The organism is Mycobacterium hackensackense (genome assembly GCF_025822555.1).
In the GTDB taxonomy this organism is placed as follows: Bacteria; Actinomycetota; Actinomycetes; order Mycobacteriales; family Mycobacteriaceae; genus Mycobacterium; species Mycobacterium fluoranthenivorans.
Window position 1 is genome coordinate 1 of the sequence record NZ_JACKUC010000020.1, and the last position, 57671, is coordinate 57671.

Genomic DNA, 57671 nt, shown 5'->3' on the forward strand with positions numbered 1-57671 from the left:
TTCAAGAACACCGACTTACCGGTACCCGAAGGGCCCAGCAACACGCTGACCTCACCCTCGGGAACCTTCAGCGTGACGTCTTCCCAAATCTTCGACGACCCGAACGACTTACTCAGTCCAGTCACGTCGATTGCGACACCCATACGAAATCCTCTCGTGTTCTTGTCAATTCGGAGGCCCGAGCCTCAGATACAACCGCTGACGCACGGATCGGCGGGAGGCACCGCAACCCCGGGATCCCCCGCAGGAAGTTGTGTGGTCAGATCGACGTCCCCATCGAGATCCGGGGCCATCGGGACGAAGTGGCACAGCAGCGAGACCGCCATGCTGCACGGCGAGTCATTCGGAGCGGCATGTGCGGGCCAGGCCAGCGCCAGGGCAACCAGACATCCGAAGATCGCAAGGGATGACACCTTCACCGGCCGAACCACGTTTCTCTCCTTCGTTGCGTGCACTAGGCGATGGTGGCCGCCAGGTCACCGGACATGACGGCCAGTTGCGGACCCCAGCTACCCCAGTCATGCTGACCTCCGGTCGGGAAGTCGAAGTGCCCGTTACGACCTCCCCTGGCGCGGTAATGCGAATAGAAACTGCGGTTGCTGCCCTGGGCCTGATCGCAATACCCGACCATCGCCGCGGGATCACTACACGTCAGCGTCTGCGGGCTGAACACCCACAACCGGGTGTTGTTGTCCACCAACAACTGTCCATGCACGTCGGGGTCATGCCACTTCCACCGACCGAGCTGCGCCGCACCCCACATCGCCTGGGTGTTCACCCCACCGAACTGCGCCATACCCGCGGTGAGCGCACCATTGAGAAACGTGTTCGAGGGGGTCAGGAAACCAGACAGCGACCCCGCGTAGCGGAATCGCTCCGGGTGGAACTCCGCCAGTGTGAGCGCCGCCGTACCGCCCTGAGCCGCGCCCACGATCCCATGTCCCGTGGGCGCCAGGCCCTTGTTCGCGGCCAACCAGTCCGGCAGCTCCTGAGACAGGAACGTCTCCCACTGCAAGCTGACGTCCGCCTCCCAGTTCGTGTAGAGGCTGAACGCAGCACCGGCCGGGGCCGCCACCGAAATACCCTTACCGGCCAAGGTGCTGAACGCACCGGCACCGACCCAGTTGCTCACCTCCGGACCCGCGTTGAACGCATCCAGCAGATACACCGCGTGCGGTCCACCTGCCTGGAATGCCACCGGGATGTCACGACCCATAGCCGCCGACGGCACCATGAGGTACTCGATCCCGTCTGCTTTCGCCTGCCCAGGAGAACACAGACAGACGCCCACCATCAACGCGAACAGGTTCCGCAGCAGCCGACTGGCCGTGCTCATCGCCGCCCCCGTTCCCACCGCGGCACAGACGGTGCGTATTTCGCCTCCGGCATCGAGCAGCGCTCAGACAGGGGGGTACGCCGGCGGCGGGTACACACCGCGAAGCGCCCACGGCAACCAGCTGAAGAAATACTCAAGTTCATCACTCGCGTCGTAGTCGGGACTTGGATCCACGGCTATGTCTCCGATTCGAGGCGCCGCAACGCACGGAATGCACATGGCGTCACCACGGCGATGAGCACGAAGAACATGACGAACACTGCCCAGAAGTTCAGGGCGCCATGCCATGCGAAGGGACCGGTACGCGCGAAGGGAATGAAGACGAGCGGCACGTAGACCGCGGCAGTCAGGAAGCAGATATAGCCGACCCAGCGCGGAAACAGTGGCCGGTCACGTCGATCCATCAAGATCGCGATACCCAAAGCCACGCTCTGCAGGAAGGAGAACATCCACGTCAGATCGAAGAACAACCAGCCGAGGTCGTACAACGTCTGGATGGTTTCGGCAGACCTCGTTTCGACCCGGAAGGCCGCCGTCTGCCACACGATCGCCGGAACCACGGTCACCACACCCGTCATCAATCCGCCGATGAGCTCCGTCATCGACAGGGGCCCCATCGGACCCTCCATCCGGCCGACGAGCTTCGACAGGACGATGCTCCAGGTGTAGTAGCACGGGGCACCAACCGCCATGAGCACCATGCCGATTCGGATCGAGGTCTGGTGCTCGTGGAAGTACGCGGCGATGCCGGCCGCGTCCAGGTCTTCACTCGGTGGCGGCCAGAAGCCCGCGAACACCGCGAATCCCAGCAGCCCCAGGCCGACATAGACACAGACCGACCACAGCCCGACGCGAAGCAGTCGATAGTCGGCCCGCTCGGTGGAAGCCCGATCGTTGACCGCCGGATTCAGCGTGGATGTCACAGTTCCTCCTCATGGTTCTGCCGTGACTTCTTCGGGCGCGGGGCCGAAGAATGACAGCTCGACACACGGACCATAATCGAATCTTGGATAGAAAAAGTGCAGAACGGTCGTTTGACGCGTTCGTCAAATCAAGAAGCCCCGGACAGTGGCCATGTCATCGAGCCTGCGCGCATGTGAATCCGCAACAGGATCAGCCAGCACACAGGTGACCCCGGCGGCGTGTAGCGCCGCGATCCGGTCCCGCACCTGAGCCCGATCGCCGATCAGCGATATGGCGCGCGCGAACGATTCCGGGACAGCCTCAGCTGCTGCCGATTTCGATCCGTTCAGGAACTGCCTTTGGATCTCAGCGGCTTCCTTCTCATACCCATACCGCGCGAAGAGCGTGTTGTAGTAGTTCTTGCCGGCGGCGCCCATTCCGCCGACGTACAGCGCGACATTCGCACGGACGGCGTTCAACGCACGCGCTGCATGGTCGGGATCGTCGGAGATCAGCAGCGGGCACTGGACGCTGATGCCGAGATCACCGAGTTCGTCGTCACGACCGTTTCGCCCTGCCCGCAGGGCGTCACCGAATGCGCGGTCCGCGCGTTCGGGGTGGAACAGAATGGGCTGCCACTCGTCGAAGATCTCAGCCGCCAGTTCGACATTCTTCGGCCCTATCGCCGCCAGCGACATCGGGATCCGGTCCCGCACCGGTGTCCCGATGATCTTCAACGGCTTTCCCAGGCCGGACCCGCCCGATGCCTCGTCCAACGGCAGCGTGTAGTGCTTACCGCGATACTCGCTGGGCTCCCGCCGCCAGATCCCGCGGCAGATCGCCACGTGTTCGCGGGCACGTTCGACCGGCGCGTCGTATCTGACCCCGTGAAAGCCCTCGATGACCTGGGGGCCTGACGCACCGATTCCCAAGACGCACCGTCCACCACTGACATAGTCGATACCGGCGGCGGTCATGGCCAGGTTGGTCGGCGTCCGCGAAAACATCGGCAGGACACCGAAGGCCAATTCGGCGTGACGGGTCTTGGCCGCGACGTAGCCCATCTGACTGACCGCGTCCACGCTGTACGCCTCGGCGATCATCACCCGCTGCAGACCCGCCTGCTCGAATTCGGGCAGCCGATCGACGACGGCCGCGAAATCATTTCCGTAGTACCGCAGGGGCATACCCAGCCTCACCGCACCCTCTCCTTCGTCGTCGTCAACCGGGTGCACCTTCGAGAATGGTCAGCAGATCTCGAAAGATGGCCTCCAGACCCTCAAGGTCCGGCGCCACGGCCGCCTGCTCATAGCCGATGAGCAGATACAGTGCCGCGTCCGCGAAGCGGTGTGCCCGCAGGTCGTCGTCGGCGATCTGGCGGGCGGAATCGAAGACGACTTGTCGCCGCAACATATCGACTTCTGCCTGCACTCGACGCACATCGGGGTCGACTCGGCTCCAGGCGCGAATGGCACTCTCGGCGGTGTGGTCCAACCGCAGCGCCACGTCCACCAGTCGCTCGATGCGCCGGTACGGATCGGGCTCACCGCGCAGAAGCTGCAGTTGGGTGAGTGTCGCCTCGTTCTTCCAGTGGTCGATCACCTGAGCGCGGTATTGCGCCCAACCCTCGAAGAAGTGGTAGAACGAACCGCTGGTCACCCCCAGCCGACTGCACACCTCTGCGAGCTTGAGTTCGAGGTGTCCCCCGTCGGCGAGTACCTCCAATCCGACAACCATGTAGTCCTCACGCGTCGCGGACTTGTGCGCACGCCCCCGCTCGGATGCCACCGTTGCCATGATCGTATTCTAATCTACAGTAAATAATTCGCGGCGCTTTCGACGCGGACGAGCCTCGATGGACGGCGGCCGCGGCGCACCCAGCCGCTTGGACGCCACCACAGAAGGGCTGACGGTATGGTTCTGCACGAGAGCACTCCGCCGATATCGGCGCCCGGTATGTGGACAGACCCTCCGGCCACTGCGGAGTGGCTGGAGCGGCACGTTGCCGAGATCACCTCGCCGGTGACGATCCAGAGGGTGGGAATCGGGCAGTCGAATATCACCACACTCGTGACTGACAACGTCGGACGCCAGTGGGTGATGCGTGAACCGCCGCCCGGCGATACCGCGGGTAAAGCGCATGACGTGGTCCGCGAGGCGCGCATCCTGGCAGCCCTGGCGGATACCGACGTGCCGGTCCCCCGGGTCGTCGGTACCGGCACGACCCCGTCCGGGTCACCGTTTCTGGTGATGGAGCGGGTGGCCGGCGCACCGCTGGAAAGCGAGGCAGATGCCAGGGCATTGGCTCCCGGTCAGCGCCGAGACCTCGGCGTGGCCGTTGCGGAGACCTTGGGCCACCTGCACCGTCTCGACCCCGCGAGATTGGGCATCGCAGCATCGAGCAGCCCCTACCTGGTCCGTCAGCTGCGCCGCGTGTCTGCAGCATGGGAGCGGGTGGGCGCCGCGAGCCGCCACGATCGAGACTGGCAGTCCGTCTGTCGTGGTTTATCGCAACGGCTACCTCAGCGGTCACCGGAGGTCATCATGCACGGGGACTACCGGCTGTCCAATCTGCTGGTCTCCGGCGGGCGCATCACCGCAGTGCTGGACTGGGAGCTGTGCACCGTCGGCGATCCCTTCGCCGATCTCGCGTGGCTGCTCGACGATTGGCGACCGGCTGAGGAAGCGGCGATCGTGATGCCGTCACCGACACGTGCGGGAGGCTTCCCCGATCGCGACGACATGGTGGCGGTGTACCGGGATATCACCGGGTTTGCGGTCGATGACCTCGACTACTACCGCGCATTCTCACAATGGCGGGCCGCCAGTCTGCTCGAAGGTGTGCGAGCCCGGCGGCTCGCCGGGGTGATGGGATCCCACGCGGCCGTTGACCCGACGGCCCTCGAACACTCGATCGGCGTCCTCTTGACCTCCGCGGCGGGGCACCTCGCCGGTAACGCCTGCGCGGGAAGCTAAGCGGGAGAGGTCTCTGCAAGCCCGTGACGAATGACTGACTGCGCGTTGGCCACCACCGCTTCCACCGAGCCACGTCGCGGATTCCACCACTCCACAGCCCAATTCAGCGCACCGAGCACCAACATCTGCGCGATGTAGAGATCCAACTCCGGCCGTAGCAGCCCTTCGCGGGCCACGTCGTTGATCAACCTGCGCCAGATCTCGCCATATCGCTCCTCTTCGAGGACCTGGCGCTTTCGAATGGCTTGGGGAACCTGCCCGGCGTTGCGAATCGCAGCGGTGGTGTAGTGCGAGATCTCAAGTTCGTGCCTCAGGTGCGCCTCGACGGCGATCAGGAGCTTCTCCAGCGGAGCGGTCCCGTCCGGGACCTCCTCGAGGATGGCCGCGACGTGAGCCCGCATATCGGCGATGCCCGCCCACATGACCTCTTCGATGAGTTCGTCGCGGGACGGGAAGTAGTAGTAGATCGCCGGTGCCTGTAGCTCAGCCTCGGCCGCCACATCGGTGAGCCGCAAGCCGGCGTAGCCGTGCTCGGAAAGGACACGAGCGGCGGCGTCCAAGATCCGCGAGCGCGTCAACGCCGATTTAGATTCCGGGACCGGTTGACCGGAAACCGCCTCGTCGGCGTCAACGGGCAGCCGGGAGCTTTGCCTGGGCATCCGCTCATGATACGGCGGAAACGACGAGCTCACGGACGTCGGCCAGGATTCGGACAGCGTGCCCCGCCACGGACTGCCCAGGGCGCCGTCGCGCACCGGTTTCCAAGCGTTGTTGCCACAGACATGGAAGAACTTAATTTCTAGTAGAAAATGCTTGACCTCAGCACATCCGTTGCGCACAGTTGACGCGTGATCTCCACAACAGAGTCCGGTGTGGGCATGGCGGCTCACGCGCCCATGGCGCGCTGTCGAGCACTGCACCGGCGTACGTCGGCTCGACTTGCCGTGACTCTCGCCGGCGCCGCCCTCGGCGGAGCGGCGGTCTGGGGCTCACCCGTCGTCGCGCACGCCGACGCGGTGGCGTATCTGGTCAACGTCACGGTGCGACCGGGCTACGGGTTCCCCGACGCCCAGGCGGCCTTGGCCTACGGCAACGGTGTGTGCGACCAGCTGCGGTCCGGCACCGGATACCCGTCGATCATGGCAGGCGTCAAACGCGATCTCGGGACGTCAGACGAATATCAAGCGTCCTACCTCATCACTCAGGCAGCCAATGAACTGTGCCCCGCCGCCATCTGGCAGCTGAGACACTCGGCCGCCGGCTACCACCTTGAATCGGAGTAGGTCAGTGCCGTCATCACCCCATTCGCTCAACGCACACGGCCGGTACCGCGCCGCCGGCACGCCCCGCCGCGCAGCGACCGCGATCGGGTTGGCGATGGCCGTGGCTACCGCTGCCGCAGCACCGGCACACGCCGACAATCGTCGGTTCAACAACAGCGTCATCGCCGATGTGTACACCGTGCAGCACCAGGCCGGGTGTACGAACAATGTGGTGGCGAACCCTCAGTTGCAACTGGCCGCGCAATGGCATGCCCGCGACGTCCTCAACAACCGCGAACTCGGCGGTGATCTCGGGACCGACGGCTCCACACCCCAAACACGTGCAGACGCAGCGGGATACCACGGCGTGGTACAGCAGACGGTCGCCATCAACCCGGCCTTGGCCATGAGCGGTATCGAGTTGATCAACCAGTGGTACTACGACCCGGGCGCCCTGGCCATCATGCAGAACTGTGCCAACACTCAGATGGGGGTCTGGTCGGAGAACAGCCTGGACCGCACGGTGGTTGTCGCACTCTACGGCCATCCCGCCTGACGGTCAGCCGTGAAGATCAACCGAGTTGCCGCGCTCCGCGACGAACGCACCGCGCTGTTGACGCTGTGCGAAAGCTTCACCGAAGAGCACTGGCGCACCCCGAGCCGGGCAGCCGGATGGACCGTGCAGGACGTCCTCGCCCACATGGGATCTGGCTGTCACGCCATGTTCACCGCTGCCGCTCCACGAATGCTCTTCAGCCGTGACATCGAGTCCACCAACGACGAAATGGTGGACGCGCGCCGCGGTTGGTCTCCCGCGCAGGTGCTCGACGAGTACCGCATCTGGAGCGCACGTGTCATCCAGGTGGCAGGCGCATTGTCCCGCACCCCAATCACATTCGTGCCGATCAGGCTTGCGGAGCTGGGTCGCTTCCCCCTCCGGATCCTGCCGGCGGGGGCCCTCACATTCGACCACCACGCCCACCTTCGGCACGACATCCTGCCTGCCCTGGACTTACCGGATCCCGGTACGGATGCCAACCGGATGGACGTCGTCATCGAGTGGATGTTGGCGGTGCTGTCCAATCAGATCCGAACGTCGGCTCCGTGGATGGACAAGCCGGTCACACTGACACTGCGGGGTATCGGCGGTGGTGTCTGGACGGTGCGGCCATGCGGAACCATCGTGCGGGGTCATGAACACGCCGAGGTGATCGTCGAGGCCACGGCGATCGAGTTCCCGGAATGGGGAACCACGCGGGTTCCCTGGCGCGAACGCGACGTGTCGATCATCGGCGATCACGACTACGGCAGCCGATTCCTGGACCAGCTGAACGTGGTATGACAGGCTGCTAAACGGCGTCGAGTTCGTCGCCCGTGCGCCTGGTGACAGGTGGGATCCGCGCGGTCACCGTGGATACCGTGCACAGTTCACCCCGACCGCCGCGCCCCGACACCTCGACCACCGCCGAGGACCGTCCGATGTGGTGGAGTCGGGCGACTGCGACGAAGGGCGCATCGGCCACGACGGGCCGTAAGTAGTTGGTGTGCACGTGTGCCGTTGCCAGAGCGGGGTTTCGGGCGCCGACCGCCGCGGCCGCCGCCAGTTCGGTGACACAGGCCGACACCCCGCCGTGCATGATCCCGAATCCGTTGACCCAGTTTCCGGGATCGGCCAGCGAGATCTGTACGCCCTCGGCGAGGTGGTGAACGTCGATACCGAGCACCGCCTCGATACTGACCGCACCCGTGCCGACACTCGACGCAGCCTCCGTCACGACCACGGGATCCTGTGCGGTGGCCGCGAAGAACACCGTGCGCGTCGTTCCCACCGCGACCAGATCCCCGGCACCGGTGGTGATTCGGCACTGCACGAATGCCTCCGCCCCCTGGACGACCTCGACCGCCTCCGCGAACAGATGACCGCCGACGGGAAGTTCACCGATCAGATCCAGCGTCAGCTCGGCGGTCAAGGACCAGGTGTCGGGCGGGCGGCGCACGTACGGCAGCTCGCCGAGGATATGGTCGGCCAACACCATCAGCGCGCCGGCCAACGGCCGCCCCTGGGCGTCACACGCCCAGGAAGGGACGACGTAAGCACAGCGGTTTCCCGACGCGGTCGGCGCACAGTCGCGAAGTCCGAAGCGCGCTTCGACCGATCCCGGATCGTCGATCGTGCACCACTGCGTGCGAGCCTCGACACTGGTTGGCAGGTGGCGGTGATCGGCCAAGGGGCATCCTCAATGAAGGGTGATAGGTGCTGAGATACCACAGAATTGCGTGCAATACCGGCCGGCGGCTACACCGACTCTTCGAGAAGACGCCGGGCGGCACGCTCACCGCTGACCACGGCGGTCTCCACACCCAGGTGCGCCAGGTAGTCCCCGGCAATGCCGACGCGTGCCGGCATCTTGTTCCGGAGTTCTTGCATGGCGCGATAGTGCCCCGGCGGACAGATCGCCAGCGCACGCTCGATTCCGAAGACCTCTGCGACCGGTTCCGGGAATCCCGTGCCGAGGGTTTCGCTGACATGGCGCAGCGCAGTCTCGATCAACTCGTCGTCGGTGAGTTCTCGGGTGGCCGCGCTGGAAAAGTACGAGTTCGTCATACACCCGCCGGCCGGTACCAATTGCGATGTTGCCGAAGTCTTCACGACGGTCCCCAACAACGGACGAGGTCCGGCGCCGATCGGCAGTAGCATCTCGAATTCGTTTGCGGGCCAGGGATTTTTCACCCACCGCAGATTGACATGGGCCATCGACGCATACGGGGCAGATCTGAGCGCCTGCACCTCCGTCGCCCCCAGACCGGACTCGAGGAGACCGGCCGCACGCGCCGCGTCCGTGGCGACGACCACCCCGTCGACCCGCGACGTCTCGCCCTGCGCGGTGGATACCACCACCTCGGCACCGTCGAGATCCACCGCCACCACGTCGACCCCGAGACGTACGTCGACATTTCTTGTCAGTGCGGCACACACACTGCCCATACCGTCACGCGGCAGGAAGAACTTGGCGCGGTGCGCCCGCTTCATGATGCCCTGCAGGTATGGCACGGAAAGGTCGCGGCAGTCGGTGCCGAACGACGGCTCGATCAACGGACGAACGAAGTATTCGAACGCGTTGTCGCCCAGCCTGGCCCGCGCCCACGTCTCCATGTCCTCGCCGCGGTCGAAGTCCGCAAGGCTGTCGGTTTCGAAGGGATCTGGCGCAGGCCCGGCAATCGCCAGGACTGCTCGCAGCGCTAGGCGCGTCTTGTCGCGGACCGACAACATCGGAAGCTTGAAAAACGACGGTACGTAGTCATATCGGATGGGATGGAGGGTGTCGCCGTCCCACAGACCGGCAAGGGGTGACCAGGGTTTCAGCAGATCCTTGGTTCCACTGTGCGCCAGCAGTTCGATACACCGCGCATACGAGTTGAGCATGTAAATCGCGCCCAGTTCGACTCCGAAACCGTCGCGCTGCACGGTCCGGGTGCGGCCGCCGAGATCGTCCGAAGCCTCGAAGAGAACGACATCATGCCCGGCCCGCGTCAGCACAAACGCCGCTGCGCTGCCCGCGGCTCCCCCGCCCACTACCGCAAACATGCATTTCCTCTCAACTCCGAATATGTCGTGATATGTCGTGCCGGCAGAATCGCGTCCGTCAGCGGATTACGCCAACAGATACAGACCGATCAACACCGCACCCACCACCACGTTCCACACGCCGAAGACCGCCTTCAGCGCAACCGGCGCTTCGCGGATCTCCATGAAGTACCTACCCACGAAATGCACCTTGGTGAAGGCGATCACGATGATGCTGATGGCCGCGTAACGCTGCGGCAGTTCGTGCCCGACACCCAGAACCCAGGACGCCAGCGTCGCTGCGATCAGAGCGAACCACACCGCGGTGATACGGTCGCGCAGAAGTGTTGTCAGCATCATTTCACCAGGTACAGGAGTGGGAAGATGACGATCCACAGCAGATCGACCATATGCCAGAAGCACGCCGCGCCTTCGAGATAATCCCGTTCGCGGCCCACCAGGACCGGCTTCCGCGTCAGCTTGACCATGAACCCGAGGAGCGCCAGACCGATGGCGACGTGGAACAGGTGCAACCCGGTCATCACGTAGAAGTACATGAAGAATTGATTGGTCGTGGGCACCAGATCGTGGGAGATCTTGACGCCGTACTCGACGGCCTTGTTGACCACGAAGATCCCACCACAGGCCATGGCACCGAAGATCAGCCGGCGGGCAAGTTGATGGGCGTTGTGGCGTACCGCGCGGACCGCGGTGACCACCAGCAGCGAGCTGGTCAACAGCACCAAGGTGTTGACCACGCCGAAAGTCTGATTGAGCGCGAGCTGGGAGTCGTTGTAAAGCCCGGGATCTTGGCCGCGGTAACACAGGAACACGCCGAAGAGCACCGCGAACACCGTCATGTCGCCGAAAAGGAAGACCCAGACGCCCTCCTCGGCCGGAAGCCGGCGCTCGGGTTTCTCCACTTCTGCCGTGGCGTCGGTGGGCTGCATTCGCGCCGATGTCATCGCACCCGGGCCAATACCACTGCGCTTCGGTCAGCCTCGTCGTTGTCGCTGCCGGTGGCAGGCGTCCAGGTTTTCACTGTCGGGCACCCCTTCGTCGTCGATGCGGGCCGATCGGCAATAATTTAACATGAAATAAAAACGAGGGTAAGGTGCGTGCCATGCTCAATCAGCTCAATGACGAAGAGGCTTATCTGGTTGCGACGGTGCGGTCTTTCATCGATCGTGAGGTCAGGCCGTCGGTGCTGGAGGTGGAGCACGCGAACACCTATCCCGAGCGCTGGATCGAGCAGATGAAGCAGATCGGGATCTATGGGTTGGCGGTGCCGGAGGCCTATGGGGGCAGTCCGGTGTCGATGCCGTGCTATGCGCAGGTGACCCAGGAGTTGGCGCGGGGGTGGATGAGTCTGGCCGGGGCGATGGGCGGGCACACCGTGGTGGCCAAGCTGCTGGTGTTGTTCGGTACCGAGGAGCAGAAGCAGACGTATCTGCCGAGGATGGCGATGGCGTTGACCGAGCCGGGCGGGGGTTCGGATCTGCAGGCCATGACCACGGTGGCGCGCGCTGATGGCGATGATCTGGTGATCAGCGGGGCCAAGACCTGGATTTCGAATGCGCGGCGCTCAGATCTGATCGCGTTGTTGTGTAAGACCGATCCGTCCGCGCAGCCGAAGCATCGGGGCGTCTCGATTGTGTTGGTCGAGCATGGGCCGGGTTTGACGGTGTCGCGGGATCTGCCCAAGCTGGGCTATAAGGGTGTGGAGTCGTGTGAGCTGGCTTTTGATGAGTACCGGATCAGCTCATCGGCGATTCTGGGCGGCGCACCGGGTAAGGGTTTTGCGCAGATGATGAAGGGGTTGGAGACCGGGCGTATCCAGGTGGCCTCGCGGGCGTTGGGGGTGGCCACGGCGGCGTTGGAGGATTCGTTGGCTTATGCCCAGGCGCGGGAGAGTTTCGGTCAGCCGATCTGGAAGCATCAGTCGATCGGTAATTATCTGGCCGATATGGCCACCAAGTTGACCGCGGCGCGGCAGCTGACCTGGTATGCCGCGCGCATGTATGACAGTGGGCAGCGCTGCGATATGGAGGCCGGGATGGCCAAGCTGTTCGCCTCCGAGGTCGCGATGGAGATCGCGTTGAACGCAGTGCGCATTCATGGCGGGTACGGGTATTCCACCGAATACGACGTCGAGCGCTACTTCCGGGACGCCCCGTTGATGATCGTCGGGGAAGGCACCAACGAGATCCAACGCAACGTCATCGCCGCACAACTGGTCTCCCGCGGCGGACTCTGACGACGCCGTGACCGACAAGACGATCGAACGCAGCACCGACGCTCGCTGGGACGGGCTGGAGGCTCCCTGGCCGACGCTGTTCGCCTCGGTGGAACGTACGACCGGTGGTCGCATCCTGGAATGGAAACGGCAGGCCCGCTGGCGACCGGCGTGGTTTCTCACCGTGGAGATCGATGGCGAGCTGCGCCGGCTCTACGCACGCTGTCAACGCGAAGAAGCCATGCCCTGGACTCGGACGCTCTCACTTCGACGGGAGTACGACATCATGCGGGTGTTGTACGACGAAGGCGTCGCGGTGCCCGCTCCCCTGGCGTTCTGCGAGGAACCCGAGGCGATTCTGATGGCCTCGGTCGATGGGCGGGATCGATTCGACGAACGCGACAACCCACGGGTCCGCGACCTGGTCATCGCCGACTACGTCCGCCGGCTCGTTGCCGCTCATCGGCTCGACACCGGTCCGTTCGAGGCGATCGGCCTGTCCAAGCCGTCAACACCTCAGGACATCGGATACATGGGGTTCGGGCTATCCGAGAAGTGGTACCGCGAAGTCAAGCCCGCCCCCGACCCTGTCATCGAATTCATCGTCGCCTGGCTCCATCGCCACGTTCCGGCGCACCGGCATGAGGTGTCCTGGATCCATTTCGACGCAGGCCAGTTCCTCCATGCCGACGAACACGTCACCGCGTTGATGGATGTTGAATTCTCTTGTCTGGGCGATCCGATGGCCGACCTCGGTGCGATGCGGATACGCGATACCGCCCAACCCATCGGCGACCTGACCCATGCCTACACGGTCTACGCGAACGAGAGCGGCCAGCCGATCGATCGCGCTGTGGTGAACTTCCACGCGGTCCGCTTCGCGTTGCTCACCGCGATGCTCTCGGCGGGCACCCGCGCAGACCCGCCGGCCGAGTTCGATCTCGCCCAGTGGCAGGCGTGGTCGTTGATGTCACTGACGCTGTGTCTGGAGATCATCGCCGAAGAGAGCGGCTTTGAGCTCGACCCGCCTCCGGCGCTGACGTATCCGACCATCCGCAACGATCCGGCTCACCTCGCCGTCCAGCGAATCGTCGACGACATCTTGGCCGACGAGAACCTCGACGACCACGCGGGATTCCGCCTCCGGGTGGTCAGAGACCTGCTCCCCGGGCTACAGCGCAGCGCGCAGGCGATGTCCTACGTGGACGCACTGGACCAAGTCGAGGCCGACGAACTGCTCGGCTTCGCGCCGCGCGACTGGCGACAGACCGATGAGGAACTGGAGGACTTCGTTCGACAGCACGGGGCCACCCGTGAGACCGAGGTCGCCCGCTTGCTGGTCCGGCGTCTACGCCGGCAGATCGACCTCATCGAGCCCGGGATGCGCGACGTCCGCGAATTCGGGGTGCAGCGCATCGATTGGGCGGCGATACCGACGAAATGAGACACCACCTCCCGCGCCGTAGGACATGACGGGGTGGCGCTCCTATCATCGAGCCATGCCCGCGAAACTGCCAGCACCCGAGTCCAGCGACACCAAAGCGCAACGGACGCGCACGCGCATCCTCAACGCCGCCGCCCAGGTGCTCAGCGTCAAGGGCTACGCGGGCACCCGGCTGACCGATATCGCCGACCAAGCCGAACTCCGTGCCCCCGCGATCTATTACTACTTCAAATCGCGCGAAGACCTCATCGAAGAGGTCATGTTCTGCGGGATCAGCGACCTGCGCACCTATCTCCAGGACGCGCTTGACGCGCTGCCGCCGGACACGGCACCCATGGACCGCATCATGACTGCGGTCGAATCACATCTGCGCCATGAGCTCGAGTTGTCCGACTATGCGCGGGCATCGATCCGCAATTCCGGGCAGATCCCCGTGCACCTGAAGACTCGACAGAAGAAGGAAGAGGCCGCCTACGACCGGATCTGGCGCGGGTTGATGAAAGACGCCGCAGCCGAAGGCCAGATCCGTGACGACCTGAACCCTCCACTCGCCCAGGCCTTGGTTCTGGGCGCCCTCAACTGGACTGCCGAGTGGTGGCATCCGCGGCGCGGCTCGGTCGAGACAATGGTGTCCAACGCACAGGTTTTCGTGAAACACAGCCTGAGCCCGGTTCCCAAGAAGCAACGCACCACACGGCGCCGCTGAGCTGTCCCCTGGCACCACAGCCCGGCGCGGAATCCGGTTTACAGTATTTTTGATTCTATGTTAAATTATTTTCCATGACTGAGGCTTATATCGTTGACGCAACTCGAACCGCAGTGGGCCGTCGCAAGGGCGGTTTCGCGGGGTCACATCCGGCCGATATGGCCGCGCATGTGATCAAGACTGTGGTCAACCGTCACGACATCGATCCGGCCGCCATCGACGACGTCATCCTGGGGTGTCTGGACAACATCGGATCCCAGGCCGGCGATATCGCACGCACCGCCGCCCTGGCTGCCGGGCTTCCGGAATCGGTACCCGGTGTGACCATCGATCGCCAGTGCGGATCCGCCCAGCAGGCAGTGCATTTCGCGGCCCAAGCGGTCATGAGCGGCACCTCCGATCTCATCGTGGCCGGTGGCGTCCAGAAGATGAGTCAGTACCCGATCCTGAGCGCTTTCGGCGCCGGCGAGCCGTTCGGATCGACCGATCCGTGGACGGGTTGCGAAGGCTGGCGGGCCCGCTACGGCGACCAGGAGATCTCCCAGTTCCGCGGCGCCGAGATGATCGCGGAGCAGTGGAAGCTCAGCCGTGAAGACAACGAGCGTTTTGCGCTGGCCAGTCACCAGCGCGCGCTCGCCGCGATCGCGGAGGGCCGCTTCACCCGCGAGATCACCGAGTTCGCCGGGATCAGCGTGGACGAGGGACCGCGTGCCGACACTTCGTTGGAGAAGATGGCGGGGCTGCCCACCCTCGTCGAAGGGGGCGTCCTGACGGCCGCTGTCGCCAGCCAGATCTCCGACGGCGCCGCAGCACTACTGGTGGCCTCGAAGGCCGCCGTCGACCGGTTCGGCTTGACCCCTCGCGCTCGCATCCATCACATCTCGGTCCGTGGCGCGGATCCGGTGATGATGCTGACGGCGCCGATCCCGGCGACCCAGCACGCGCTCAAGCGCGCCGGCATGTCCATCGACGATATCGACACCGTCGAGATCAACGAGGCTTTCGCTCCCGTGGTGTTGGCCTGGCTGGCCGAACTGGGGGCCGACCCTGCGAAGGTCAATCCCAATGGCGGGGCGATTGCCCTGGGGCACCCGATCGGCTGCACCGGCGCGCGACTGATGACGTCCATGCTGCACGAGTTGGAGCGCACCGGGGGCCGGTTCGGCCTGCAGACCATGTGCGAAGGCGGCGGCCAGGCCAACGTCACGATCATCGAACGGCTGTAGGCGATGAAGCGTTCCCTCTACGAGGCCGACCACGAGGCCTACCGCGAGACCGTTCGCGAGTTCCTGGCCAGAGAAGTCGTTCCCCATCAGCATGATTGGGATCGCGACCGCTGGATCGACCGTTCGGTCTTCGCCCGCGCTGCCAAGTCCGGTATCTACGCGCTGCAGATCCCCGAGGAGTACGGCGGGGCCAGCGAGGCCGACTACCGATACCGCATGGTGGTCTGCGAGGAGATCGCCAGGATCAACGCACTGTCGTTCGGCCTGACGGTCAGCCTCCAGGATGACCTGGTCCTGCACTATCTGCTCGATCTGACCAACGACGAGCAGAAGGCACGCTGGCTGCCCGGTTTCGCCGCAGGCGAGCTGATCGGCGCGCTGGCCATGACCGAACCCGGCGCGGGCAGCGATCTGCGAGGCATCCGCACCACGGCGCGCCTCGACGGTGACAACTGGATCCTCAACGGCCAGAAGACGTTCATCTCCAGCGGAATCATGTCCGATGTCGTCGTGGTGGCCGCGCGGACCAATCCGGACGGCGGGTCCAACGCGCTGAGCCTGTTCGTCGTCGAACGCGATACCCCGGGCTTCGAGCGTGGCCGCAAGCTCGACAAGGTCGGACTCCCCGCCCAGGACACCTCCGAACTGTACTTCCGCGATGCGGTGGTGCCCGCGCAGAATCTGCTGGGCGAGGCAGGTAAGGGGCTGCAGTACCTGATGAGCCACCTGCCGCGGGAACGACTCGGGGTCACCGCGAAAGCGATGGCCACCACCCGGGCGATCTTCAACATGACCGTCGAGTACTGCCAGAGTCGTCAGGCGTTCGGCGGCCCGCTGACGGACAAGCAGCATGTCAGGTTCGAACTGGCCGAGATGTCCACCGAGATCGATATCGCCGAGGCCTACACGGACCGGAGTGTGCTTGCCTACAACGCCGGCGAGCTCACGCCCGTTGATGCCGCCAAGGGCAAGTGGTATCTGAGCGAATTGCAGAAGCGGGTCATCGACCGGTGCTTACAGCTGCACGGCGGTTACGGGTACATGCTCGAGTATCCGGTGGCACGTGCCTATCTCGATACCCGCATCCAGACGATCTACGGCGGCACGACCGAGATCATGAAGGAGATCATCGGCCGCGATATCGCCGCGTCCTGAAATCGTGACCAGCTGCGCGGGCCGAGGTGTCACTCGGTCCGCGCAGCTGCGTTCAGGGCTCCGCGCCGGCCCGACTTCGTCAACTTCCCCACCCGACAGCATTTTCGAATCTACAATAGAAATATCTCAACCATTCGACATGAGGAGTGGACGGTGTCCAGCAGCCCAACGGATTCGGTGACGCAACAGGCAGCCGACACGCCGCCCACCGATACCCCAGATCGACCATTCGACCCCGTCGACATCTCTCCGAAGGCGTTCTGGGCGCTCTCCGCCGAGGAACGCGACGTCTCGTTCGCCGAACTCCGTCAGCGCGCGCCCGTGAGCTGGCAACCGCCCGCCGAAAGCGACCTGGCACCGCCGGGAATCCCCGGCTTCTGGGCGGTCACCACACACGAGTTGATCCGTGAGGTCAGTACTCACCCCGAGCTGTTCTGCTCAGGTCAGGGCATCCAGCTGGAGGATGTGCCCGACGAATTCCTCGAGGCGGCATCGTCATTCCTGGCCATGGACGGTCCGCGGCATCTCACCTTCCGCCGGTTGATGAGTGCGTCGTTCACCCCCAAACAGGTCAAACGTATCGAGGAGCAGATCCGCGAGCGCGCCGCCACGATCGTCGACGAGTTCTTGGCCAAGGGCGAGGGCGACTGGGTCGAGAATGTCAGCAAGCAGATGCCGATGCACACCTTCTACGACATGGTGGGGCTGCCGCAGGACCGCCGGGAAGAGGCGGCCCACTACGCCGATGAGCTTGCCGGCTGGAACGATCCCGATATCGCCGCCGGCCGCACGGCGGCCGAGGTGATGAACGACGCGTTGGTGGGCAACCTCAGCATCGGCCTGGACTTCGCCGAAGCCACCCGTGCCTGCCCGCGCGACGACATCTGGTCCAACCTGGTGTCGGCGCAGGTGGACGGTCGCGACCTCACCGACGACGAACTGGCCTCGATGTTCGTGCTGATGTCCTTCGCCGGCAACGACACCACACGCACGACCCTGTCGCTGGGTGTGAAGGCGTTCGTCGACAACCCCGACCAGGTGGCCTACCTGCTGGAGGACTTCGATGGCCGCATCGACGCGGCCATCGACGAGGTACTGCGGTGGGTGACACCGGTGATGACCTTCCGCCGCACCGCCACGCAGGACACCGTCTTGGGCGGCCGGCAGATCCGCAAGGGTGAATGGGTGGTGATGATCTACTCATCGGGCAACCGCGACGACACTGCCTTCACCGACCCGTGGACATTCGACATCTCCCGTAAGCCCAACCAGCATGTGGCCTTCGGCGGTGGGGGTCCGCACTACTGCCTGGGCGCATTTTTGGCCAGGATGCAGATCCGGCACATGCTGGACCAGATCCTGCACCGGCTCCCCGATCTCCGACTGGACGCCCCCGACATGTTGGTGAGCAACTTCGCGGCCGCCGTCAAGCGCATGCACGCCGGCGCAGGCTGCCCCGTCCAGCACTGACGGAAAACCTGCGCCTGCCACCGATGCGATATCGGTGGCAGGCGCAGGTATTGTCTTGGCGCACTGGGCGGATGGCCAGATCAGGCCGCGAGCTGGAAGAGCCCCTCGATGAGGCGGCGCCGTTCCGACCACCCGGCCGAACGCAGATCGACGTGGCCGGCCTCGGTGACGATCACCTCCACATCGTGGGCAGGCGTCGACGCCGGCCGACTCAGCGCCTCGACAAGCGTTGAGCGGCCGTTGAATTGCGCCGGAACAGCGATGATGGACAATCCCGATCGGTTCATCCGAGCGGCCGTGCAGTAGTCGGGGTGTCCCCCGATACCGCCCACCACCTTGTTGCCGACGCCCTCGACGTTGACTTGACCGAACGGGTCGATCTCGATCGCGGTGTTGACCGCGACGAACGGCGCACCCCGGGACAGCCGGGTGACGTCGTGGCTGTGTTCGATGCCCCGCAGGATCGGCCGACCATCGGCCCATCGGTACAGCTCGGCGCTTCCGAACAGGTAGGTCGCCGCCGGCTCACCGATGAGCAGCCCCCGCCGTTCCAGGTCCATCACCGCATCGGTGAGCAGTCCGGTGTCGATGGCCAGTGCTTTGGTGCAGCGCTGCAGCAGCGCGGTACCGAGCTGACCGGGTCCGCACTGGAGTCGGGCGCCTTCGGGGATGAGGTCCAGCACCCGGTCGGCCAGGGCTTCGTGGATGGCCTCCGCCGGCCGCGACGGCAGATCTGCGGGGCCATCGCCGGTGCGGCCGATGATCGTCACCGCCTCCGGTGCCACCGGCTTTCCGGCGCAGGCCGACGGCGCCCCTTCGTCGAGTACGGCCCACACCGGTACGCCGATGTCGACAAGCGTCTGCTGCCACGACACCTCGGTGCAGAACTGAAAGCCGCCGTCACGTCGGGTCATCCGGGTGAGCAGCACGTCCGGACGCAGATGAGAACCCAGTAGTGCGGGGATGGCGGCCATGCTGGTCGGCACCGCACTGGTGACCGGGCTGGGAAGCAACGTCCGCACACCCCAACCCGGCATGAGGGTGACGATGCGGGTGAAAGCCTCCGGGGTGATCCCCAGCGGCGCCACCGGGCTCCAGCCCAACACCAAGGTGAGGCCACGGCCGCCGGCCGCGTACGTGCTCAGCACCTCGCCGACGGTGGAGCCGTCGTCGAGCATGTTCGCCGCGCCCACACCATCACCGAGGGCGATGACGAGATCTCGATCACCGGCGCGACGCAGCAGGGCGGGCAGTTCCGTCGTTGACACCTCGGCGATTCCTAGGAGACCACGGCGGCTGCGGTGAGCAGGGCCCTGCGGTCGACGACCTTGACCCGGGGTCGCGAGGCCGCCGCACCCAGCTGTCGCTCGGCGGCATCGATACGGCGCCAGCCGGCCAGGTCCACCACGGTCACACCGTGCGCCGCGAAGTCCGAGGCATCCGGCCCGGTCTGCGAAGCCGGGTCCGGCAAGGTACCGGCCCGGGCATCGGCCAGGAGGTTGGTGACGGTCTCCCGCGCGCACAACCGGTTGGTGCCGATGACACCTCGGGGACCGCGTTTGATCCAACCGGTGACGTACACCCCCGGTACCGGGACACCGTCGTGGATCACCCTGCCGCCCTCGTTGGGAACGACACCGGCGGCCTCGTCGAAGGGCAGCCCCTCGATCGGCGTGCCGCGATATCCGATGGACTTCAGCACCAGCGCCGTGTCGATCGAGACGACGCCCGCGCCGCCCTCCACTTCCAGGGCCCGTACACGATCGTCGCCGACGATGCGCACCGGCCGGGTACCGAAGCGCAGCACGATCCGCTTGTTGCCCGCGGTGCTCGACCGCTGCGCATACTCACCGACGATATCGAATTTCAGGGCACGCTCGTGATCGTCGGGCCGCTCTCCGACCTCTCCCTCGACCACCACATCCACACCCGGTAGCCCACCGAGCGCCAACAACTCCCCCACCGAGAACGCGCCGTCTGCCGCACCGCGGCGGCCCAACAAGACGACTTCACGCACGTCACCGGCGGCCAGCTGGTGCAAAGCGTGTTCGGCGATATCGGTGGCCGCCAACTGATCCGGGTCCATCACCAATACCCGCGCCACATCCAGCGCCACGTTGCCGTTGCCGACGATCACCACGCGCGGACCGGCCAGATCGAATCGTCGCTCGGCATGGTCGGGGTGTCCGTTGTACCAGTTCACGAACTCGGCGGCCCCGATGGTGCCCGGCAGCTCCTCCCCGGGGATGTCCAGCTCGCGGGTCGTGGAGGCGCCCACCGCATAGATCACCGCATCATGGTTGGCCATCAGCTGGTCGTGGGTGACGTCTTGACCGACGGCGACGTTGAAGAAGCACGTCACGTTGGGGCTGGCGAGCGCCGTCTCGAAGACCTGCACGACGTCCTTGGTGCGTTGGTGATCGGGCGCCACGCCGAAACGCACCAGGCCGAACGGCGTTGGCAGCCTGTCGAAGACGTCCACCTGAACTCCGGTGGTGCGCGCCAGATCGGCCACGGCATAGCACGCCGCCGGGCCGGCGCCCACCACCGCCACCCGCAGCGTGTCTCGTCCGACCGGAGCCGGGGTCCAGTTCGCCGGGATGGGACGGATGGCCAACGGCTCGGTGGCGAAGAAGTCGGCATTGATCGTCTTGAATCGTTGCTGAGATTCCGGCAGTTCGTCCTCGTGGTAGATCGCGCCGACGGGACACACCGCGACGCACGCCCCACAGTCCACACACGACGCCGGATCGATGTACAGCATCGGTGCGGCCGCGCCGGCTTGATCGGGCACGGGCCGGATGCAGTCCACAGGACATACGGGGACGCAACTGGCGTCGGTGCAACAGTTCTGGGTGATGACGAAGGCCATTGCCTTGTGCAACCTCTCCTGTGGTCTTCGAAGGAATGCGGGAACGGCACACCGACGGTGTGCCGGACGTCGGTCAGCCGTCGATCGAGATGGCACCGGTCGGACAGTTCGCCACGGCTTCTTGCGCCATCGCGACATCGCCTTCCGCGCCGCCGATCACGTGTGCCTGTCCGTCGTCCCCGACCTCGAACACGGTAGGTGCCGTCATCTCACACATTCCGATTCCGGAGCATTTGGTTCCGTCCACGCGGATATTCATCAGAACAGCCTTCTCATGAGTTTCACTGCCCGGTCCGTGTAAGGCGGGTAGACGAGCGTCAGGTCCGGCCATGCGGTTTTGGCCAACACGGCACGGCGGTGGCTCAACGCCTCGAACCCCCAACGACCGTGGTACTGCCCCATCCCGCTGGCACCGACACCGCCGAACGGAAGCTGCGGAACCAGGCAGTGCATGGCGATGTGGTTGATCACGGCGCCACCGGAGGGGATGGCGTCGATCAGCTCGCGGCCCAGCCGCTGCGAGCCGGTGAAGACATACAGCGCGAGCGGCTTGGGTCGTGAGTTCACGAACTGGACGGCGGCCTGGGTGGATTCCACGCTCATGATGGGCAGCAGCGGGCCGAAGATCTCATCCGCCATCACAGCGTCGGTAGGCGCCGGATCCCGGATGACGGTCGGTTCGATGGTCAGTGCGTCGGCATCTGCACGACCGCCGGTGACGATCGTGCCGGTGGTCGTGTCGATCAACCCGGCAAGCCGGTCGAACTGCCGCCGGTTGACGATCCGCAGACCGCTGGTGTGTTCCTGAGCCCGAAACGCCGCAACGGCGGCGATGACCTTATCGGTGAAGCTGTCCGCAACGGCCTCTTCGACCAGCACGTAATCCGGCGCGATGCAGGTCTGGCCGGAGTTCATGAGTTTGACCCACGCGACGCGGCGCGCCGCGACATCCAGGTCGGCGTCGGCAGTGACCAGCACCGGACTCTTACCGCCCAGTTCGAGTGTCACGGGCGTCAGTGTGGGGGCCGCGGCCGCCATGATCTTGCGGCCGATCTCGGTGCCGCCGGTGAACAACACGTGATCGAACCCTTGCGCGATCAAGTTCTGCGTGGTGCCACCGTCACCCTCGATGACCCTGATTGCTTGATTGTCAAGGTATTTGGGAATGAGTTCGGTCAGCAGTTCAGAAGTGGCCGGTGCGAGTTCCGACGGCTTGAGCACGGCACAGTTGCCGGCCGAGATCGCGGCGACCAGCGGGGCGACACTGAGATAGAACGGGTAGTTCCACGGCCCGATGACGAGCACCACACCCAGTGGGTCGTACTGCACCCAGCCGCGGCCCGGCAATTGCGCCAGCGGAAGTGGCTGCCGGTCGCGGCGCATCCACTTCTTGAGATGCTTTCGCGCATAGGCGGCTTCGCCTTTGGTGGAGGCGATGTCGCCCAGCCAGGCTTCCACCGGCGGGCGGCCCAGGTCATGGGCCAGGGCCTCGGCGATCGCCGGCTCCTGCTCGTCGCATAGTGCTTCGATGGCCGCCAACTGGTCCAGGCGCCACCGTAGCGGCTTGGTGCGGCCGGTCGCGAACGCGCGCCGCAGATCGGGCAGCGCGGTGCATTCGTGCGCGGCGCCCGAAGTGTCGGTTACTGCTTTCAGCGTCATCGAGGCCTCAGAATTCCGGCTTCGGGACCACGCCGGTGCTGACGGCACCGGTGAGGCCGCCGTCGACCGCCAGGGCCTGCCCGTTCACCCACCGCGCGGCGTCGGAAGCCAGGAAGAGCACCACCGAGGCGATATCGGCGGGGTCTGCGTGCCGGCCGAGGAGTTCCTTGACCCCGTCCAGGGTGTCCTTGCCCATCGACTCCTCGAAGTCGACCAGGATCGGAGTCTCCACCGGGCCCGGGAGAACCGCGTTGATCCGCAATCCCATCTGGGCCAGGGCCAGCCCCATCGACTGGGTGTACACGGTGCTGACTTCTTTGGAGAAGTTGTAGGCGTTGCCCTGCTGCGGGTTGGCCTTGAACCAGGCGGCGCCCTCCTCGAAGGTGTCGGTTGCCAGCACGTCGCGTATCGCCTCGAGCCGCTCGGGCCAGCCGAAGCCGGCGGTCGAGGACACGATGGTGATCGACCCTCCGGGCACGAGCCGTTCGAAGAACGCTTCGCTGAGATGGCGCACAGCCAGGCTGTTGACCGCGAAGACGAGATCCGCCGGCGCCGTCCCCGGAATACCGGCGACGTTCATCAGTCCGTCGTAGGGCCCCTCGAGGGTCTCCAGGGCCGCGTCGATACTGCGCGGGTTGGCGAGGTCGACCTCGATATGGCGAGTGACCTTGGCCTGCGGCTGATTTCGGTCCAGGCTGGTCACTTCGGCTCCGGCAGCCAACAGCTGCTCGGCGACGGCGTGGCCGATCCCGGAGGCGGCCCCGGTGACGACGTAGTGCTTTCCCGAGTACTCGGTCATGGTGGTTCTCCGGTCAGTCGAGGGTGTAGGGCAGGGATTTGACGGCGTGCACGAAGTTTCCGGTCAAGAACTCGGGGTCACCGACCCGTAGGGTGGGCGCGCGGTGGACCAGTTCCCGGAAGATGGCCTCCAGCTGCATCTTGGCCAGGAAGGCGCCCATGCAGAAGTGCGGTCCCCCGCCGCCGAAACCGACGTGCGCGTTCGGCTCTCGGGTGATATCGAACTCGTGAGGATTGGCGAAGGCCCGTTCGTCCCGATTGCCCGATGAGTACATCATCAGCACCCACTCCCCTTCGCGTACCAATTGGCCGCACAGTTCGGTGTCCTGGGTGGCGGTCCTGCGGAACGTCATGACCGGACTTGCCCAGCGCACGAACTCCTCGATACCGCGCTTGATGTGGCCGTCGAAGTCCCGTTCCAGCAACGCGCGCTGATGCGGAAACTGTTGCAGGGCCATCGTGGTCAGCGTCACGGTGTTCCGGGTGGTGTCGTTGCCGGCCACCGAGAGCAGCACGAAGAACGCACCGAGTTCCTCGTCGGTGAGTCGGCGACCGTCGATCTCGGCCTGCACCAACAACGACATCAGGTCCGATGTGGGATGAGCGCGACGCTGCTCGGCGAGTTCGAGCCCCGTCGTGAGCAGCCCGACCAGGGATTCGTTGAGGACCTCGCCCGATTCGCGTCCGGCGGCCACATCGGCATCCGCCCAGGACACCATGCCGTCTGCGTTGTGCGCCGCCTCATCGCGGTATTCCGCAGGCAGCCCGATCATCTCGTAGATGGTCCACATGGGCAGCCGCTTGGACACCTGCTCGACGAAGTCACCGCTGCGCGTCTTGAGCAGGTCGGTCACGATCGTCGCGGCCTGGACCTTGATCTGGTCCTGGATCTTGGCCACCTGGCGTGGCGTGAACACCGAGCTGATCAGTCGGCGCAGGATGGAATGCTGGCTGCCGTCCATCGCCAGGAAGGACTGTGCGGCGTCCAGAATGTCTTCCGGCACCGCCTCGATCATCACGCCTTGGCCCGAGCAGAACAATTGCGGGTTCTTGCTGATGTAGGCGATGTCCTCATTGCGGGTCACCGCCCAGAGGCCGTCGATCTCGGCTTCCATCAACGCGCCTTCGATCGGCGCGTGCCAGCTGAGCGGCCGTTCGTCGCGCAGGATCTTGAACGACTGCTCGCGTTCGTCGGCGGTCTTGGCCCAGAAGCTCAGCGGGGAGATGCTGACGGGATCGTATTCCCTGGCGGTGGTGAGCATTTGGGTATTCATCAGTGTGCCTCCGCGTAGCGTTGTTGGAGCTTGCGTTTGGCCAGCTTTCCGGTCGCCAGCCGTGGGAGTTCGTCGACGAAGTCGACGCTGCGCGGCGCCTTGTAGTGCGCGATCCGTTCACGCACATAGTCGATCAGCTCCGCGGCCAGCTCGTCGGTGCCCGACCAGCCGTCCCGCAGTTCGATGACGGCCTTGACCTGTTCACCCATCTCGGGGTGCGGAACACCGATGACGGCGACATCGGAGACCTTCGGGTGCAGCGCCAGCACGTTCTCGATCTCCTGGGGGTAGATGTTCACCCCGCCGGAGATGATCATGAACGCTTTACGGTCGGTCAGGAACAGGTACCCGTCTTCGTCCAGGTATCCCACGTCACCCACGGTCGACCAGTTGTCGTGGCCGGGATGTCGTGCACTGGAGGTCTTTTCCGGGTCGTTGTGGTACTCGAACGGGGCCTGTTCGCGCTCGAAGTAGACGGTTCCGACGTCGCCGGGGCCGAGTTCGACGCCCTCGTCGTCACAGATGTGCAGGGTGCCCAGCGCCGCCCGGCCCACCGACCCACGCTTGTTCAGCCATTCAGGGGTGGTCACGACGGTGACGCCGTGGCCCTCGGTGGCGCCGTAGTACTCGACGAGAATCGGTCCCCACCAGTCGATCATCGCCTGCTTGACATCGGGTGGGCACGGCGCGGCGGCGTGCACCGCCAGCCGCAGCGTCGACGTGTCGAAGGAGTGCCGCACGTCCTCGGGCAGCTGCAACATCCGGATGAACATGGTGGGCACCATCTGGGTCACGGTGATGCGGTGGGCCTGGATGGCGGTCAAGGCGGCGGTCGCGTCGAACTTCTCCATCAAGACCACGGTGCCGCCCAGGGCGTGCACACCGCCGCACCACTTCAGGGGTGCGGCGTGGTAGACGGGCGCCGGGGACAGGTAGCGGTCGCCGGCACTGATACCGAACGCGTGCGCCAGCATGCCCACCAGAGGATCACCGGGTTCGTCGACCTGAATGTCCAAGAGGACGGGTTTGATCCCCTTCGGCCGTCCGGTCGTCCCCGAGGAGTAGAGCATCTCGGTCCCGCGAGGCTGGTCCCGCAGAGCCTCGAAACGATCGTCGATGAGAACGTCGTAGGGCTGATGACCGGCGATCTGGCCACCGTAGGAGTACCGATACCCGACCTGGGGTGTCAGCGCGACGATCTCTTCGGCCAGGCCCCGCACCCCCGCCGAGGCGAACAGCACACGCGCGCCGCAATCACTGACGATATAGGCCGCCTCGTCCGCGGCCAGGTGCCAGTTCACCGCGGTGATGTACAGACCTGAACGAATGGCAGCCCAATAGACCTCGAAGGCTTCCACCGTGTTGTCCGATAACAGCGCGACCACGTCGCCGCGGCGCAGACCCATACCGTGCAGAGCGCTGGCGATGGACGCCGAACTCCGCTCCAGCTCGCCGTAGGTCAACGTCCGGCCCGACTCGGCCATGATCACGGCCGGACGTTCCGGATCCGATGTTGCGTGGATTCCCGGGAACATCGGTCAGGCCAGCAGGTCGTCGCGGCCGTCGGCCTTGAGACGTTCGATGTAGGACGGGTAGAGCTTCTTGCCGAGCGGCGCCAATTTGAGCAGGCTAGCCACGTTTCCGTCGACCTTGATCTTCTTCTTGGCCATCGCTAACGGCAGATTCACTTTGCCCTGCCAGTAGGCGCTACCCGTGTCGGCGGTCATCGACATGGTGGCCATCGGCTCCGGGCCCCCGTCGAGGCCTTCGTGGACCACCTTGTTGGCCATATCGATCAGGACCACGGCCTCGGGATCGGTGAAATCGAACGCGACCACGAGGCCGGTGGCTTCGAGCTTGGGGCCGATCTCGGGATCCACAAAGGCGGCCTCGAAAATGCCGCCGATGTACTTCGTGACCTCGGCCGAACTGGCGAACCCCATCGTTCTCCTTAATTTACGTTTGATTCAAAACTTAGGTTGGCCCACACTCTCCCCTGGGCTGAGACCATGGTCACACCAACTTTGCCATAAGTCAACTTATGGCGGGCGTGAGCCACGCTGCCGGGACCGCGTCCGCAGGCCACCCCCAAGAAAGATCCGCCACGCCGAAACCACGTTGCCGCACAGATCCTTTGAGCACATTCCCTAGGGATACGCCGCCCTCAGGCGGGCACCGCCCTACTCGGCGATTCTTCCGGGTCGACGTCCTTCAAAGCCGCCGCCCGCAGGACCAGGCCCATGCCGACGAGGAAAACGGCATAGGTGGTCAGCGCCAGCCAGAAGATGAACACACCTCGCCACGAGAACGGCCCGCTGTGGAAGAAGAAGGCCAGCGGGTCGGGGATGAACGACGCGGCAATCCAGAAGTTCATGTAGCCCACCCAGCGGGGCAGCGTTGCACGCGGATCGCGCAGAATCGCCGTACCGATGGCGATGTTCTGGATGATGAACGGCGCAATGGGCGTGATGAACAACAACCAGGAGATGTCGTTGAGCGTGACCGTCAGCTCCGGGTTGCGGTCCGGACGAAACGCGATGACGGCCATCAGCAGCATCGGCAACAGGAGCAGGACACCGGTGGCCGCACCCGTGACCAGCTGGATGAAGGTGAGGATCGGGTGTCGCCCCTCGATCCGCAGCATGCGGTAGCCGATCAGCCCGATCAACGGAAACACCAGGCAGATGCCGAGTTGCGCGATCACCAGGCCACACAGCACCCGGGTGTCGTTCGCGTAGAAGCTCACCACCTGCTCGGTCGTACTGGAGGACCCCAGCGGGATCGGCAGGACGCCGGCGATGAGCCAGCCGCACAGCGCAACGATCACGGTTGCGGGCCCACACCAGGCACAGATGAGCTGGATACGACGTGACATGACAAACACCCATCTGCCGAGAATTTTTATTCTTTGTTAGAAGATAGGGCTCGTGAGCGCGCACACACAAGGGCCGGAGACAACTCGGGCGTCGCCGCCGCCAATCGATACCCGATACCGGTGACAGCGAGAAGAGAATTGACTTGCGAATAGAAAACACCGATCCCTGGTCTTGACGCACGTCGCGATGGCCACCTACCGTCGGTGACGCGTGCGTGATCCGTGTCACGCCGGCCGAGCAGGGTCATGCCACCACACCCGCCTGGCGCGAATCCCTCATCCTCCGCCACCGGATGATCCGTTGAACACGAAGGAATCTGCCATGTCGTCGATCCCGTACACGATCGCGGAGGTCACCCCGGAAGCCGTGACCGAGCTGTTGTCGCAGCGCACGGGATGGACAGATCTCTCTATCGCCTCGCTCGAATCCGCTCCGGTCGGCACCGGCCAGATGGCGAACAGCTACCGGTTGACACTGGAGTACACGATCCGACCAGATGGCGCCCCGGACACGGTGATCGCCAAGATGTCGAGCACCGATCCCGACAGCCGCCAGATGGGTGCGGCGACGGGCGCCTACCAGCGCGAAGTGCTGTTCTACCAACACCTCGCCGACCTGACCGACGTGCGGGCACCCGACTGCTTCTCGGCCCAGATCACCGATGACCACCACGACTTCCTGCTGCTGTTGGAAGACATGGGCCCGGCCCGGACCGTGGAACAGATCGGTGGCTGCACCCCGGATCAGGCGGACTCGGCGCTGGGCCAGGCCGCCGCTCTGCACGCCGGATCCTGGGGTCACGCCACATTGACCGAGCAGTCCTGGCTGCCTGTCGAGCACGTGTGGAACGCACTGGCCGGCGCGCTACCGGAGATTGTCGACCCGTGGCTGCAGCGATTCGGCAGCTACCTCGAGCTCGAACACGTGGATGTGTTGCATCGCCTCGGCCGCGAGATACCGGCCTGGCTCGCGACGCTGAGCGAGCACCGGACGTTGTGGCACGGCGATTTTCGGCTCGACAATCTGTTGTTCGACGCCCAGGACGGACGGACCCGGATCGCCGTCGTCGACTGGCAGAGCGTCGCCGTCGCCCCGGGTGTGATCGACGTGTCCTACCTCCTGGGCACGTCGTTGACCGAGGCCGATCGCGTGGCGCACGAGCGCGCCCTCGTCGGTGAGTACCATCGGCGGTTGCTTTCCGCCGGCGTCACCGGCTACGACGCCGACCGCTGCTGGCTCGAATACCGGGCACACGCCCTCTACGGTCTGGTGCTGACGGTCCCCGTCTCGCTGGGTGTGGCGAGTACCGAACGAGGTGATGCCATGTTCGGTGCGATGGCCCGCCGGGTGGCACAGCAGATCGTGGACAACGACAGCTTCACCGCACTCACCGCAGTGACCGGGTGACCGAGCCCGACCGGGGCGGTCCGGCCCAACAGAAAGAACGATCGATGTCAGATTCCCGTTCGGCGCCGCTCGACGGTGTGAAAGTCCTCGAGATCGGCGGGATGGGCCCAGGCCCCTATGCCGGTATGACGTTGGCCGGTATGGGAGCCGATGTCATCAGGATCGAACGGCCCGGAGGGTTGGGGGTCTTCCCGGGCGAACCGACCCGGGATCTCCTGAATCGCGGGAAGCGGTCGGTGTGCCTCGATCTCACGCACGACAGTGCCGTCGAAGCCGTACTGAAGATGGTCGAACGTGCGGACATCCTCATCGAGGGTCATCGACCTGGCGTCGCCGAACGGCTCGGGATCGGGCCGCAACAGTGTCAGCAACGCAATCCGGCACTCGTCTACGGCCGCATGACCGGGTGGGGACAGGACGGTCCGCTGGCGCGAGTTGCCGGCCACGACATCGGCTACATCGCGCTGACCGGTGCGCTGCACGCGATCGGGGATGCCGGCGGCCCACCGCAGATCCCGGTCAACCTGGTCGGCGATTTCGGCGGCGGCGGCGCCTACCTCGTGATGGGTGTGCTCGCCGCGCTCTGGGATGCCGCCCGTACCGGCCGGGGGCGCGTCGTCGACGCCGCGATCGTCGACGGTGCCGCGCACCTCCTCACCGGGACGCACGCCATGCTGAATGCCGGGGCGTGGCGCGACGAGCGTGGGGTGAACATGCTCGACGGCGGCGCTCCGTACTACGCCATCTACCGCACCGGCGATGATCGGCACATGGCGGTCGGGGCCATCGAGGCCAAGTTCTACGCACTCCTGTTGTCGGGTCTGGGCTTGACCGACGTCGCGGTCGGCCAGCAGAACGACCGCGCCACCTGGCCGGCGACCCGGGCACGCATCGCGGCGGCGTTCGCCACCCGTACTCAGCGCGAGTGGACCGAGATCTTCGGCACGAGTGATGCCTGCGTCTCCCCCGTGCTGAGCATGCAGAAAGCCAAGGACCACCCACACATCGCGGCGCGCGGCACTCTCACGGCCGGCAACGGCGTGCTCCAGGCCGCACCGGCGCCGCGGTTCGACGGCCTGACCGTCCCACCGCAGTCCAGCCCGCCGCAGCCTGGTCAGCACACCGCGGCCGTCCTGTCGGAATGGGGTATCGATCCGGCCCCACTCCTGGCCGACGGCGCAGCGTCAGCGGCGCAGTAACAGGCGGGCACGCAGCCCACCGGAATCACTGAGCCGTCGGCTGGGCAATCATGCCGGCCCGCAACAGTATCCGCTCCGCACGGGCAAGCACCGGCTTGTCGACCATCTTCCCGTCCACGACGCGCACCTCACCGCCGGCCGCCTCGTCGATGACCTTGCGTGCCCAGGCCAGTTCTTCGGGTGAGGGCGAGAACCGCTGGTTGACGACGGCCACCTGGCGCGGGTGGATACACAGCTTCCCACCGAAGCCCAAGCGAACCGCGTGGGAGATGTCGTCGGCGAGCATGCCCATATCGCCGAGTTCGGTGGTGACCCCGTCCAGCGGGGCGGCCCGTCCCGCGGCCGCCGAACCGAGTACCACGGCACTACGGGCGTACTGCAACGCTTGATGCACGTCGGGGTCCACACCGAGTTCAGCGCCGAGGTCGATGCTGCCGAACGCGGCGCGCACCACGGTGTCCACCGCACAGATCGCCTCGGTGGCATTGACTCCCGCCGCCGTCTCGATGAGCACGACCAGCGGTGTCCCCGGCGCCAGCTGCTCGGCGATGCTCTGTAACTGAGAAGCGCTGTGCGCCTTGGGAACCATCACCGCGCACTTCCACTGCGCCAGCATCTGCAGATCATCGGCGCACCACGAGGTATCGGTACCGTTGACCCGCACGAGCACCTGGACGCCGGTGCTCAGAAAGTCTCCCACCGCCACACGCGCAGCGTCCTTGTCGCCGACGGCGACGGCGTCCTCGAGATCCAACACCGCGATATCCGCACCGCTGGCGAGGGCCTTGGCGAAGCGGTCGGGCCGGTCGCCGGGGACGAACAGGACGCTGCGCGCGGAGGCGATGCGCTCGGCCAGTTTGCTCAGCGCAGCACCGCCGGTTTGTGGGCGGCGACGATCTTGTCCACCACCAGCTTTGCCGTCTCCGCACAAGCGGTGGTCCCGCCGTTGGCGTACTCCTTGACCCCGTCGCCGACGTTCCACAGGTTGCGGAACGGAGTGTCGTGGGTCAGGTCGTACCCGGCGACCGCACGCTGCGGGGGCCAGTCATCGCGGGTGATCGCGATATTCAGGATGCGCGCACGACGATCGAAGTCGTCGATGTTATCCCGCAGGTCCTGCAGCAGGAATTCGGTCTCCGCCGCCTCGTCGAAGTCACCGGTGGGATTCTTGGGCACGGCGGTACCCGCGTAGAGATTCCAGCCCTCCGGCGCCATCTCGGGACAGACATCGGTGAAGTTGGCGATATAGGCCAGTCGGCGTGATTTCGCGAAGCTGAGCATGCCCGGTACGTCGATGAGACGTTCCTGGCTGGCGAAGTTCACCGTGATCATCGATGTCGGGCGATCGGCGGCCTTGACGAGATCCTGATAGTCCGGCGGAACGTTCTCCTCACCGATCAGCTTGACGGTGCCGGCCGGGCCGATATCGCTGACCACCACGGGCGCGTCGATGCGCACCGTCTCGCCGTCTCGCGTGACGTCGATCCCGGTCACGACGTCACCGTCACCCTTGTGGATCTTCGTCACCGGCGTCGACAGCCAGATCTGTCCACCGTTGGCCACCACGGCCTCGGCCAGCGCGCGCCAGATGCCGATGGTGCCCTCGGGATGGAAACCGAACCTTTTGAACGCACTCTTACGCGTGAAGTAGGTGAGGAAGACCCGCGCCGGCAGATCCTCGGAGCCCACCGCGAACACCGAGGCGCACATGTTCCGGAAGATGCCGTGCACGCCTTCGTTCTTGGTGTACTTGGACACCCAGTCCGCGGTGGACAATTCGTCCTCGGGCAGACCGGAGTCGTTGCGGGCGGCGCCGATTCCCTTGACCAGCTTGGCACCCTGGCGGGTGAGCTTGCCGAGCAGGAAACCCCAGCCGCCGCCGGTGACATCGACATCCTTGCCCGCGATGCGGTACAGGATCGGCGGTTGCGGCTCGCGGATGTCGAAGCGGGCCCCCACCTCATTGCAGGTCTCTTGGGTGACACCGCCGACCTCGATGACGATGGCACCGTTGTTGACCTTGAAGCCGTCGATATCGTCGGTGGAGGCACGACCTCCGACCTTGTCGAAACGCTCCACCACCAGCGTGCGGTAGCCGAGTTTGGTCAGGCGAGCAGCCGTGAAAAGGCCACCCGCGCCGGCGCCGATCACCACGGCGTCAAATGCGTGTTCTGCTGACGTCATCGTCATTCTCCTTCGGTCACGTGTCAGGGTTCAGGGGTCAGTACGAGCGGGGCAGGCCGAGCGACGTCTGTGCGACGAAGTTGAGCACCATCTCCCGGCTGACCGGGGCGGTGCGCATCAGCCGGGTCACGAACCACAGTTCGGAGAGCCCGTACTCGTGCGAGAGGCCATTTCCGCCATGGGTTTGGATCGCCTGATCCAGCGCCTTGAGGGCCGCTTCGGATGCCGAGAACTTCGCGATGTTCGCCGCTTCGCCGGCGGGATCACCCGCGTCGAACTGCTGCGCGGACAGCGCGGTGGCCAGGCGGCTCAACTCGACGGCGATGTGGCTCTCGGCCAGCGGATGGGCGATGCCCTGATGCGCGCCGATCGCGGTCGACCACACCTTACGTTCCTTGGCATAGGCGACGGCCTTCTCGATCGCATACCGCCCGACACCACCACAGATGGCGCCGACGAGGATCCGCTCGGGGTTCAACCCGTCGAACACCTGCCTCAGCCCGTTTCCGGCCTGTCCGATCAACGCCTCCGCACCGACCTCGACCTCGTCGAGGAAGACGGTGAACTGCTTGTCCGGCGAGACGATCGAGGTGTCGATCTCCTGATAGGACAACCCCTTCGAGTCGGTCGGCACCACGAACAGCGACAACTTGGACTTCTCCGGTGTGGACAGATCGCCGTCGCGCGCCACCACCAGAAGAGCGTCGCATTGATCGATGGCCGAGATGTAGTACTTCGAACCCGAGAGCACCCAGCCGGTGCCGGTCTTGCGCGCCGTTGTCTTGACATTGTGGCTGTTGGAGCCCGCGTCGGGCTCGGTGAGACCGAACGCCACCTTCTGACTGCCGTCGGCGATCCCGGGCAGCCACCGCTGCTTCATCTCCCCGGAGCCATGGATGGCGATGATGCTGCCGCAGATGGCCGGGGAGATCACCCAGATGAGCATCGGCATCCCATGGGCGGCAAGTTCTTCGACCACCACGACCGCCTCGGCCATACCCCCGCCGCCGCCGCCGTAGGCCTCGGGCAGATGAACCCCGAGAAGGCCGGCGGCGCCGAGGTCCTTCCAGAGTTCCTCGATGCCCTCGCCCGCCCGGCCCCGCTCCAGAAAGTACTGCTGCCCATAGCGACTGGCGATACCCGCCACGCTCTCCCGGATCGCCTTGTGCTCGTCGGTGTCCTGAATAAGCCCTGCCATGGTCATCGCCCTTCGAAAGTCGGTGTCCGCTTCTCGGCGAACGCGGTGAACGCACCCGCCGCATCGCGGGTGATTCCTGTCTTCTTGGTGCCGCGCAATTCCGCGGCGAGTTGTCCGGTGAGGTCGTTGCCCCAGCTTTCCCGCAACAACGCCCGCATCGTCGCGAACGCGACAGTCGGTCCTTCGGCCAGCTCCCGAGCCAACGCCGTGGCACGCGCATGGAGTTCGTCGGCGGGCACGATCTCGTTCACCAGGCCCCAATCGAGGGCCTCCTCGACACTGATCGGCGTATTCCGCAGATACGCCTGGGCAGCCCGGCGCGGTCCGATCAGCCGTGGGAGGTGATAGGTACCGCCGCCGTCGCCCGACAGCCCGATGGCGGCGAAGGCCGGAACGAACCGGGTGCCCGTCGCGGCAAGCACGAGGTCGGCAGCGTAGACGAACCCCATGCCACCACCGGCCACCGCGCCGTGTGCGGCCGCCACGATGGGCGCTTCGAGCCGACTCAGGATGTCGAAGGCCTCGTGGAACGGCCAGATCATCCGCTCGAACAGCCGGTCGTAGCCTTCACCCCCGCCCTCCAAGAAGTACGAGATGTCACCGCCCACGGTCAGCGCCGGGCCGTTGCCACTGATCAGGACCGCGCGCACCGAGGGATCAGCGGCGATACGCCGTGCCACCTCCAAGAACTCCTGGGCCATCCGCAGATTGATGGCGTTGCGCTGCGCAGGGCGATTCAGACAGATCGTCGCCACCCCGTCTTCGACCCGGAAGTCGATGGTCTGCAGACGGCCGTCGCCCTCGAGTGCGGCATGCCAGGCAGCGGTGTCGGTCAGCTGGTTCAGGGACGCGATGTGACCGTCGCCGTCGAACGACAGGACGTGGACGAAGGCGGCCTCGAGTTCGCCCCCCGAGCGACGAGCGCTGCCACGATAGGTGCCGGTCACCACCAGCCGGCCGTCCTCCAGTGTCTGGAAATCCTCCGCCACCGCGCGTGCCTTGAAATGCTCACCGATACGCCACCACAACTTTGTGCGCATCGCATCCGGTCCGACGTGCGTGCCCCCCATGCCCAGCGGCAGACCCTGCGCGGCGTGGCCGACGAAGTCCGCCGCCAGAAGCTGATCCAGTGTGTCCACGTCACCGTCGGCCAGCGCCTGGTAGAGGCGTTCCGCTGTGGCGACTTTCGTGTCCCTGGTGAGCTCAACCGACATAGCGGACAATCGATTCGATCACGGCGGCAGGCTTGGCGGCCCCTTCCACCTCGACGGTGGTCACCAGGGTGGCCTGCACCGCCGCATCGAGCTTGTCGATCTGTGTGATGCGCGACGAGGCCCGAAGCTTGGCGCCCACGGGCACAGGTGTGATGAAGCGGACCTTGTTGAAGCCGTAGTTGATGGCCATGGTGACGTTGTCCACCCGGTACAGATCGTGCATGAACCGCGGCAGCAGCGACAATGTCAGAAGCCCGTGCGCGATGGTGCCGCCGAACGGCCCGGATGCGGCCCGTTCGGGGTCGACATGGATCCACTGATGATCGTCGGTGGCATCTGCGAACACGTTGACGCGCTGCTGGTCCACTTCGACCCAGTCGGTCGGGCCGAGTTCGGCCCCTTGCGCTGTCTCGAACTCCGCGAGATCCTGAAAAACCTTCATGCCGTGAGGGATCCTTTCTTTAGACGTGCTTTCCGACGGGTTGTCCGTCGTGTATCTGGTCGAGGTACTCGGCCATTCCGTACAGTTCGCCATCACCGTCGCGATGCCAACGGATGGCGGATTCGACGATGCGGGTACTCGCCGATCCATCGGCACTGCGATGTCTGAGTGGGACCGAGGACAGCGCCTCACCGCGCAGTCGCCAACGCCGCTCCCCGGCAACGAGGGTGACGTCGATGCGCTGCTGAAAACCGTCCTGGTCGCGCGCGGTGGTGATGGTGACGTCGTCGCAGCGGTGCACGTCGGCACCGTCGAAGACAAATCCCCCGCACCGGCTACTGCCATCTTCATCGCCGAAATACGCAGCCATGAAACCGAATTCGGTGGTGCACCCATGCAGCCAGCGGTAGAACCAGGGGGCTTGCCACGACCGCGGCCCCCAGGAGTGATCGCGCAGGCCATGCCCCTGCACCTCGTAGGTGTGTGCCCCGATCTCCAGACGACCGGTCACCGCACAGAGTTGTTCGTAGTGGTTCGGGGCGAAGGACTGACCTGCGGACTCGAATGTCTGCTCATGCGGTGCGGCGATGGCGCGGTATCGCAGCTGAATCTGCGCTGACACCAGCGGGCTTGAGCTCAACGCCGACTTCGGATCGCGCATCACCCGCGGGTCGGCCAACACGGAGACCTCACCGGTGAACCGAATTCCAATCTCCGCCATGGGCTGCACCACCTCGACCACCAGGCCACCGGCGTTCATCGCGGCATTGGTGGTCACGGCCGGGCGATCGAATCCGAAGCCGACCGCCCCACCCGGAAGGTAGAGGCAAACCGTGCGCTCCCCGATGCCTTCGTTCGGCCGATTCGCGAGTCGCAGAAACCCACCGAGACCGGTCGCCGGATCGTGGAACTCGAAGTACATCGACTCGTTGAAATCGTGCTCCGGCCCGACCACGTGGGTGTAATCGTCCTGCGCCACTACCACGTTGGTCTCCTCAACAGCGAAGCAGCCTCGATGAGGCTGAAGGTGATCTCCTCGTCGACGTTTCCCAGCAGCTGACGCGACGCATCGGCGCGGCGCCGGGTTTCGGCCGCCTGCAGAAGCGTCGCCGAGGTCCAGTAGGCCAGTGCCCGATAGAAGGTCACCTCGTGCAGGTCGATGTCGGTCCGGTCGGCATAGAATCCGGCCAGTTCCTCTCGTGACGAGAATCCGCCGATCCGCGTGGGACTGAGCGGGCAGCCGATCGGCTCACGCGGTGCACGCCAGCTGTTGAGCAGCCACGCCAGATCCATCAGCGGATTCCCGGCCGTGCAACGCTCCCAGTCCACAACCGTGAGGACCTGCGCGTCCTCTCGGGTCACGATGTTGGCGAGCCGGTAGTCGCCGTGCACCACCCGGGCCCGGGACTCCCGCATCGGCCTGCGGGTGAGCAGTCTGGTGCGCAGGGCGCACCAGGCCGAATCGTGCACACTGCTGGTGCCCGAGGACATCCAGACATCCGATACCGCGGCGATCTGTCGATCCAGGTGCGACGAGCCGAACACCGGCAGTCCGATGACCCGCGGATCCACGGTGTGCAAGCCGGCCAGCGTGTCGATGATGCTCTCGCCCAGCCGCCGACGCTGAGCCGCGTTCAGACGCGACGCCTGGATCTCGTCGTCGATGACCACACCGGGCACGAAACGCAGCACCATGAAGTGCCTGCCGCGTTGTTGGCCGTGGCCGACGACCTCCGGAACCGGCCGGCCGGCGGCCCGCAACCGCGTCAGCAACGTCGCTTCGCGGTCGAAGGAGCGCGGGTCGGGATTGATCCGCTCACGCAACACCCACTGCCGCCTGGCTTGATCGGTGACCAGCCACGTCGCGTTCGTGCAGCCGAGACCCATCTGGGTCACCGTGACGGGCCCCTGCGGCGCCTCGCCGTTGTCGGCCAGCCAACTCGCCAACACGCGTGGCCGCCCCGAGACCGGCCGATCGTATGCCGACACACGCGGCCGGTGCGGCGATCTGATGACCATCGCTGCCGCCCTCCTGCGCGCTGACAATATTTTTTCGAATGCGGCCTAGACCGCCCATAGCGGGGTTCATCACGCCTATATCGCCACGCTAACATACTTTTCTAGTTGCTGTTAAATTTTATACAGCACAGCAGAACGGGAGCAACGCACATGTCACAGTCATCCGCCGAGATGAGCACGAGCATGGAGAAGGTCACCGATAGCGTCACGTGTGTCGCGTTGCCACTGCCCCTACCCGACCTACAGGTGGTGAATTCCTATGCCGTGCAATCGCCAGACGGGGTGACCCTGATCGATCCGGGGTGGGCCTATCCGCAATCCGAGACGATCCTCCTCGGCGCACTGGACAGCCTCGGATATTGCGCGCGGGACGTACGGCGCATCGTGGCGACCCATCAGCACTGGGATCACTACTCACTCGGTGTGAAGTGGCGCGATCAATACGGCATCGAACTGCTGCTGGGCCGCGAGGAGCAACACAGCATCGCGGCCTTCTTGGCGCAGCCCGACGTCGTCCACCCCCATCAGGTGGGCATACTAAGAGAAGCCGGCGCACCCGATCTCGCCGCCGAAATCGACTCTCTGGACTGGGAACCCTACGAACGGGATGTGGCGTTCGCCCCGCCGGATCGCTGGCTCGACGACGGTGACGTGATCGACTGCGGCATCACGCAGATCGTCGTGCGTGCAACACCCGGTCATACTCGGGGGCACATCGTCTTCGAGGACACCCACCAGGGTGTGATCTTCACCGGAGACCATCTCCTGCCCCGCATCACGCCATCGATCGCGTTCGAACGAGCGCCCGGGAAACTCCCGCTGCGCTCCTATATCGACTCACTGAACCTGGTGTTGCGACTGCCCGATGCCCGGATGTTGCCCGCGCATGGCACGACCGCACGGACCACGCATGCCCGTGCGCAGGAGCTGCTCGAGCACCACGAGACCCGACTGCGCCAGATCGGCGATCTGGTCGTGGCCGGAAGTTCGACGGCGCTGCAGGTGGCCTCGGAGATGCGGTGGACCCGGCGCGAACGGACGCTCGACGAGTTGGAAATCGTGCACCGCATGACCGCCGTGCTTGAGGTGCAATCTCATCTGGACTTGCTCGAGGTGCGCAATGTGGTGACGTGTTCAGTGGTGGACGGCGTCCGTCACTTCGCCGTGCGTTAGCGTCGCGCCGTACCCGCCTGCAGGGTGGTCAACTGTTGCACCAGGCGGTACTTCTGCACCTTGCCCGTGGGTGTGGTGGGTAGGTCCTGCGCGCGGTAGAACACGACGCGTTTCGGGACTTTGAACCGCGCCAGCTTCTCCCGGCACAGAGCGAGCACATCCTGCTCGGTGAGCTGCCAGCCGGGAGCCGGAACCACCACGGCACAGCCGATCTCGCCCCACCGTTCATCGCAGAGTCCCACGGCGAAGACCTGGCTGATGCCGGGGTGCCCGGCCAGCAGGTCTTCGATCTCCTTGGGCATGACCAGTTCGCCACCACTTTTGTAGAGCTCTTTGCTCCGGCCGGTGACCTGGAGGTAGCCGTCGGCGTCGACACATCCCAGGTCACCCGAGTGCAGCCACCCGTCGCGAAGGGTGCGTGCGGTGTCCTCCGGGCGATTCCAGTACCCGAGCATGGTGGTCGGCCCGGAGGAGAGCAGCTCACCTTCGATCCCGGCCGGCATCGTCTCGCCGGTCTCGGGATCGACCGCGCGATAGATCACGAGCGCGTCGGACCCGGGCACACCGGCCGCACCAGCCAGCTTCGGCGTGCCCACCGTCCCGCAGAGCACGTCGAGCGAATCCTCGGGCAGGGTGAGTGTCATGGCCCCGCCACATTCGGTCATGCCGTAGCCGGTGACGATCTCGGTGACACCGAAATCTCGCGTGACCTGTGGCCACAGCCATCGTGGAGCGGGCGCGGACCCGCACAGGACGGCCTGGAGTGAGCTCAGGTCGTAGTCCCCGCGTAGCGGGCTTTCCACCATGGCGACCGCCATGGTCGGCACACAGAGAAGATCGGTGGCGCGATGCTCGGAGATACCCCGGAAGTAGCCCTCTGCGCTGAACGTCGGCTGCAGGATCACCGCTCCCCCGACGAACATCACCGACAACAAGCCTTCGACATAACCGAACATGTGGTAGCAGGGCAGCGAATACAGGATTCGACGTCCGTCTTCATACGCGCGGGTGAGGGCGGATGCGTAGGCGGTGCGCAGCACCGCATCGTGGGTCACCACGACGCCTTTCGGGGCGCCGGTGGTACCCGAGGTGTAGAGCATGTCACCGGCAGACAGCGGGTCCACGGCCTGGATCGGCGATGCGGCGTGGCAGTCACCTCCGAGATCCGCCAGCGACCGCACCGACAGCGCACCGCGCCGAGGTTCACCCCCGGTATCGAGAACGACGACCCGGCGCAGCTCCGGCAGACCGTCCGCCCCGGCATCCCGGTCGGCGAATCCCGGCGAGTGCCAGCCGGGCACGATGGTGTCGAGCATGTGCTGATATTCCAATGACCCGAACTCCGTCATGGTGACCAGCACGCGGCAGCCGGAATCAGCCAGTACGAAGGCCAATTCGTTCTCACGGTAGAGGTAGTTGAACGGTACGGCGATCGCCCCGACGCGTGCGATCGCGAACTTCACACTCACGAACTCGGGATAGTTGGCCATCAGCATGCCCACCCGGTCGCCGGCCCGCACACCCAGCGCGGACAAACCGGCGGCGAGTCTGCGGGATTCCTCGGCGACCTCGCGATAGGTCATCGTTGCCGAGTCGGCAAGCACAAACGGCCGCGACGGGTACCGATCGGCGCACGCGTCGAGCCAACCGGCCAGACTCACCGGCTGCCATGCGGGAAACCTGTGGCGCAGCACCTGACGACGTGCCCCGATCGACGGCCGCACGGTCACAGCTCGTGCAGTTCGTGCTCGAGAATGGCGTCACGCAAGGCAAACCGCTGCACCTTACCCGTCGGCGTCCGCGGGAAATCGTCGGCAAGGAACCACCGGGCCGGCACCTTGTAGGAGGGCATCCGGGCGCGGACATGATCGACCAGGCGATCCCGCAGACCTTCTCGGTTCCCCGGGGCCACCCGGCATGCCACCGCGACGATCTCACCCATCCGCTCATCGGGAAGTCCCACGGCAACCACGTCGATGATCTCGTCGTGGTCGGCGATGATGGACTCCACGTCGGCGGGTGAGATGTTCTCACCACCGCGGATGATCAGCTCCTTCAGCCTGCCCGTCACGGTGAGGTAACCACGATGGTCCATGGCACCCAGGTCACCGGTGCGCACGAACCCGTCCGGGTCGAGGGCACGTGCGGTCGCCTCCGGATCGTGCAGGTACTCGACGAACTGCTGATACCCGCGCGCACAGATCTCCCCTACCTCGCCGACCCCGACGGTGGCACCGGTGTCGGGATCGATGATCTTGCAGTCCAGGTGGGGTAGTTGCCGCCCCACCGTGTTCAGCTGATCCTGCGGACTGTCCCCCGGACGGGTGAGCGACAGCACCGGCGCGAGTTCGGTCTGGCCGAACAGGTTGTACACGTGCGCCCCGAAGACCGAGGCGGCACCGTCGATCAGATCGGCGGCGACATTCGAGGCCCCACCCATGATGACGCTCAACTGCGGTGCGGGCGTGCCGATCTCACGCTGCCGCCGCAACAGGGCGTGCAGCACCGTCGGCACGTAGAAGAGCACCGAGACGTTCTCCCGGCGCATCGCTTCCAGCGCCTCGTCGGCGGCGAAACGCTCGCACAATACCGAGGTGCCCGCCAACCAGAGCGGCCCCAGGGTGGCGATGACACACCCCGCCGTGTGGAACAACGGCAACGGGTTGAAACACCGCGCCTTGGGGGGCGCCCCCGTGGCTTCCATCGTCAGTTTGGCCACGTTGACCAGGGCCCGGTGGGTCAACAGCACACCCTTGGGGCGACCGGTGGTACCCGAGGTGTACTGCAGCATGACCGGCGAGTCAGCACTGATCTCGGGTGCCGAGGCTGCTGCCGCCGGGGCCAGCCACACCTCACGTTCTGACAGCGAGATCCGCCGCAGACCAGGGATATCCGCGCACACCCGCGCTGCGACTTCACCCATCGCGTACCCGCGGCTGACATCGGCGTGCAGCAACACACGCGCGCGGCTGTGCCGCAACGCGTAGTCGAGTTCGTCATCGCGCAGCACCGGGTTGAGCGCGACCAGTACGACGCCGGCCAGCGCGGCGCCGTACTGGATCACGGTCCATTCGATGACGTTGGGGGCCCACAAGGCCACGTACTGACCGGGCTCCACCAACGTCGACAGCGCCGCTGCCACTCGACACGCTTCGCCGAAAAGGGCGGCATACGTGAGTCGTTCGATATCACCGGTACCGTGCCGGACGCCGATCACGGCTTCGGTGTCCGGGTGATCTGCGGCTCGCGCCGCGAGCAGCCCACCCACCGAATCGTCGATGAGCGGCACCGAGCGATCGCCCTCCCGGTACGCCGGCGCAGATCTCATGGCGTCGCTCAGACGGGGTTGCTGCCGAGCTTGGCGTCGGACATATCGCTGATCTGCGACCACTTCGCCGTGATCTCCGCCAGGCTGGGCTGGGCGGTGAAGGTGACGCCGTCGTTCTGGAACTGCGCCACGCGCTGCACCAGGCCGCCGCCGACGACGAACACCGATGCGGTGTCCTCGTTCTCGGCGGATACCAGATAGCCGACCGCCGGAGCGACGAGTTCGGGATTCAGCTTGTCCAACAACTCCTGCGGGGCGATGTCGGCAGTCATCCGGGTCGCTGCCATGGGCGCAATGGCGTTCGCGGTGATGGAGTACTTCGCGCCTTCGATCGCCAACGTGTTGATCAGACCGACCAGACCGGCCTTGGCTGCCGCGTAGTTCGCCTGGCCGAAGTTGCCGTACAGGCCGCTGGTGGAAGTCGCGACGACGATCCGGCCGAACTTCTGCTCGCGGAAGTGCGGCCACGCGGCACGGATCACGTTGAAACCACCGTAGAGGTGCACCTTCTGCACGGCGTCCCAGCTGTCTGCCGTCATCTTGTGGAAGGCACCATCGCGCAGGATGCCGGCGTTGCTCACCACGCCGTGCACCGCGCCGAACTCGTTGAGCGCGGTATCGATGATCGCCGCCGCACCACTTTCATCGGCCACGGAATCGTAGCTCGCCACTGCCTTTCCGCCGGCGCTGCGGATCTCCTCGACCACGGTGTCGGCGGCCTGGGTTCCCGCGCCGGAGCCGTCCCGAGCGCCACCGAGGTCATTGACGACGACGAGTGCGCCGTTGGCCGCCAGGAACCGGGCGTACGAGCGCCCCAAGCCGTTTCCCGCACCCGTGACAACAACAACCTTGTCTTGAACACCCGACACTTGAGCTCCTCCGTTAACTGTGCTTTGCGATTGAATCTAGGTTAGAAAAAAGTCTCGCGTCAAGGCAGCCGCAGCGCGCCGGCCACTACTGGAGCCGGCGTGGCTCCCGTGACACCACCGAGACGAACGACACGCACCCACCGGGCCGCCCGCCCAGATTGTGCGTCAGCGCGGTGTGTGGATCGGCCAGCTGTCGTTCGCCGGCTTGTCCACGGAATTGCAGCCACGCCTCGTAGAGCATGCGCAATCCACTGGCGCCCACCGGGTGACCGAACGACTTCAACCCGCCGTCGGGATTGACCGGCAGCCGTCCACCCGCGTCGAATTCGCCAGCCAGCACGTCCTTCCAGGCCTGCCCGGTGTCGGAGAACCCGAGATCCTCCATCAACACGATCTCGGTCGGTGTGAAGCAGTCGTGCACCTCGGCCAGCGACAACTGCTCGGCCGGACGCTCGATTCCCGCCTGGGCGTAGGCATCTTTGGCCGCCTTCACCACCTCGGGAAACGTCGTGTAGTCGTACGCCGAGTCCATCGATCCACGCGTCGATCCCGCGATCAGCGACAGCGCCTCGACGTACATGGGTGTGTCGGTGAACTCGTGCGCCCGCTCGGCGGAGACGATCAGGGCGCAGGCCGCCCCGTCGGACACGCCGGAACAGTCGAACACCCCGAGGCGGCCGGCCACCTTCGGGGCACCGTCAATGGTCTCGCGGGCCACTGGGGAACGGAACTGGGCCTTCGGGTTTCGCGTGCCGTTGTCGTGGTTCTTCCAGGCGACGTGTGTCATCGCGGCCCGCATCTCGTCGGGGTGCACCCCGTAGCGGTCGCAATAGGCGGGATCGAGCAGCGAGAAAGCGGCCGGCGCGGTCATCGAGATCTCCGGCGCGGTACCGTCGCCCGGCGGGTCCTGCCGTAACAGCCCCGAATAGCCCGAGTCCTTGAGCTTCTCCACACCCACTGCCATCACGATGTCGTAGGCGCCCGCGGCGACGGCGTAGCACGCGTTGCGGAATGCCTCCGAACCGGTGGCGCAGAAGTTCTCGACACGGGTGACCGGTTTGTCGTCACTACCGATCGCGCGGCTCAGGGTCAGACCGCCCAGCCCCGAGCTCAGCGTGCCGAGCCAGTAGGCGTCCACATCCGCACGACCGACTTGGGGCACACCGGCAAGGCACTCCTGGTAGGCCTCGAGGATGAGGTCATCGGTGGAGGCGTCCCAGCGTTCGCCGAACTTGCTGCAGCCCATGGACACGACCGCGACCTTGCCTGCGATTCCGTTACTCGGCACTGTCCTGCACCGCCTTCCAGAAGTAGTCGTGCACACCGCCGGCGGTGAACAGCCGCCGGAAGGAGAACCGAACCCGGCTGCCGACCTTCAACTCCGAGGGTCGGGCGTCGGCCACCTCCAGGGTGCACCGTCCGCCGCCGTCGATGTCGATCACGGCTTGCACCATCGGCGGCGACGGCGAGAACGCCAGCCTGTCCACCGTGTAGGTGACGACCGTACCGGCCAGCTGCCCGGCCGCGACGTCAACCATATCGTCCACCGCGGCACACGATCGGCACACCCGCGTCGGCGGCAGATGACTGAAACCGCAGTGCGTGCAGCGTGATCCGGTGAATCCGAACTTCCACCGCTGCGATCGTGCGGCCGGTGGCGCAGCAGCCCGATCAGGTTCGGGCCTGCGAGGCGATTCCCGTTCGACGAGTCCGCGCCACGACAGGTAGGTCAGGTGCGGCACCGGGAGTCCGCCACCGCGCTGCGCGCTGAGCGCTGTGCGCTGACGAGCCCCGGTGAGCGTGGCAGTGGTGCGGAAGACGACGGCGTCACAGCCGTCCACGGCCGACAGAAGCAAGATGCTCTCGCCCGGTTCGGCGGTGTCGAGGGCGCCGGCCAGGGCGATGAGCGGATCGGCGGCACCGGTGTGCCCGACGGGCGAGGTGATGACCGATTTCTGGCCTTTGACCAAGGTGGCGGCGCGCTTGACCACAGCCGTGTTCGGGCAGGCGAGGACGACGTGATCGGCATCGGCCAGGCCGGCCGCATCCAGCGCCTCGCGCGCGGTCGACCGGATCAACGCGCTGTAGCGCTCGGCCCCGAACCGTTCCTCCCACTGGTACCCGGTGGGAGACGCCGGATCCCGCCACCGGTCCAGGAACTCGTCGGTCTGCGAACGGGCTACGAGAATCTCGGCGATGGGGTCACCGTCGCCGAACCACAGGGCCGCCGCGCCATCGCCGCCGGTCTTCTCGTCGGCCGACCCCGGTTTGCCGACGCGCACGTCGGCGGCGATGACCAGTCCCCCACCCCGCGCGCAGGCAAGCAATCCGGCGATGGCACTGCGGGCCGTACCGCCCAGATCGGCGGCCAACACGTCGGTGGGCAGACCGAGTGCCGCGTGCACCGCACTCGCGTTCGTCTTGTCGGCGTAGGCGGGCGTGGTGGTGGCCAGGTAGAGCGCCCCCGGGTGCGCACCTGGCTCCACCACCAGGCCGGCAGCGCTGACGGCCATGGTGGTCGAGTCTTCGTCGTACGAGGCGACCACCCGGTCGCCCCTGCGCAGGCCGATATCGGCTGCACTCAGTCGATGACGGGGTAGGTAGCTGCCGTACCGCAGCAATCCGAACGTCACGATGCCCCCCTGAACACGGCAGCGATCCCCTGCCCGCCGCCGATGCACATCGTCTCCAGGGCCAGCCCCCCACCGCGGCGCCGAAGTTCGTGGAGCATGGTGGCCAGGATGCGCACGCCGGTCGCCCCGATCGGGTGGCCGAGCGAGATGCCCGAACCGTTCACGTTCAATCGGTCCTCGACATCGGCCGGCTTGAGCCCCCACCCGGACAGCACCGCCAGCACCTGGACGGCGAAGGCCTCGTTGATCTCGATCAACGCGAGGTCATCAAAGGTCAAACCCGTTCGGCTGAAAAGCTTCTCGACCGCGCCGACCGGCCCGATACCCATCCGGGAGGGCTCGCAACCAACGGCGGCCCAGCCTTCCAGGAAACCGATCGGTTCCAGGCCCAGCGACTCCAGCCGATCCTCGGCCACGACGAGACACGCGGCGGCGGCATCGTTCTGTTGGGCGGCGTTCCCCGCGGTGACCGTGCCACCCGGCTGGACCGTGCGCAGTCGCGCCAGGGTGTCGATGGTGGTGTCGGGCCGCACGCCCTCGTCGGCGACCACCACGATCGGATCACCGCGCCGCTGAGGCACCTCCACGCTGACGAGTTCGTCGTCGAAGCGGCCGTTGTCCTGTGCTGCGACGGCGCGTCGATGGCTTCGCACCGCGAACTCGTCCGCAGTCGACCTGTCGATACCGTAATCGGTGGCGAGATTCTCCGCGGTTTCGATCATTCCGCAGATGGGACCGAACCGCCATACCGGCTGCGACATTTCACGTCCGCGGTCCAGGCGGTCATAGAGCATCTGGTTACCGGACCGCGAGCCCCACCGGGCGGTGGTGGTGTAGTGCTCGATATTGCTCATCGATTCCACACCACCGGCCAGGACGACATCGGCGGCACCGGTCTGCACCGTCATCGCTGCCGTGATGACGGCTTGCAGTCCACCACCACAGCGGCGGTCGATCTGCAGGCCGGAGACGGTGATCGGCAATCCGGCGTGCAGGGCCGCCCACCGACCGATACATGGGGCCTCGGAGTTGGCATAGGACTGCGCCATGACGACGTCTTCGATGACCTCGGGATCGATACCGCTCTGGGCGACCACGGACTTGATGACATGCGCCGCGAGGTCTTCGGCCCGCAGCGGTCGCAGGCTGCCGCCGAAGGTGCCCACCGGTGTGCGCAGCGGCGCGACGATGGCGGCGCGCCTCATTTGTCGCCCCGCCAGCGATCGGCCGACGGGTCGAGCAGGCTGTTGAGCCGCTCGTCGGGTAACCACACGATGGTCTCGAGTTCGAGTGCATCGAGGAAACGCACCCGGCCCGTGCGCAGGTCCACCAACTTCAGGCGTGGAGAATTGGCCTGGTCATCGATGCTCACGGCGACTTCGGCGAACTCGCTGCCGATGACAGCACCCACCCCCGGAATCGTCACCGGTGCCGACTCGTCGAACTGGATTCCCATGAATGCTCCTTAGATGAGGAAGCTCAGTGACGGCACCGGCTGGTCGGCGTCGACCAGCTGCACCTTCTTGTACGCCAGCCGCATCTCCCCATCGACGAGGCGCAGTCGGTAGGTGACCCGACCGCCCCAGATGTGGTTGCCGCGCGGGCGCGATTCGACGACCAGGAAGTTCGCCCCGACCTCAAGATCGAGGGAGCCTTCGGGATTCGGTCGCCCGCCGAGGAATTCGATGTTGGAGATCAGCCGGCGCAGATGTGACGGCGGAGCCTGGGCGTACCGGCGCCCGGTGCGCACCTGTTTGAGCCTGGTCGAGATTCGGCTGCGGTTGTCGTAGATGATCGACATCTGACGCGTGGGGTCGGATCCGCCTGAATCGGCAGGCACCCAGTACAACGCATCATCGGTCCACAGGGACTCCCACGCGTCGTAGTTGTTCTCGTCCGCGTAGCGCGCCTCCCGGTAGAGGAACTGTTCGACGGCGAATCGATCGAACTCCTCGGGCGCCGCCTCGAGCACGTCCGAGCCGTGCAGTGACGTGGTCACGGTGCTCAGTCCCTTTCCATCAGCGTCTTGTAGTGGGACCAGAAGCCGCGCATCCCCGTCTCATCGGTATTGGTACCGATCTTGAATCCGTTCTCGTCGACGGTTTCGCGGTTCATCCCCCGGCGCACATCGAGCCACTCGGGTGTCAGGGCGGCGATGCCCTGCTGATTGCGCTCATACATCTCGGTGTCGTCGGCGAGCAGCATGCCGGCCGGTCCCACCGAGCCGATGCACTGAGAAACCATGCGGCGATTTAGTTCTGGCGCACCGGCCAGTTGGACTGCGGTGGCATACTGCACGCACTGGTCCACCGCGACCGGCTGGATGTTGAAGACCTGAATTTCGGCAATGAACAGGTTCGGGAAGATCATCACGTGCGGCGCGCCTTCGATGAGGATCTGCTCGGCGGCCTCCCTATACTTGGCCCGCATCGCGGCAACGTAGTGGGGCACCCGCGATTCGGTGGTTCCGAACCAGCGCATCGGCTCGGCGTACTTGCGGAACTCCGGCCGCAGGTCGTTCTCGCTGTGTCCGCCGCCGAGGTCTCGGGTCACCGCGGTCGAGGAGTCACTGTAGAGCGGGCCGATGGTGCTGCCGGTGACGCCGAAGATGGATCCATGCACGAACTGGGGGTGGTAGCCATCGGTCTCGTTCTCGGCCAGCAACTTCCAGTTGGCCTGCGCCTTGTGCTGAAGCCAGCCGGCGGTGAGTTCCACCCGGCCCTCCGGCGACAGCCGGGTCAGCCGGTCGATCTCGCCGGCGGCGGCACCCAGATGCTCGACCAGCGACGGCCCGTCGGGTGCAAAGCTGCCGAAGACGAAGCCGCCGTAGGAGTCGACGCGCGGTACCCGCCCCATCGCGAGGTCCAGCTTGCGGTCGCCGTAACCCTTGAAGAACGGAAATCCGATGAGCTCGCCGTCATTTCGGAAGGTCCAGCCGTGGTAGGGGCAACGGAAGGTGCTGGAGTTGCCCTTGGCGTCATCACACACCTGGTTGCCACGATGAGCGCACCGATTGAGCAGCAGGTGCACCTCGCCGTCCCGGTCCCTGGTCATGATGACGTCCTGGGGTCCGAGCTTCTTGCGCACGTAGTCGTTGGGCTGGGCGACCTCACTCTCGTGGCCGACGAAAACCCAGGTGCGGTACCAGATCTTGGCCAGTTCTTCGGCGTAGATCGAGGCGTCGGTGTAGAGCGTGCCGTGCACCTTCTCCGGCCGGATTAGCCGGTCGTACCGGCTGCCGGTGTCCGCGGAGGGATCGATGACAGAGGTCATGAGTGAACTCCTTGTCGTGGGCCGAACGAGGGTCGCCGCTTCTCGCCGAAGGCGGCGACGCCTTCGGCGAAGTCGTCGCTGCCGAACAGTCGTGCCTGATGCGCGGCTTCATGATCGAGAACCTCGATCGGGGGCAAGGTGGGACTGATGGCCAGCAGGGCCTTGATGACGCCATAGGCCTGCGCAGGTCCCGCGGCGAGCCGGTGCGCGTCGGTGCGCGCGGCCGCCAGGGCTCCGCCGGGTTCGGTGGTGGCGTCGACCAGCCCCCAACTCTCGGCAAGCCGTGCGTCGATCGGGTGCGGGAGCATCAGCATCTGCCGGGCACGGGCCGTGCCGACCCGACGTGGCAGCGACGCGAATGCGCCCATGTCGCCGGCGAGCCCGACGTTGGTGAAGGTCGTCGCGAAACGGGCGTCGCTGCCGGCGACGACGCGGTCGCAGGCCGCTGCCAGCGCGGCACCGGCACCGAATGCGGCGCCTTCGACCGCGGCGATGACCGGTTTCGGGGTGTTCCAGATGGCCCGGATCACGCGCTGTGCCAGTTGCGCGCGGTCCATGGCTTCGGTTTCGGACATGAGCTTCATCGTGGAGATGTCACCGCCCGAGCAGAATGTGCTGCCCGCACCGGTGAGGATGATCGCCCGCACCCCGGTGTCGGCATCCGCCGATTCCAGGGCATCGGCCAGTTCCAGCCGCAGCGGGATGTCGATCGCGTTGCGCACCTGCGGGCGATTGAGGGTGAGGGTGCGCACGGCACCGTCATCCTCGATGAGGACGTTCATCGCCCGGTGAACTTCGGTGCTCGCCGTTCGATGACGGCGCGAAGCCCCTCCAGGGCATCGGCTGTGCCGGACAACTCCGAGACGGTGCGCGATTCCTCCGGGAGCCGCTCCTCGATCGAGGCACCGACACCCGACCACACCAGCCGTTTGGTGGCCGACAGTGCCTTGGTGGGCATCGCGGCCAGCTCGGCGGCAATGGTCTCGGCGCGATCGGTGAGCTCGGCGTCGTCGACGACCTCGGTGATCAGTCCGATCGCCGCGGCCTCGGTCGCAGTCAACGTGGGGTTGGTGAGCAGGATGCGCAACGCCTGACGCAACCCCACCAGCTGCGTGAGAGTGACCGAGGACCCGCCATCGGGTGCCATCCCGACCCGCACGGCCCCGGAGAAGAACTTGGCCGACTGCGCGGCGATGACGATATCGGAGGCGCAGACCAGTCCGAGTCCGCCGCCACCGGCCGCGAACCCCTGTACGGCGGTGACCACCGGTACCCGCAGTTGGATGAGGGCTGCGGTTGCCAGCTGTAGCCAGGCGGTGGCTTCGCGCAGGTAATCCGGCAGAGCCTCACCTTTGGATTCGAAGGTGTGAATGTCACCGCCGGCGCAGAAATTACGGCCTGCTCCGGTGAGCAGCACCACTGTGACCGCAGGGTCGGCGTGGCAGGCGAGCACCGCCTCGTGCAGTGCCTTGAGGGTTTCGACGTTGAGACCGTTCGACGTGCCAGGGCGGTTCAGCCGGATACTGGCGACACCGTTGGGCGCGACCTCTCGTAATACTGCGGCGTCGATCGCTGTGGTCATGCCTTGACCTCTCTGTTCTTGAATGCCGATACCCCGGCTTGGCCGGCCTGACCGCCGATGCGCCAGACGACGGCATCGGTCTCGTCGGAGTTTGCGATGTCGAAATCCTTGTTGAGACCGTCGATCACCAGCCGCTTGATGGTGGTGAGGGCCGAGCGGTCACGTCCGGCCAGTTTCGCCAGGAACGTTTCGACGGATTCGTCGAAGGTTTCCGCAGGAAAGCCCTTGTAGGCCAAGCCCAATTGGACGGCAGCCGAACCGGTGATCTTGTCGCCGGACAACAGCAGCCCCAGGGCCTGCTGCCGGCCGAGCAGGCGCGGCAGGCGTGCGGTGCTACCCCCGCCGGGAATCATGCCGAAGTTGATGTGGTTGTCCGCGATCCGTGCCTCGTCGGCGACCAGCACGAGGTCGGCGGCCTGCATCAGCTCGAAACCACCGGCCATGGCCACACCTTCGATGGCTGCCACGACCGGCACCTTCGCGCGGGTGATCGCCTCACAAGCGGCTTTGAACGAGGTGAACAACGTCCGCAACTCGGCGGAGCCTTCGGCGCGCAACCTCTGTACTTCGTCGAAATCGCCTCCGGCGCAGAAATTCCCGCCGGCCCCGCGGATCACGATGACATTGACGTCCTGACGGTCGCCGAGCTGGTCGATCGCGCTCTCCAGCGCATGGGCGAGCGCGACGTTGATCGCGTTCATCCGATCCGGCCGATTCAGCGTGACGCGCCCGATACCGCCTTCGATATCGCTGAGAACAGATTTCACATGTACCTCCCGCCACCCACTTCGATCACCGTTCCGGTGATGTAGCTGGACAGTTCTGAGCCCAGGAACACGACGGCGCCGGCCACCTCGCCTGGTTCGCCGGCACGCTTCATCGGCACATCGGCTTCGCGTTGAGCGAAGACATCCGGAGGCATGGCCGCGGTCATCGGCGTGCGGATCAGGCCGGGTTGCACCGCATTGATCCGCACGTTGTGGTGGGCCACCTCTTTGGCGGCCGCCTTCGTCAGGCCCACGATTCCGGCCTTGGCGGCGCTGTAGTTGGTCTGGCCGGGGTTACCCGACTTGCCCGACAGCGACGAGATGTTGACGATGCTGCCGGACTTCTGCTCCCGCATCACCGCCGAAGCCTCACGGATGCCGAGCCAGGTACCGCGCAAGTGCACCGTGATGACCGCATCGAAGTCGGCGACCTGCATCTTCTTCAGGGAGGCGTCACGCGTGATACCGGCGTTGTTGACGAACACGTCCAGGCGCCCGAAGTCGCGACACGTGTTCGCCACCAGCGTCTGCACCTGGTCTTCTGCCGTCACATCGCACACCGCGCCGACGCAGTCGAGATCCGGGGTGGCGATGTCGCGTGCCGCACGGGCCGTGGCGTCCCCGTCGAGATCGGCCAGCACCACCTGCGCTCCGTGCTGGTGCAACGTGCGCGCGATCTCGAGGCCGATCCCCTGGGCGGCGCCGGTGACCACCGCAACCTTGCCCTGCAGCAGTTTCTCCATACCCGTCTCCCGTCGACACCTCCGGCATAGACAAATCTAGCCGATATTTCTAATCTAGGTTAAATCAAGTGGCTACGGTGATTCAACAGGCCACGTCGAGGAAGAAGGACCACCATGGATCTGGGATTGTCAGGAGCACGGGTCGTCGTGACCGGTGGCGCCTCCAACATTGGCCGGGGAATCGTGCACGCGTACGCCGCCGAAGGCGCCCGAATCGTGTTGAACGACATCGACGAACCCCAGGCCAAGAAGGTGCGGGACGAGGCCCTCGACCTCGGAGCCGCAGCAGTGGAACTGGCCATCAACGATCTGACGACCCCCGGGGGCGCGGAGGACACCATCGGCCTGGCGGTCACCACCTGGGGTGGTGTCGACGTGGTGGTCAACAACGCCGGCTGGAGTGTGCCCGGTTTCGTCGCCACCGATACCGATCGCGACAAATGGCAGCGCACCATCGAGGTGAACTTCTACAGTGCGGTGGCCACCACACAGGCGGCCATCGGCCCGATGAAGAACGACGGCGGTGGCGCGTTGGTGTTCATCGCCAGCGACGCGGCGTTCGGTCAGATACGCCAGGGCATCTACGGCGCTTCGAAGGCCGCCATGGTCGCGTTCGCGCGTACCACCGCACGCGAACACGGCCGCCATGGAATCCGCTCCAACATCGTCTGTCCGGGCCTGGTGATGCCGGAGAGTGCCGACGCCGTGGGCGCCTCCAGCCTGTGGGCCGTGGGCGAAGATGAAGTGTTCAACCCCAACCAGATCGAGTTCATGCTCAAAGACACTCCGATGCGCCGGTTGACGACCGCCGAGGATGTCGCTCGGGCGGTGCTGTGGTTCTCCTCGCCGCTGGCTGCACGCCAGGTGACCGGGCAGATGATCTCGGTGAGCGGCGGCTACACGATGCCGTGATCCGGTCAGATGGGCTCGAAGGAGGAGATCAACCACTGCCCATCGACCTTGTCCAGACCGACCCGCACCGATGAGGCGGTGTCGATGGGCGCATCGGTACCGACGATCGACGTCTGGTTGACGAAGACCAAGACCTCTGCGTGGCCGACGGATGCCGAAATCGAGCCCGCTGCAGGGACGTTCGCGATCGCCGAGATCTTCTTCTCCCGAGCGCCGGGGATCACCACATCATGGATCAGCTTTGCGTAGGAGTCACGGAATGCGCCCGTCAGCCGTGCCTGAGCGGCGCCGAGCGTCTGCTCGACGGTATCCGGCTGGTAGGAAAGCAGCGCGACGGTGCCCTCGAGCGCGGCCTGCACCGACGCGGTGGCGGCCGCCCGGGCATCCCGCGAGGATCCGTCCACCCACTTCAACCATCCGGTGACGCCACCGAGTACGACCACAAGCAGCGGCACCACGATATAGGCGACCACCTGCCGCCATGACATACGGTTCTTTGCAGCCGAATTCGTCGAGGTCGCCGGCTCGCTCTCCTTGTCGATGAGGTCGGCAGATGAGGTCGGCGCGCTGGTCATGCTAGGGGCGGTCACGTGAATCCTTCTCGCGGTTCGGAACTGATGATGAAGTGCCTAGGGCACGAAGGCGACGTTGGATACCTTGACCTCGTTACCCAGTCTCTGTACCGAGATCCGCATCCGCCACGACCGAGGCCGTTGTTCTGTCCCGTCTGCGACAGTCGTCTTGACGCTCACCGCGACCAATACCTGCGCGTCCTGATCGGTCTCGGACTCGACACCGGCCGAGACCACCGTTCCCACGGACTTGGACTGCGTCTTCTTCACCACCTCGATGAAAGGCTGTGCGCGATTGTTGAAGTCGTCGTAGAACGCGCCGGTTGCCGAGTCCAGAATGCGCTTCACATCGCCTTCGACCTCGCGGTGATCGATCGTGGTGAGATCGGTCGCGGCTTGCCGCGCCACGTCGACAAACGTTGTCTGCCGTTGGTCGAGCTGCCGGGACTGATGGGCCCGCACGCCGATCCAACCCCCCAGCGATGCCACGCCGATGACGGCGACGAGACCGCCCACCAAGGCGATCTTTGTCGGGTCGCGGCGCCATGCGCGTGATGCGCCGTCCTGGTCCGACAGGTACTCCGCGGTGTCCGCGGTTGCTGTCGTCACTTCGGGTTCGGCGGCATCATCATCGACTGCCATGTCTGCTCCTGAGCATTGTGGGCCAGGTTGGCCTGGGTGTAGACGTGGCCGTCCGGACCGAGGTAACTACCCGTGGCCGGGTCGTACTGCGCCACGGCGATCGGCGGAGCAACCGGGCCCGGCGGCGCGGTCCCCGGTGTACCGGTAGGAGCCGGCCCCGCCGCGGGCGGCAGCTGCGGAATCGGCTGCCCGGACAACGTGGCGTTGGGGTCGCCCTTCCAGTTGAAGCCGTCGTTGAGGGGGACATAGTTCTCGTCGCTCTCACACATCTTCACCGTCGGCGCGCGCTTACCCGGACGTGTTTCGCACGGATAGTTGCGCGCACCCCGCACGTTGAATTGCGAGTCCTGTGGTACCCGGCAATAGAATTCACCGGCCGGGCGGTCCGGATAGTCGGTGAGACTGGTCGTCCGGGCCTGCTGTGGCGGGAGATAGCCGGTCAGGCATGGTGGCGGCAGGTTGAGGTTCAGGTTGAAGCTCAAGAAGGCACCTTTGTACGCCTGCTTGGTATTGCGGTTGGTGACGCCTGCACCCTGTACCACCTCGACGGCTGACGGGGCGAGAACCAGCAGCTGTTCGATATTCGGCTGATAGGTCACCGCCACATTGCCGATCGTGACCAGGTTCGCCAGGACCACCGGCAGGGTGGGCTGCAACCGGTCGAACAACTGCCGGACCTGATCTGCTGCTTCCGGCCCGTCTTTGAGGATCCCCCGGACCGACGTGTCCTCGCGCTTCAGTTGCGATGTCACCGACGCCAGGTTGGCGGCCCAGGTCTCGATCGAGCCGGCGGTCGCGGTCTGCGAATCGAGGATGGGTCTGGAGTTGTCGATCAGATTGGTGAGTGAGTCGAGATTCTTGCGTGCGTCGATCGCCAGTGTGGTGGAGCCCTTGACCAGTCTGGCCAGATCCGGTCCCAGTCCCCCGACCGCGGTGGCCGCCTCACTGACCGCCGTCTGCAGGTTGTCCCCGGGGATGGCGTCCAGACCCTTGTCCGTCGCCGCCAGCAGCGTGCTGATATCAGGAGGAACCGAGGTGCGATCCCTCGGGATGACATCGCCTGCCTTCAGCGGACTTCCATCCCCGTGCGGCAGCAGGGCGACATACTGCTCACCGATCGATGACGCACTGTGCACTTCGGCCGTCAGGTCACTGGGAATCGGGATTCCGGATTTCAGCGCAAGATCGGCGACCACCCCGTTGTCGTCGAGACGGACATCGGTCACCTTGCCGACCTCGGTGCCCCGGTAGGTGACGTTGGCGTTCTTGTAGAGACCTGCCGCCGCGGGCAACTCGACGGAGACCTTGTACTGACCGACGCCGAACAGCAGGCCGGGCAGACCCATGTAATTGAAGATCATGATGGTCCCGCCTACCAGCGTGATCACGGCGAAGAACGCCAGCTGGATGAGGACTCGTCTGCTGAGAACCATCTAGGGCCCCTGATTCAGGTGGTACGGAATGATCAATGGATTGCCTGAGGTGTAAGGACTCGGCAATTGACCGATGGTGCGGCCCCATTGCATTTCGAGTTCGGTCAGGTTGCCCTCCCACCGCGTGCCGGTGAGGAAGGACGAGTCGAGCCGGCTCAGTGTCAGATCGATGATCGCGGTCAGGTTCGCATAGTCACCGCGGAACCACTTGCTCAGCGTCTCCTTCGCGAAGGGGTACACCGAGAAGAAGCTCAGGGAACGGGTGAGTGCAGGCCCGGAGTCGGCCAGCGACTTCAGCACAGGGCCGATGTCCTTGAGTTCCTGGACCAGTGCGTCTTTGGTCTGGTTGGCCGAATCTGCGGCCAGCGCACTGAATTTGCCGAGCTGATCGAGGGTGTCGGCCAGCTTGGTGCGTTCATCTTTGATGACTGCCAACGCATCCGGGATGGTATCCAGAGCCTTGTCCACCACGGGCCTCTGCTCGGCGAACCCGGAGACCAGATTGTTGAGGCTGTCGGTGGCGGCGATGATGTCGTCGGTCTGAGCATTGGTGTTCCGCACGAACGTGTCGAGTTGTGTGATCAGACTTCTCAGATCTTTCTCGCGTCCGGCGAACGCCGTGCCGAATGCCGTGGTGATGTCTTGTATCTGACCGATACCGCCACCGTTGAGCAGCAGCGACACCGCGGCCAACGTCTGTTCCGTCGACGGGTACCCACCCCCGGATGCCAACGGGATCAACGACCCCTCGTGCAGTCTGCCCTCGGCCGGTTCGGCGACCGGTGGAGCCAGCTCGATGTGCAGTGAACCGAGCAGGCTGGTCTGACCGATCGTCGCGGTCGCGTTGGCGGGCAGTTTCACGTCACCGTTGAGGCGCATCGTCAGCAGAGCGTGCCAGCCCTGGCGTTCGATATTGGTCACCGTGCCCACGTTGACGTCCCCGACCCGGACGCGGGAGTTCTGCTGAATGTTGTTCACGTCCGGCATCTGCGCCTGGATGGTGAAGGCTCCGGGCCCGTCGCCCTCGGTACCCGGCATGGGGACGGAGTTCAAACCGTGCCATCCCCCGCAGCCGCTGAGCAGCATGGACAGCACGGTCACCGCGATCACCACCGTGCCGAAACGCCTGGACGCCGTCATGAGCCTGCTCCGGCGGGGACCATCATTCCCGGAAGTCCTGCCGCGGGATCCGATTGAGCCGCCTCGGCCGGCAGCGGCGCTGCGGCGGCTGGGGCTGGGGCTGCCGGTGCCGGCGGGACATAGTCGGGACGCATCCAGTCCTCGCTGTAGGTCACTTCGTTCGGCCGCGCGGTGGCGCCGACGATGGGGTTGCCACCGATCGGGAAGAAGTTCATCTGGCGGTTCTTCACAATCGGGGCCAGGTACTGCACGCACAGCTTCGACGATTGCTCGGCGTTGAGTCGTGACGCGGCCTGGACCGCACCACAGATGAAGCTGATCGGATCGCTGAAGTTGTTCGTCGACAGGGCGCCGGACAACGTTCCCTGCGCGGGCTGATAGATGTTGATGAAGTTCTGCAAGACGGTCGGCGAGATGTGCAGCAACTGCTTGACATCGTCGATGCTCTCGGTGACCGTCTGCGACACCGCAGCCAGTTTGTCGGAGGTGGTGCCCAGTGATTCCTTGTTGTCTGCCACGAATTTCGACACTGATCGCGAGACATCGCTGACATTGCGCACGGCGTTGCTCACCTCAGCCGGGTCGTCGGCGAGAGCCCCGCTGACCGACGCGAGATTCTGGTTGAGTTGCTTCATCAGACCCGAGCTGTCCTGCAGCGCCGAGACCAGCAGTGACAGATTCCGCAGCGTGCTGAACAGGTCGCTGCTGTGGTCACCGAGCGCCGAGGTCGCCTGGGACAACTTGACCAGGGTGTCGTGGATGCTCGCCCCACGACCGCGCAGGTTGTCCGCGGCGGTGTTGACCAGAGACCCGAGTGTGCTGGTACCGCCGGGTTCGGTGGGCTGCAGCATCTCGGTCAAACGCTGCAGCTGGGTACGGACATCGTCCCATTCGACCGGGACGGCGGTCCGCTCCCGCGGGATGACGGCCCCGTCGGCCAACGTCGGTCCCGCGGTGTAGGCGGGCGTGAGCTGAATGGCCCGGGCGGTGACCAGCGAGGGCGCGAGGATGACCGCCTTGGCGTCGGCCGGCACCTTGTACTTGTCCTGCACCCAGAAGCTGACCTTCGCCCGCTGCGGCTCGACGTCGATCCGGTCGATCTCGCCGACCGGGACGCCGAGGATGCGGACTTCGTCACCGACGAAGAGTCCGTTCGTGTTGTCGAAGTAGGCGACGACCTGGG

General features: G+C 65.4%; 59 protein-coding genes and 1 pseudogene (1 of these 60 running past the window's edge). 14 read left to right on the plus strand and 46 right to left on the minus strand.

Annotation, left to right across the window (positions count from 1 at the left end):
• The 7 genes and pseudogenes from H7J86_RS00160 to H7J86_RS00190 form a co-directional block, all read right to left on the minus strand.
• Positions 1-143 (minus strand): annotated as a pseudogene (locus tag H7J86_RS00160) (ABC transporter ATP-binding protein); the annotation flags it as partial.
• 42 nt (positions 144-185) lie between these two features.
• Complete coding sequence (locus H7J86_RS00165; RefSeq protein ID WP_235683312.1) at positions 186-431, minus strand: fibronectin-binding protein; 246 nt, start codon at positions 429-431, stop codon at positions 186-188.
• A 23-nt stretch (positions 432-454) separates the two neighbouring features.
• Positions 455-1294, minus strand: a complete 840-nt coding sequence (locus H7J86_RS00170; protein ID WP_267288743.1) for an alpha/beta hydrolase-fold protein — start codon at positions 1292-1294, stop codon at positions 455-457.
• A gap of 105 nt (positions 1295-1399) precedes the next feature.
• On the minus strand, positions 1400-1510 hold the full coding sequence (locus H7J86_RS00175) for a hypothetical protein (RefSeq protein ID WP_090364320.1): 111 nt from the start codon (positions 1508-1510) through the stop codon (positions 1400-1402).
• 2 nt (positions 1511-1512) lie between these two features.
• Positions 1513-2259, minus strand: coding sequence for a hypothetical protein (locus tag H7J86_RS00180; protein ID WP_090364322.1), 747 nt, complete (start codon positions 2257-2259; stop codon positions 1513-1515).
• Positions 2260-2382: 123 nt separating this feature from the next.
• Positions 2383-3438 carry an LLM class F420-dependent oxidoreductase gene (locus H7J86_RS00185; protein WP_267288633.1) on the minus strand — a complete coding sequence of 352 codons (1056 nt, stop codon included), beginning with the start codon at positions 3436-3438 and terminating at the stop codon, positions 2383-2385.
• Positions 3439-3460: 22 nt separating this feature from the next.
• Positions 3461-4036: a TetR/AcrR family transcriptional regulator gene (locus tag H7J86_RS00190; protein WP_090364323.1), complete on the minus strand. Its 576-nt coding sequence runs from the start codon at positions 4034-4036 to the stop codon at positions 3461-3463.
• A 159-nt stretch (positions 4037-4195) separates the two neighbouring features.
• Between H7J86_RS00190 and H7J86_RS00195 the strand changes: the two genes are divergently transcribed.
• Positions 4196-5215: a phosphotransferase family protein gene (locus H7J86_RS00195; RefSeq protein ID WP_267288745.1), complete on the plus strand. Its 1020-nt coding sequence runs from the start codon at positions 4196-4198 to the stop codon at positions 5213-5215.
• Here the strand turns inward: H7J86_RS00195 and H7J86_RS00200 are convergent.
• The gene (locus H7J86_RS00200) at positions 5212-5874 is read right to left on the minus strand and encodes a TetR/AcrR family transcriptional regulator (protein ID WP_090364326.1); all 663 of its coding nucleotides are present in this window, start codon (positions 5872-5874) and stop codon (positions 5212-5214) included. The two genes, H7J86_RS00195 and H7J86_RS00200, sit on opposite strands and share 4 nt — an antisense overlap.
• Positions 5875-6111: 237 nt before the next feature.
• Here H7J86_RS00200 and H7J86_RS00205 point away from each other — a divergent pair, with 237 nt between their 5' ends.
• The 3 genes from H7J86_RS00205 (at position 6112) to H7J86_RS00215 (ending at position 7819) form a co-directional block, all read left to right on the plus strand.
• The gene (locus tag H7J86_RS00205; protein ID WP_090364349.1) at positions 6112-6498 is read left to right on the plus strand and encodes a DUF732 domain-containing protein; all 387 of its coding nucleotides are present in this window, start codon (positions 6112-6114) and stop codon (positions 6496-6498) included.
• A 94-nt stretch (positions 6499-6592) separates the two neighbouring features.
• Entirely contained in the window at positions 6593-7033 is a 441-nt protein-coding gene (locus H7J86_RS00210; RefSeq protein ID WP_090364351.1) for a CAP domain-containing protein, read from the plus strand.
• A 9-nt stretch (positions 7034-7042) separates the two neighbouring features.
• The gene (locus H7J86_RS00215) at positions 7043-7819 is read left to right on the plus strand and encodes a maleylpyruvate isomerase family mycothiol-dependent enzyme (RefSeq protein ID WP_267288635.1); all 777 of its coding nucleotides are present in this window, start codon (positions 7043-7045) and stop codon (positions 7817-7819) included.
• A gap of 7 nt (positions 7820-7826) precedes the next feature.
• Here H7J86_RS00215 and H7J86_RS00220 read toward each other — a convergent pair whose 3' ends face one another.
• The 4 genes from H7J86_RS00220 to H7J86_RS00235 form a co-directional block, all read right to left on the minus strand.
• The gene (locus H7J86_RS00220) at positions 7827-8705 is read right to left on the minus strand and encodes a PaaI family thioesterase (protein ID WP_187095932.1); all 879 of its coding nucleotides are present in this window, start codon (positions 8703-8705) and stop codon (positions 7827-7829) included.
• A gap of 68 nt (positions 8706-8773) precedes the next feature.
• Positions 8774-10063: a protoporphyrinogen/coproporphyrinogen oxidase gene (locus H7J86_RS00225; protein WP_267288637.1), complete on the minus strand. Its 1290-nt coding sequence runs from the start codon at positions 10061-10063 to the stop codon at positions 8774-8776.
• A 66-nt stretch (positions 10064-10129) separates the two neighbouring features.
• Positions 10130-10399 (minus strand): cytochrome C oxidase subunit IV family protein, encoded by a 270-nt coding sequence (locus H7J86_RS00230; protein ID WP_170847510.1) that lies wholly within the window; start codon positions 10397-10399, stop codon positions 10130-10132.
• Positions 10399-11007: a cytochrome c oxidase subunit 3 gene (locus H7J86_RS00235; protein ID WP_267288639.1), complete on the minus strand. Its 609-nt coding sequence runs from the start codon at positions 11005-11007 to the stop codon at positions 10399-10401. Before H7J86_RS00235 ends, H7J86_RS00230 begins: the two co-directional genes overlap by 1 nt.
• A 158-nt stretch (positions 11008-11165) precedes the next feature.
• Here H7J86_RS00235 and H7J86_RS00240 point away from each other — a divergent pair, with 158 nt between their 5' ends.
• From H7J86_RS00240 to H7J86_RS00265, 6 genes are all read left to right on the plus strand, one after another.
• Entirely contained in the window at positions 11166-12299 is a 1134-nt protein-coding gene (locus H7J86_RS00240) for an acyl-CoA dehydrogenase family protein (protein WP_267288640.1), read from the plus strand.
• Between the two features lie 7 nt (positions 12300-12306).
• Positions 12307-13722, plus strand: a complete 1416-nt coding sequence (locus tag H7J86_RS00245; protein WP_267288642.1) for a phosphotransferase — start codon at positions 12307-12309, stop codon at positions 13720-13722.
• 55 nt (positions 13723-13777) lie between these two features.
• A complete protein-coding gene (locus H7J86_RS00250) occupies positions 13778-14428 on the plus strand; it encodes a TetR/AcrR family transcriptional regulator (RefSeq protein ID WP_090364224.1) in 651 nt (216 codons plus the stop codon).
• A 74-nt stretch (positions 14429-14502) separates the two neighbouring features.
• The gene (locus tag H7J86_RS00255; protein WP_090364202.1) at positions 14503-15654 is read left to right on the plus strand and encodes an acetyl-CoA C-acetyltransferase; all 1152 of its coding nucleotides are present in this window, start codon (positions 14503-14505) and stop codon (positions 15652-15654) included.
• A 3-nt stretch (positions 15655-15657) separates the two neighbouring features.
• Positions 15658-16809 carry an acyl-CoA dehydrogenase family protein gene (locus H7J86_RS00260; protein ID WP_187095937.1) on the plus strand — a complete coding sequence of 384 codons (1152 nt, stop codon included), beginning with the start codon at positions 15658-15660 and terminating at the stop codon, positions 16807-16809.
• 153 nt (positions 16810-16962) lie between these two features.
• Positions 16963-18279, plus strand: a complete 1317-nt coding sequence (locus tag H7J86_RS00265; RefSeq protein WP_372517197.1) for a cytochrome P450 — start codon at positions 16963-16965, stop codon at positions 18277-18279.
• Between the two features lie 80 nt (positions 18280-18359).
• On the opposite strand, the gene H7J86_RS00270 is transcribed toward H7J86_RS00265, so the two are convergent.
• The 9 genes from H7J86_RS00270 to H7J86_RS00310 form a co-directional block, all read right to left on the minus strand.
• Entirely contained in the window at positions 18360-19547 is a 1188-nt protein-coding gene (locus H7J86_RS00270; RefSeq protein WP_235633116.1) for an acetyl-CoA hydrolase/transferase C-terminal domain-containing protein, read from the minus strand.
• 11 nt (positions 19548-19558) lie between these two features.
• Complete coding sequence (locus H7J86_RS00275; RefSeq protein ID WP_187095938.1) at positions 19559-21151, minus strand: FAD-dependent oxidoreductase; 1593 nt, start codon at positions 21149-21151, stop codon at positions 19559-19561.
• A 73-nt stretch (positions 21152-21224) separates the two neighbouring features.
• On the minus strand, positions 21225-21410 hold the full coding sequence (locus H7J86_RS00280; protein ID WP_090364197.1) for a ferredoxin: 186 nt from the start codon (positions 21408-21410) through the stop codon (positions 21225-21227).
• Positions 21410-22810 carry an aldehyde dehydrogenase family protein gene (locus tag H7J86_RS00285; RefSeq protein WP_267288644.1) on the minus strand — a complete coding sequence of 467 codons (1401 nt, stop codon included), beginning with the start codon at positions 22808-22810 and terminating at the stop codon, positions 21410-21412. Before H7J86_RS00285 ends, H7J86_RS00280 begins: the two co-directional genes overlap by 1 nt.
• Positions 22811-22817: 7 nt before the next feature.
• Positions 22818-23609 carry a coniferyl-alcohol dehydrogenase gene (locus H7J86_RS00290; RefSeq protein WP_090364194.1) on the minus strand — a complete coding sequence of 264 codons (792 nt, stop codon included), beginning with the start codon at positions 23607-23609 and terminating at the stop codon, positions 22818-22820.
• A gap of 13 nt (positions 23610-23622) precedes the next feature.
• The gene (locus H7J86_RS00295; RefSeq protein ID WP_090364192.1) at positions 23623-24882 is read right to left on the minus strand and encodes a cytochrome P450; all 1260 of its coding nucleotides are present in this window, start codon (positions 24880-24882) and stop codon (positions 23623-23625) included.
• Entirely contained in the window at positions 24882-26417 is a 1536-nt protein-coding gene (locus H7J86_RS00300; RefSeq protein WP_267288646.1) for an acyl-CoA synthetase, read from the minus strand. Before H7J86_RS00300 ends, H7J86_RS00295 begins: the two co-directional genes overlap by 1 nt.
• Positions 26418-26420: 3 nt before the next feature.
• Entirely contained in the window at positions 26421-26825 is a 405-nt protein-coding gene (locus tag H7J86_RS00305) for an SCP2 sterol-binding domain-containing protein (protein WP_090364189.1), read from the minus strand.
• Between the two features lie 221 nt (positions 26826-27046).
• Positions 27047-27757: a hypothetical protein gene (locus H7J86_RS00310; RefSeq protein ID WP_267288648.1), complete on the minus strand. Its 711-nt coding sequence runs from the start codon at positions 27755-27757 to the stop codon at positions 27047-27049.
• A gap of 322 nt (positions 27758-28079) precedes the next feature.
• Here H7J86_RS00310 and H7J86_RS00315 point away from each other — a divergent pair, with 322 nt between their 5' ends.
• Positions 28080-29165 (plus strand): phosphotransferase, encoded by a 1086-nt coding sequence (locus tag H7J86_RS00315; protein ID WP_267288650.1) that lies wholly within the window; start codon positions 28080-28082, stop codon positions 29163-29165.
• A 44-nt stretch (positions 29166-29209) separates the two neighbouring features.
• Positions 29210-30364 carry a CaiB/BaiF CoA transferase family protein gene (locus tag H7J86_RS00320; RefSeq protein ID WP_267288652.1) on the plus strand — a complete coding sequence of 385 codons (1155 nt, stop codon included), beginning with the start codon at positions 29210-29212 and terminating at the stop codon, positions 30362-30364.
• Between the two features lie 25 nt (positions 30365-30389).
• On the opposite strand, the gene H7J86_RS00325 is transcribed toward H7J86_RS00320, so the two are convergent.
• The 7 genes from H7J86_RS00325 to H7J86_RS00355 are packed head-to-tail and all read right to left on the minus strand — an operon-like array spanning position 30390 to position 37352.
• Positions 30390-31220, minus strand: coding sequence for an HpcH/HpaI aldolase/citrate lyase family protein (locus H7J86_RS00325; protein ID WP_187099431.1), 831 nt, complete (start codon positions 31218-31220; stop codon positions 30390-30392).
• 5 nt (positions 31221-31225) lie between these two features.
• Positions 31226-32548, minus strand: a complete 1323-nt coding sequence (locus H7J86_RS00330; RefSeq protein WP_267288654.1) for a phytoene desaturase family protein — start codon at positions 32546-32548, stop codon at positions 31226-31228.
• A gap of 37 nt (positions 32549-32585) precedes the next feature.
• Positions 32586-33746: an acyl-CoA dehydrogenase family protein gene (locus H7J86_RS00335; protein ID WP_267288656.1), complete on the minus strand. Its 1161-nt coding sequence runs from the start codon at positions 33744-33746 to the stop codon at positions 32586-32588.
• 2 nt (positions 33747-33748) lie between these two features.
• Positions 33749-34960: an enoyl-CoA hydratase-related protein gene (locus H7J86_RS00340; RefSeq protein ID WP_267288658.1), complete on the minus strand. Its 1212-nt coding sequence runs from the start codon at positions 34958-34960 to the stop codon at positions 33749-33751.
• The gene (locus H7J86_RS00345; protein WP_090364183.1) at positions 34950-35402 is read right to left on the minus strand and encodes a MaoC family dehydratase; all 453 of its coding nucleotides are present in this window, start codon (positions 35400-35402) and stop codon (positions 34950-34952) included. The genes H7J86_RS00340 and H7J86_RS00345 overlap by 11 nt, the downstream gene beginning before the upstream one ends.
• A gap of 19 nt (positions 35403-35421) precedes the next feature.
• A complete protein-coding gene (locus H7J86_RS00350) occupies positions 35422-36387 on the minus strand; it encodes a DUF7064 domain-containing protein (protein ID WP_267288660.1) in 966 nt (321 codons plus the stop codon).
• Complete coding sequence (locus H7J86_RS00355) at positions 36381-37352, minus strand: phosphotransferase family protein (RefSeq protein ID WP_267288662.1); 972 nt, start codon at positions 37350-37352, stop codon at positions 36381-36383. Before H7J86_RS00355 ends, H7J86_RS00350 begins: the two co-directional genes overlap by 7 nt.
• Positions 37353-37571: 219 nt before the next feature.
• Here H7J86_RS00355 and H7J86_RS00360 point away from each other — a divergent pair, with 219 nt between their 5' ends.
• A complete protein-coding gene (locus tag H7J86_RS00360; RefSeq protein ID WP_267288664.1) occupies positions 37572-38594 on the plus strand; it encodes an MBL fold metallo-hydrolase in 1023 nt (340 codons plus the stop codon).
• Here the strand turns inward: H7J86_RS00360 and H7J86_RS00365 are convergent.
• From H7J86_RS00365 to fabG, 13 genes are all read right to left on the minus strand, one after another.
• Positions 38591-40324, minus strand: a complete 1734-nt coding sequence (locus H7J86_RS00365; protein ID WP_267288666.1) for a class I adenylate-forming enzyme family protein — start codon at positions 40322-40324, stop codon at positions 38591-38593. The two genes, H7J86_RS00360 and H7J86_RS00365, sit on opposite strands and share 4 nt — an antisense overlap.
• Positions 40321-41922 (minus strand): class I adenylate-forming enzyme family protein, encoded by a 1602-nt coding sequence (locus H7J86_RS00370; protein ID WP_267288668.1) that lies wholly within the window; start codon positions 41920-41922, stop codon positions 40321-40323. Before H7J86_RS00370 ends, H7J86_RS00365 begins: the two co-directional genes overlap by 4 nt.
• An 8-nt stretch (positions 41923-41930) precedes the next feature.
• Positions 41931-42791, minus strand: coding sequence for an SDR family oxidoreductase (locus tag H7J86_RS00375; RefSeq protein WP_167162670.1), 861 nt, complete (start codon positions 42789-42791; stop codon positions 41931-41933).
• A gap of 85 nt (positions 42792-42876) precedes the next feature.
• Positions 42877-44079, minus strand: coding sequence for an acetyl-CoA acetyltransferase (locus H7J86_RS00380; protein ID WP_267288670.1), 1203 nt, complete (start codon positions 44077-44079; stop codon positions 42877-42879).
• A complete protein-coding gene (locus H7J86_RS00385; protein ID WP_267288672.1) occupies positions 44069-45424 on the minus strand; it encodes an OB-fold domain-containing protein in 1356 nt (451 codons plus the stop codon). Before H7J86_RS00385 ends, H7J86_RS00380 begins: the two co-directional genes overlap by 11 nt.
• Complete coding sequence (locus H7J86_RS00390) at positions 45421-46629, minus strand: acetyl-CoA C-acetyltransferase (RefSeq protein WP_267288674.1); 1209 nt, start codon at positions 46627-46629, stop codon at positions 45421-45423. The genes H7J86_RS00385 and H7J86_RS00390 overlap by 4 nt, the downstream gene beginning before the upstream one ends.
• Entirely contained in the window at positions 46626-46880 is a 255-nt protein-coding gene (locus H7J86_RS00395; RefSeq protein ID WP_167162663.1) for a hypothetical protein, read from the minus strand. Before H7J86_RS00395 ends, H7J86_RS00390 begins: the two co-directional genes overlap by 4 nt.
• A gap of 9 nt (positions 46881-46889) precedes the next feature.
• A complete protein-coding gene (locus H7J86_RS00400) occupies positions 46890-47411 on the minus strand; it encodes an aromatic-ring-hydroxylating dioxygenase subunit beta (RefSeq protein ID WP_235633117.1) in 522 nt (173 codons plus the stop codon).
• Positions 47412-47428: 17 nt separating this feature from the next.
• A complete protein-coding gene (locus H7J86_RS00405; RefSeq protein ID WP_267288676.1) occupies positions 47429-48697 on the minus strand; it encodes an aromatic ring-hydroxylating oxygenase subunit alpha in 1269 nt (422 codons plus the stop codon).
• Positions 48694-49479, minus strand: a complete 786-nt coding sequence (locus tag H7J86_RS00410; RefSeq protein ID WP_267288678.1) for an enoyl-CoA hydratase/isomerase family protein — start codon at positions 49477-49479, stop codon at positions 48694-48696. Before H7J86_RS00410 ends, H7J86_RS00405 begins: the two co-directional genes overlap by 4 nt.
• Positions 49476-50279, minus strand: a complete 804-nt coding sequence (locus tag H7J86_RS00415) for an enoyl-CoA hydratase/isomerase family protein (RefSeq protein ID WP_090364163.1) — start codon at positions 50277-50279, stop codon at positions 49476-49478. Before H7J86_RS00415 ends, H7J86_RS00410 begins: the two co-directional genes overlap by 4 nt.
• Positions 50276-51046, minus strand: coding sequence for an enoyl-CoA hydratase/isomerase family protein (locus H7J86_RS00420; protein WP_267288680.1), 771 nt, complete (start codon positions 51044-51046; stop codon positions 50276-50278). The genes H7J86_RS00415 and H7J86_RS00420 overlap by 4 nt, the downstream gene beginning before the upstream one ends.
• On the minus strand, positions 51043-51789 hold the full coding sequence (gene fabG / locus H7J86_RS00425; RefSeq protein WP_267288682.1) for a 3-oxoacyl-ACP reductase FabG: 747 nt from the start codon (positions 51787-51789) through the stop codon (positions 51043-51045). The genes H7J86_RS00420 and fabG overlap by 4 nt, the downstream gene beginning before the upstream one ends.
• Positions 51790-51903: 114 nt before the next feature.
• Here fabG and H7J86_RS00430 point away from each other — a divergent pair, with 114 nt between their 5' ends.
• On the plus strand, positions 51904-52701 hold the full coding sequence (locus tag H7J86_RS00430) for an SDR family NAD(P)-dependent oxidoreductase (protein ID WP_090364157.1): 798 nt from the start codon (positions 51904-51906) through the stop codon (positions 52699-52701).
• Positions 52702-52706: 5 nt separating this feature from the next.
• Here the strand turns inward: H7J86_RS00430 and H7J86_RS00435 are convergent, their stop codons facing one another.
• The 5 genes in view from H7J86_RS00435 to H7J86_RS00455 are tightly spaced (at most 39 nt apart) and all read right to left on the minus strand, a layout consistent with a single transcriptional unit that may run on beyond the window.
• Entirely contained in the window at positions 52707-53291 is a 585-nt protein-coding gene (locus H7J86_RS00435; RefSeq protein ID WP_267288683.1) for a hypothetical protein, read from the minus strand.
• Positions 53292-53330: 39 nt separating this feature from the next.
• Positions 53331-53915 carry an Rv1363c family protein gene (locus H7J86_RS00440; protein WP_139170275.1) on the minus strand — a complete coding sequence of 195 codons (585 nt, stop codon included), beginning with the start codon at positions 53913-53915 and terminating at the stop codon, positions 53331-53333.
• Entirely contained in the window at positions 53879-55348 is a 1470-nt protein-coding gene (locus H7J86_RS00445; protein WP_187095962.1) for an MCE family protein, read from the minus strand. Before H7J86_RS00445 ends, H7J86_RS00440 begins: the two co-directional genes overlap by 37 nt.
• Positions 55349-56488, minus strand: a complete 1140-nt coding sequence (locus tag H7J86_RS00450) for a virulence factor Mce family protein (RefSeq protein WP_187095963.1) — start codon at positions 56486-56488, stop codon at positions 55349-55351.
• Positions 56485-57671, minus strand: the 3' portion of a protein-coding gene (locus H7J86_RS00455) for an MCE family protein (RefSeq protein WP_267288684.1). Its footprint extends 103 nt past the window's final position; 1187 of the gene's 1290 nt are visible here — the last part of the coding sequence; the start codon falls outside the window, past its right edge — the gene reads right to left on this strand; it ends in the stop codon at positions 56485-56487. The genes H7J86_RS00450 and H7J86_RS00455 overlap by 4 nt, the downstream gene beginning before the upstream one ends.

Bases quoted from the DNA above. Each gene is read 5' to 3' on its own strand.
- H7J86_RS00170 (WP_267288743.1), bottom strand. From the start codon at position 1,294: ATGGTGGGCGTCTGTCTGTGTTCTCCTGGGCAGGCGAAAGCAGACGGG.
- H7J86_RS00190 (WP_090364323.1), bottom strand. From the start codon at position 4,036: ATGGCAACGGTGGCATCCGAGCGGGGGCGTGCGCACAAGTCCGCGACG.
- H7J86_RS00195 (WP_267288745.1), top strand. From the start codon at position 4,196: ATGTGGACAGACCCTCCGGCCACTGCGGAGTGGCTGGAGCGGCACGTT.
- H7J86_RS00200 (WP_090364326.1), bottom strand. From the start codon at position 5,874: ATGCCCAGGCAAAGCTCCCGGCTGCCCGTTGACGCCGACGAGGCGGTT.
- H7J86_RS00205 (WP_090364349.1), top strand. From the start codon at position 6,112: ATGGCGCGCTGTCGAGCACTGCACCGGCGTACGTCGGCTCGACTTGCC.
- H7J86_RS00210 (WP_090364351.1), top strand. From the start codon at position 6,593: ATGGCCGTGGCTACCGCTGCCGCAGCACCGGCACACGCCGACAATCGT.
- H7J86_RS00225 (WP_267288637.1), bottom strand. From the start codon at position 10,063: ATGTTTGCGGTAGTGGGCGGGGGAGCCGCGGGCAGCGCAGCGGCGTTT.
- H7J86_RS00230 (WP_170847510.1), bottom strand. From the start codon at position 10,399: ATGCTGACAACACTTCTGCGCGACCGTATCACCGCGGTGTGGTTCGCT.
- H7J86_RS00235 (WP_267288639.1), bottom strand. From the start codon at position 11,007: ATGACATCGGCGCGAATGCAGCCCACCGACGCCACGGCAGAAGTGGAG.
- H7J86_RS00240 (WP_267288640.1), top strand. From the start codon at position 11,166: ATGCTCAATCAGCTCAATGACGAAGAGGCTTATCTGGTTGCGACGGTG.
- H7J86_RS00250 (WP_090364224.1), top strand. From the start codon at position 13,778: ATGCCCGCGAAACTGCCAGCACCCGAGTCCAGCGACACCAAAGCGCAA.
- H7J86_RS00255 (WP_090364202.1), top strand. From the start codon at position 14,503: ATGACTGAGGCTTATATCGTTGACGCAACTCGAACCGCAGTGGGCCGT.
- H7J86_RS00260 (WP_187095937.1), top strand. From the start codon at position 15,658: ATGAAGCGTTCCCTCTACGAGGCCGACCACGAGGCCTACCGCGAGACC.
- H7J86_RS00275 (WP_187095938.1), bottom strand. From the start codon at position 21,151: ATGGCCTTCGTCATCACCCAGAACTGTTGCACCGACGCCAGTTGCGTC.
- H7J86_RS00280 (WP_090364197.1), bottom strand. From the start codon at position 21,410: ATGAATATCCGCGTGGACGGAACCAAATGCTCCGGAATCGGAATGTGT.
- H7J86_RS00285 (WP_267288644.1), bottom strand. From the start codon at position 22,810: ATGACGCTGAAAGCAGTAACCGACACTTCGGGCGCCGCGCACGAATGC.
- H7J86_RS00290 (WP_090364194.1), bottom strand. From the start codon at position 23,609: ATGACCGAGTACTCGGGAAAGCACTACGTCGTCACCGGGGCCGCCTCC.
- H7J86_RS00295 (WP_090364192.1), bottom strand. From the start codon at position 24,882: ATGAATACCCAAATGCTCACCACCGCCAGGGAATACGATCCCGTCAGC.
- H7J86_RS00300 (WP_267288646.1), bottom strand. From the start codon at position 26,417: ATGTTCCCGGGAATCCACGCAACATCGGATCCGGAACGTCCGGCCGTG.
- H7J86_RS00305 (WP_090364189.1), bottom strand. From the start codon at position 26,825: ATGGGGTTCGCCAGTTCGGCCGAGGTCACGAAGTACATCGGCGGCATT.
- H7J86_RS00310 (WP_267288648.1), bottom strand. From the start codon at position 27,757: ATGTCACGTCGTATCCAGCTCATCTGTGCCTGGTGTGGGCCCGCAACC.
- H7J86_RS00315 (WP_267288650.1), top strand. From the start codon at position 28,080: ATGTCGTCGATCCCGTACACGATCGCGGAGGTCACCCCGGAAGCCGTG.
- H7J86_RS00320 (WP_267288652.1), top strand. From the start codon at position 29,210: ATGTCAGATTCCCGTTCGGCGCCGCTCGACGGTGTGAAAGTCCTCGAG.
- H7J86_RS00330 (WP_267288654.1), bottom strand. From the start codon at position 32,548: ATGACGTCAGCAGAACACGCATTTGACGCCGTGGTGATCGGCGCCGGC.
- H7J86_RS00335 (WP_267288656.1), bottom strand. From the start codon at position 33,746: ATGGCAGGGCTTATTCAGGACACCGACGAGCACAAGGCGATCCGGGAG.
- H7J86_RS00340 (WP_267288658.1), bottom strand. From the start codon at position 34,960: ATGTCGGTTGAGCTCACCAGGGACACGAAAGTCGCCACAGCGGAACGC.
- H7J86_RS00345 (WP_090364183.1), bottom strand. From the start codon at position 35,402: ATGAAGGTTTTTCAGGATCTCGCGGAGTTCGAGACAGCGCAAGGGGCC.
- H7J86_RS00360 (WP_267288664.1), top strand. From the start codon at position 37,572: ATGTCACAGTCATCCGCCGAGATGAGCACGAGCATGGAGAAGGTCACC.
- H7J86_RS00370 (WP_267288668.1), bottom strand. From the start codon at position 41,922: ATGAGATCTGCGCCGGCGTACCGGGAGGGCGATCGCTCGGTGCCGCTC.
- H7J86_RS00390 (WP_267288674.1), bottom strand. From the start codon at position 46,629: ATGAGGCGCGCCGCCATCGTCGCGCCGCTGCGCACACCGGTGGGCACC.
- H7J86_RS00395 (WP_167162663.1), bottom strand. From the start codon at position 46,880: ATGGGAATCCAGTTCGACGAGTCGGCACCGGTGACGATTCCGGGGGTG.
- H7J86_RS00405 (WP_267288676.1), bottom strand. From the start codon at position 48,697: ATGACCTCTGTCATCGATCCCTCCGCGGACACCGGCAGCCGGTACGAC.
- H7J86_RS00410 (WP_267288678.1), bottom strand. From the start codon at position 49,479: ATGAACGTCCTCATCGAGGATGACGGTGCCGTGCGCACCCTCACCCTC.
- H7J86_RS00415 (WP_090364163.1), bottom strand. From the start codon at position 50,279: ATGACCACAGCGATCGACGCCGCAGTATTACGAGAGGTCGCGCCCAAC.
- fabG (WP_267288682.1), bottom strand. From the start codon at position 51,789: ATGGAGAAACTGCTGCAGGGCAAGGTTGCGGTGGTCACCGGCGCCGCC.
- H7J86_RS00430 (WP_090364157.1), top strand. From the start codon at position 51,904: ATGGATCTGGGATTGTCAGGAGCACGGGTCGTCGTGACCGGTGGCGCC.
- H7J86_RS00440 (WP_139170275.1), bottom strand. From the start codon at position 53,915: ATGGCAGTCGATGATGATGCCGCCGAACCCGAAGTGACGACAGCAACC.
- H7J86_RS00445 (WP_187095962.1), bottom strand. From the start codon at position 55,348: ATGGTTCTCAGCAGACGAGTCCTCATCCAGCTGGCGTTCTTCGCCGTG.
- H7J86_RS00450 (WP_187095963.1), bottom strand. From the start codon at position 56,488: ATGACGGCGTCCAGGCGTTTCGGCACGGTGGTGATCGCGGTGACCGTG.